General features: G+C 57.9%; 58 protein-coding genes and 1 tRNA gene (2 of these 59 cut by a window edge). 34 read left to right on the top strand and 25 right to left on the bottom strand.

Annotation, left to right across the window (positions count from 1 at the left end):
- Together ACQUQR_RS16010 and ACQUQR_RS16015 are read right to left on the bottom strand one after the other, a co-directional pair.
- Positions 1–793, bottom strand: the 5' portion of a protein-coding gene (locus ACQUQR_RS16010) for a hypothetical protein (protein ID WP_430506197.1). Its footprint begins 95 nt before the window's first position; the window shows 793 of its 888 coding nt (coding positions 1–793); it begins with the start codon at positions 791–793; its stop codon lies beyond the left edge, outside the window.
- Positions 794–861: 68 nt separating this feature from the next.
- Positions 862–1158, bottom strand: a complete 297-nt coding sequence (locus ACQUQR_RS16015) for a PadR family transcriptional regulator (RefSeq protein WP_004594579.1) — start codon at positions 1156–1158, stop codon at positions 862–864.
- 362 nt (positions 1159–1520) lie between these two features.
- Between ACQUQR_RS16015 and ACQUQR_RS16020 the strand changes: the two genes are divergently transcribed.
- Positions 1521–3893, top strand: coding sequence for a heavy metal translocating P-type ATPase (locus ACQUQR_RS16020; RefSeq protein WP_004594578.1), 2373 nt, complete (start codon positions 1521–1523; stop codon positions 3891–3893).
- 63 nt (positions 3894–3956) lie between these two features.
- On the opposite strand, the gene ACQUQR_RS16025 is transcribed toward ACQUQR_RS16020, so the two are convergent.
- From ACQUQR_RS16025 to ACQUQR_RS16040, 4 genes are all read right to left on the bottom strand, one after another.
- Positions 3957–4139, bottom strand: coding sequence for a hypothetical protein (locus tag ACQUQR_RS16025; protein WP_225935282.1), 183 nt, complete (start codon positions 4137–4139; stop codon positions 3957–3959).
- Positions 4140–4193: 54 nt separating this feature from the next.
- Entirely contained in the window at positions 4194–5405 is a 1212-nt protein-coding gene (locus ACQUQR_RS16030) for a hypothetical protein (RefSeq protein WP_011222425.1), read from the bottom strand.
- 128 nt (positions 5406–5533) lie between these two features.
- Positions 5534–5953 (bottom strand): hypothetical protein, encoded by a 420-nt coding sequence (locus ACQUQR_RS16035; RefSeq protein WP_011222426.1) that lies wholly within the window; start codon positions 5951–5953, stop codon positions 5534–5536.
- Between the two features lie 40 nt (positions 5954–5993).
- Positions 5994–6068, bottom strand: a tRNA-Glu gene (locus ACQUQR_RS16040).
- A gap of 98 nt (positions 6069–6166) precedes the next feature.
- Here ACQUQR_RS16040 and ACQUQR_RS16045 point away from each other — a divergent pair.
- From ACQUQR_RS16045 to ACQUQR_RS16055, 3 genes are all read left to right on the top strand, one after another.
- Positions 6167–6730 (top strand): plastocyanin/azurin family copper-binding protein, encoded by a 564-nt coding sequence (locus ACQUQR_RS16045; RefSeq protein WP_011222427.1) that lies wholly within the window; start codon positions 6167–6169, stop codon positions 6728–6730.
- A gap of 103 nt (positions 6731–6833) precedes the next feature.
- Entirely contained in the window at positions 6834–7586 is a 753-nt protein-coding gene (locus tag ACQUQR_RS16050) for a DUF7260 family protein (protein ID WP_011222428.1), read from the top strand.
- Positions 7587–7869: 283 nt separating this feature from the next.
- On the top strand, positions 7870–8055 hold the full coding sequence (locus ACQUQR_RS16055; protein WP_011222429.1) for a DUF7333 family protein: 186 nt from the start codon (positions 7870–7872) through the stop codon (positions 8053–8055).
- 204 nt (positions 8056–8259) lie between these two features.
- Here the strand turns inward: ACQUQR_RS16055 and ACQUQR_RS16060 are convergent, their stop codons facing one another.
- The 5 genes from ACQUQR_RS16060 to ACQUQR_RS16080 form a co-directional block, all read right to left on the bottom strand.
- The gene (locus ACQUQR_RS16060; protein WP_004594571.1) at positions 8260–9414 is read right to left on the bottom strand and encodes a multicopper oxidase domain-containing protein; all 1155 of its coding nucleotides are present in this window, start codon (positions 9412–9414) and stop codon (positions 8260–8262) included.
- 168 nt (positions 9415–9582) lie between these two features.
- Positions 9583–10200 carry a CPBP family intramembrane glutamic endopeptidase gene (locus ACQUQR_RS16065; RefSeq protein WP_435197483.1) on the bottom strand — a complete coding sequence of 206 codons (618 nt, stop codon included), beginning with the start codon at positions 10198–10200 and terminating at the stop codon, positions 9583–9585.
- Positions 10201–10406: 206 nt separating this feature from the next.
- On the bottom strand, positions 10407–10850 hold the full coding sequence (locus ACQUQR_RS16070; protein ID WP_004594569.1) for a disulfide bond formation protein B: 444 nt from the start codon (positions 10848–10850) through the stop codon (positions 10407–10409).
- Complete coding sequence (locus ACQUQR_RS16075) at positions 10831–11817, bottom strand: thioredoxin domain-containing protein (protein WP_004594568.1); 987 nt, start codon at positions 11815–11817, stop codon at positions 10831–10833. The genes ACQUQR_RS16070 and ACQUQR_RS16075 overlap by 20 nt, the downstream gene beginning before the upstream one ends.
- Positions 11818–11921: 104 nt before the next feature.
- Positions 11922–12539 carry a COX15/CtaA family protein gene (locus tag ACQUQR_RS16080; protein ID WP_011222430.1) on the bottom strand — a complete coding sequence of 206 codons (618 nt, stop codon included), beginning with the start codon at positions 12537–12539 and terminating at the stop codon, positions 11922–11924.
- Positions 12540–12609: 70 nt separating this feature from the next.
- On the opposite strand from ACQUQR_RS16080, the gene ACQUQR_RS16085 reads away from it, so the two are divergent.
- The 5 genes from ACQUQR_RS16085 to ACQUQR_RS16105 all read left to right on the top strand — a co-directional run bounded on the left by ACQUQR_RS16085 (position 12610) and on the right by ACQUQR_RS16105 (position 15972).
- Positions 12610–13572 carry a transcription initiation factor IIB gene (locus tag ACQUQR_RS16085; RefSeq protein WP_004594566.1) on the top strand — a complete coding sequence of 321 codons (963 nt, stop codon included), beginning with the start codon at positions 12610–12612 and terminating at the stop codon, positions 13570–13572.
- Between the two features lie 60 nt (positions 13573–13632).
- Positions 13633–13860, top strand: a complete 228-nt coding sequence (locus ACQUQR_RS16090; RefSeq protein ID WP_004594565.1) for a hypothetical protein — start codon at positions 13633–13635, stop codon at positions 13858–13860.
- 140 nt (positions 13861–14000) lie between these two features.
- Positions 14001–14378 carry a winged helix-turn-helix domain-containing protein gene (locus tag ACQUQR_RS16095; RefSeq protein WP_004594564.1) on the top strand — a complete coding sequence of 126 codons (378 nt, stop codon included), beginning with the start codon at positions 14001–14003 and terminating at the stop codon, positions 14376–14378.
- Positions 14375–14653: a DUF7521 family protein gene (locus tag ACQUQR_RS16100; RefSeq protein ID WP_004594563.1), complete on the top strand. Its 279-nt coding sequence runs from the start codon at positions 14375–14377 to the stop codon at positions 14651–14653. The genes ACQUQR_RS16095 and ACQUQR_RS16100 overlap by 4 nt, the downstream gene beginning before the upstream one ends.
- Entirely contained in the window at positions 14650–15972 is a 1323-nt protein-coding gene (locus ACQUQR_RS16105; RefSeq protein WP_004594562.1) for an arylsulfotransferase family protein, read from the top strand. The genes ACQUQR_RS16100 and ACQUQR_RS16105 overlap by 4 nt, the downstream gene beginning before the upstream one ends.
- On the opposite strand, the gene ACQUQR_RS16110 is transcribed toward ACQUQR_RS16105, so the two are convergent.
- From ACQUQR_RS16110 to ACQUQR_RS16135, 6 genes are all read right to left on the bottom strand, one after another.
- A complete protein-coding gene (locus ACQUQR_RS16110; RefSeq protein ID WP_004594561.1) occupies positions 15969–16352 on the bottom strand; it encodes an STAS/SEC14 domain-containing protein in 384 nt (127 codons plus the stop codon). The two genes, ACQUQR_RS16105 and ACQUQR_RS16110, sit on opposite strands and share 4 nt — an antisense overlap.
- 26 nt (positions 16353–16378) lie before the next feature.
- Positions 16379–17314: a cation diffusion facilitator family transporter gene (locus tag ACQUQR_RS16115; RefSeq protein ID WP_004594560.1), complete on the bottom strand. Its 936-nt coding sequence runs from the start codon at positions 17312–17314 to the stop codon at positions 16379–16381.
- Positions 17315–17335: 21 nt separating this feature from the next.
- On the bottom strand, positions 17336–17773 hold the full coding sequence (locus ACQUQR_RS16120) for a hypothetical protein (RefSeq protein WP_004594559.1): 438 nt from the start codon (positions 17771–17773) through the stop codon (positions 17336–17338).
- Position 17774: 1 nt separating this feature from the next.
- The gene (locus ACQUQR_RS16125; protein WP_435197484.1) at positions 17775–20459 is read right to left on the bottom strand and encodes a heavy metal translocating P-type ATPase; all 2685 of its coding nucleotides are present in this window, start codon (positions 20457–20459) and stop codon (positions 17775–17777) included.
- A gap of 126 nt (positions 20460–20585) precedes the next feature.
- Positions 20586–20774 carry a DUF7333 family protein gene (locus ACQUQR_RS16130; protein ID WP_004594557.1) on the bottom strand — a complete coding sequence of 63 codons (189 nt, stop codon included), beginning with the start codon at positions 20772–20774 and terminating at the stop codon, positions 20586–20588.
- 20 nt (positions 20775–20794) lie between these two features.
- Positions 20795–21199 carry a DUF7541 family protein gene (locus ACQUQR_RS16135; protein WP_004594556.1) on the bottom strand — a complete coding sequence of 135 codons (405 nt, stop codon included), beginning with the start codon at positions 21197–21199 and terminating at the stop codon, positions 20795–20797.
- Positions 21200–21680: 481 nt separating this feature from the next.
- Here ACQUQR_RS16135 and ACQUQR_RS16140 point away from each other — a divergent pair, with 481 nt between their 5' ends.
- The gene (locus ACQUQR_RS16140; RefSeq protein ID WP_004594555.1) at positions 21681–21947 is read left to right on the top strand and encodes a hypothetical protein; all 267 of its coding nucleotides are present in this window, start codon (positions 21681–21683) and stop codon (positions 21945–21947) included.
- Positions 21931–23442 carry a hypothetical protein gene (locus ACQUQR_RS16145; protein ID WP_004594554.1) on the top strand — a complete coding sequence of 504 codons (1512 nt, stop codon included), beginning with the start codon at positions 21931–21933 and terminating at the stop codon, positions 23440–23442. The genes ACQUQR_RS16140 and ACQUQR_RS16145 overlap by 17 nt, the downstream gene beginning before the upstream one ends.
- A 60-nt stretch (positions 23443–23502) precedes the next feature.
- Here the strand turns inward: ACQUQR_RS16145 and ACQUQR_RS16150 are convergent, their stop codons facing one another.
- The 4 genes from ACQUQR_RS16150 to ACQUQR_RS16165 all read right to left on the bottom strand — a co-directional run bounded on the left by ACQUQR_RS16150 (position 23503) and on the right by ACQUQR_RS16165 (position 27822).
- Entirely contained in the window at positions 23503–24573 is a 1071-nt protein-coding gene (locus ACQUQR_RS16150; RefSeq protein ID WP_011222433.1) for an iron transporter, read from the bottom strand.
- A gap of 229 nt (positions 24574–24802) precedes the next feature.
- Positions 24803–25864, bottom strand: coding sequence for an iron transporter (locus ACQUQR_RS16155; RefSeq protein WP_004594552.1), 1062 nt, complete (start codon positions 25862–25864; stop codon positions 24803–24805).
- Entirely contained in the window at positions 25851–27158 is a 1308-nt protein-coding gene (locus ACQUQR_RS16160; protein ID WP_011222434.1) for a twin-arginine translocation signal domain-containing protein, read from the bottom strand. The genes ACQUQR_RS16155 and ACQUQR_RS16160 overlap by 14 nt, the downstream gene beginning before the upstream one ends.
- Before the next feature lie 76 nt (positions 27159–27234).
- Complete coding sequence (locus ACQUQR_RS16165; RefSeq protein WP_004594550.1) at positions 27235–27822, bottom strand: methyltransferase family protein; 588 nt, start codon at positions 27820–27822, stop codon at positions 27235–27237.
- Between the two features lie 230 nt (positions 27823–28052).
- On the opposite strand from ACQUQR_RS16165, the gene ACQUQR_RS16170 reads away from it, so the two are divergent.
- Both ACQUQR_RS16170 and ACQUQR_RS16175 read left to right on the top strand, forming a co-directional pair.
- A complete protein-coding gene (locus tag ACQUQR_RS16170) occupies positions 28053–28331 on the top strand; it encodes a DUF7471 family protein (protein ID WP_225935279.1) in 279 nt (92 codons plus the stop codon).
- Entirely contained in the window at positions 28328–28846 is a 519-nt protein-coding gene (locus tag ACQUQR_RS16175) for a winged helix-turn-helix transcriptional regulator (RefSeq protein ID WP_004594548.1), read from the top strand. The genes ACQUQR_RS16170 and ACQUQR_RS16175 overlap by 4 nt, the downstream gene beginning before the upstream one ends.
- Before the next feature lie 71 nt (positions 28847–28917).
- Here ACQUQR_RS16175 and ACQUQR_RS16180 read toward each other — a convergent pair whose 3' ends face one another.
- Positions 28918–29211: a PadR family transcriptional regulator gene (locus ACQUQR_RS16180; protein ID WP_004594547.1), complete on the bottom strand. Its 294-nt coding sequence runs from the start codon at positions 29209–29211 to the stop codon at positions 28918–28920.
- Between the two features lie 133 nt (positions 29212–29344).
- On the opposite strand from ACQUQR_RS16180, the gene ACQUQR_RS16185 reads away from it, so the two are divergent.
- The 4 genes from ACQUQR_RS16185 to ACQUQR_RS16200 all read left to right on the top strand — a co-directional run bounded on the left by ACQUQR_RS16185 (position 29345) and on the right by ACQUQR_RS16200 (position 31756).
- Positions 29345–29512: a DNA-binding protein gene (locus ACQUQR_RS16185; RefSeq protein ID WP_004594546.1), complete on the top strand. Its 168-nt coding sequence runs from the start codon at positions 29345–29347 to the stop codon at positions 29510–29512.
- 75 nt (positions 29513–29587) lie between these two features.
- A complete protein-coding gene (gene xseA, locus ACQUQR_RS16190) occupies positions 29588–30640 on the top strand; it encodes an exodeoxyribonuclease VII large subunit (protein ID WP_004594545.1) in 1053 nt (350 codons plus the stop codon).
- Between the two features lie 3 nt (positions 30641–30643).
- The gene (gene xseB, locus ACQUQR_RS16195) at positions 30644–30826 is read left to right on the top strand and encodes an exodeoxyribonuclease VII small subunit (RefSeq protein ID WP_011222436.1); all 183 of its coding nucleotides are present in this window, start codon (positions 30644–30646) and stop codon (positions 30824–30826) included.
- Between the two features lie 645 nt (positions 30827–31471).
- Positions 31472–31756: a hypothetical protein gene (locus ACQUQR_RS16200; RefSeq protein ID WP_049909612.1), complete on the top strand. Its 285-nt coding sequence runs from the start codon at positions 31472–31474 to the stop codon at positions 31754–31756.
- A gap of 20 nt (positions 31757–31776) precedes the next feature.
- Here the strand turns inward: ACQUQR_RS16200 and ACQUQR_RS16205 are convergent, their stop codons facing one another.
- Positions 31777–31980, bottom strand: a complete 204-nt coding sequence (locus ACQUQR_RS16205; protein ID WP_004594541.1) for a hypothetical protein — start codon at positions 31978–31980, stop codon at positions 31777–31779.
- 139 nt (positions 31981–32119) lie between these two features.
- Between ACQUQR_RS16205 and ACQUQR_RS16210 the strand changes: the two genes are divergently transcribed.
- Genes ACQUQR_RS16210 through ACQUQR_RS16245 form a run of 8 tightly spaced genes read left to right on the top strand, consistent with a single transcriptional unit; the run spans position 32120 to position 46010 of the window.
- Positions 32120–32542 (top strand): hypothetical protein, encoded by a 423-nt coding sequence (locus ACQUQR_RS16210; protein ID WP_004594540.1) that lies wholly within the window; start codon positions 32120–32122, stop codon positions 32540–32542.
- 25 nt (positions 32543–32567) lie between these two features.
- A complete protein-coding gene (locus ACQUQR_RS16215; protein WP_011222438.1) occupies positions 32568–34223 on the top strand; it encodes a hypothetical protein in 1656 nt (551 codons plus the stop codon).
- Positions 34223–35125 carry a hypothetical protein gene (locus ACQUQR_RS16220; protein ID WP_011222439.1) on the top strand — a complete coding sequence of 301 codons (903 nt, stop codon included), beginning with the start codon at positions 34223–34225 and terminating at the stop codon, positions 35123–35125. The genes ACQUQR_RS16215 and ACQUQR_RS16220 overlap by 1 nt, the downstream gene beginning before the upstream one ends.
- Positions 35118–36491 (top strand): hypothetical protein, encoded by a 1374-nt coding sequence (locus ACQUQR_RS16225; RefSeq protein WP_004594537.1) that lies wholly within the window; start codon positions 35118–35120, stop codon positions 36489–36491. The genes ACQUQR_RS16220 and ACQUQR_RS16225 overlap by 8 nt, the downstream gene beginning before the upstream one ends.
- A gap of 6 nt (positions 36492–36497) precedes the next feature.
- Positions 36498–37511: a hypothetical protein gene (locus tag ACQUQR_RS16230; protein WP_435197485.1), complete on the top strand. Its 1014-nt coding sequence runs from the start codon at positions 36498–36500 to the stop codon at positions 37509–37511.
- Positions 37508–39592 carry a VirB4 family type IV secretion system protein gene (locus ACQUQR_RS16235; RefSeq protein WP_004594535.1) on the top strand — a complete coding sequence of 695 codons (2085 nt, stop codon included), beginning with the start codon at positions 37508–37510 and terminating at the stop codon, positions 39590–39592. Before ACQUQR_RS16230 ends, ACQUQR_RS16235 begins: the two co-directional genes overlap by 4 nt.
- Complete coding sequence (locus ACQUQR_RS16240; RefSeq protein WP_004594534.1) at positions 39585–43955, top strand: type IV secretory system conjugative DNA transfer family protein; 4371 nt, start codon at positions 39585–39587, stop codon at positions 43953–43955. Before ACQUQR_RS16235 ends, ACQUQR_RS16240 begins: the two co-directional genes overlap by 8 nt.
- A gap of 39 nt (positions 43956–43994) precedes the next feature.
- Positions 43995–46010, top strand: coding sequence for a hypothetical protein (locus tag ACQUQR_RS16245; protein WP_134671650.1), 2016 nt, complete (start codon positions 43995–43997; stop codon positions 46008–46010).
- A 43-nt stretch (positions 46011–46053) separates the two neighbouring features.
- On the opposite strand, the gene ACQUQR_RS16250 is transcribed toward ACQUQR_RS16245, so the two are convergent.
- Positions 46054–48033 carry a hypothetical protein gene (locus ACQUQR_RS16250; protein WP_004594522.1) on the bottom strand — a complete coding sequence of 660 codons (1980 nt, stop codon included), beginning with the start codon at positions 48031–48033 and terminating at the stop codon, positions 46054–46056.
- 525 nt (positions 48034–48558) lie between these two features.
- Here ACQUQR_RS16250 and ACQUQR_RS16255 point away from each other — a divergent pair.
- From ACQUQR_RS16255 to ACQUQR_RS16285, 7 genes are all read left to right on the top strand, one after another.
- The gene (locus ACQUQR_RS16255) at positions 48559–48849 is read left to right on the top strand and encodes a hypothetical protein (RefSeq protein WP_004594521.1); all 291 of its coding nucleotides are present in this window, start codon (positions 48559–48561) and stop codon (positions 48847–48849) included.
- Entirely contained in the window at positions 48849–49175 is a 327-nt protein-coding gene (locus tag ACQUQR_RS16260) for a DUF7558 family protein (protein WP_011222441.1), read from the top strand. Before ACQUQR_RS16255 ends, ACQUQR_RS16260 begins: the two co-directional genes overlap by 1 nt.
- Before the next feature lie 156 nt (positions 49176–49331).
- Positions 49332–49682 (top strand): hypothetical protein, encoded by a 351-nt coding sequence (locus tag ACQUQR_RS16265; RefSeq protein WP_004594520.1) that lies wholly within the window; start codon positions 49332–49334, stop codon positions 49680–49682.
- 6 nt (positions 49683–49688) lie between these two features.
- A complete protein-coding gene (locus ACQUQR_RS16270) occupies positions 49689–50018 on the top strand; it encodes a hypothetical protein (protein ID WP_004594519.1) in 330 nt (109 codons plus the stop codon).
- Between the two features lie 84 nt (positions 50019–50102).
- Positions 50103–50360 (top strand): HalOD1 output domain-containing protein, encoded by a 258-nt coding sequence (locus tag ACQUQR_RS16275; RefSeq protein ID WP_004594518.1) that lies wholly within the window; start codon positions 50103–50105, stop codon positions 50358–50360.
- Positions 50361–50947: 587 nt separating this feature from the next.
- Positions 50948–51808, top strand: coding sequence for a hypothetical protein (locus ACQUQR_RS16280; RefSeq protein WP_004594516.1), 861 nt, complete (start codon positions 50948–50950; stop codon positions 51806–51808).
- A gap of 231 nt (positions 51809–52039) precedes the next feature.
- Positions 52040–53377 (top strand): AlbA family DNA-binding domain-containing protein, encoded by a 1338-nt coding sequence (locus ACQUQR_RS16285; RefSeq protein ID WP_011222445.1) that lies wholly within the window; start codon positions 52040–52042, stop codon positions 53375–53377.
- A 5-nt stretch (positions 53378–53382) separates the two neighbouring features.
- On the opposite strand, the gene ACQUQR_RS16290 is transcribed toward ACQUQR_RS16285, so the two are convergent.
- On the bottom strand, positions 53383–54132 hold the full coding sequence (locus ACQUQR_RS16290) for a hypothetical protein (RefSeq protein WP_011222446.1): 750 nt from the start codon (positions 54130–54132) through the stop codon (positions 53383–53385).
- Between the two features lie 221 nt (positions 54133–54353).
- Between ACQUQR_RS16290 and ACQUQR_RS16295 the strand changes: the two genes are divergently transcribed.
- Positions 54354–55274, top strand: coding sequence for a transcription initiation factor IIB (locus ACQUQR_RS16295; protein ID WP_049938512.1), 921 nt, complete (start codon positions 54354–54356; stop codon positions 55272–55274).
- A 263-nt stretch (positions 55275–55537) separates the two neighbouring features.
- On the top strand, positions 55538–55711 hold the start of the coding sequence (locus ACQUQR_RS16300) for a hypothetical protein (RefSeq protein ID WP_011222448.1). 696 nt of this gene lie beyond the right edge of the window; 174 of the gene's 870 nt are visible here — the first part of the coding sequence; its start codon is at positions 55538–55540; the stop codon falls past the right edge of the window.

Below are 55711 nucleotides of genomic sequence, written 5' to 3' on the forward strand. Positions count from 1 at the left end.
CCCGTCCTGCTCGTTCGAGAACTGCCTGCGCGAAGTCCGTACAGTGGGATTCGTGCTGCCCAGCATACTCTGTGAGGGCTTCTCGCCAGTGCATATCCAGCTCGAACTCGGCTAACCGGATTTGGATCCCATCTTTCCGTTCGACGAGGTCGACGTCCAGCTCTTCGAGTTGCTTGAAACGGAGGTTGTTCCGGCGGACAGTAATGAGCCGTTTGGAATCGACGATATAGGGATCGACCCACTCTCGCCAGGAATCGTCGTCGACGTGCGTTCGTGGCATCTCAAAATCCGGGTCCACACTCTCAATACAGAACTGCAGCATCGCGATGCCAGTTCGATGATTCGCATTCGGGAGGGAATGTCGGAGGATCAAATTCGACATCACCTCTCCAGCGACGGTCGGAAGCGGTGCTTCCCAGGAGACGTGATCGAGTGCCTGCTGGATCTTTTGTGGTTCGAACTCCTTGTAGAGCCGGAACTCATCCTCATCTCGAACATCGACCGCGGCTTCGAGCAACTCTACTAATCGGAATGCGACAACCTGCCCAGCACGGGGGAGGTCACGAATACGATCGCTCAGCCATTCCTGATCAAAGTCGATATCTTGCGCTGATTCGATCTCTGAATCGCCTTCATAGAGCACATAGACCGGAGCTTCGAAGGGGTACCCGATGAGCTTTGTCGACTCGTCGGATTGCTCTTGCTGAGACCGGATCTCTGCTACCGATGCCGAGCTATATTTGAGTGAGAAATTCTCGGCCTGTGGGTGATGATAGAAGACGAGCCGAGCCATCTCAATGCGTATTCGTGGGAAGTGGGTAAAGCAGTCCCGCTTTGATATTGAGTTCTACTCGCCTGGTTCTACGACGTAGTGGGTGCGTTCACGTCCTCTAAATACTGGCTTTCCCACTCACGTCGCGCCTCGATCTCCCGCACTCCGCGTTGTGTGACCGTGTACACGTTCGTCCGTTTGTCGAGTTCACCTTTCTCCAGGAGGCCTTTGCCGACGAGGTCGTCGAGGTTTGGATAGAGCCGCCCATGATTGATCTCTTGTTCGTAGTAGTCGTCGAGTTCGGCCTTTACTGCGAGCCCGTGTGGTTCCTCGAGCCCGGCGATAACGTACAAGACGTCCCGCTGGAACCCGGTTAGATCGTGCATCCGTCTGCTCCCTATTTTTGAGGGATGGCATATGTTCTCTCTGGTACTCAGAAGCAGAGCTTCGGATCGAGGATATCTACCAGTACACTCGTCTCCAAACAGCGCTTAATACCCATGCCTCTGTATCACCGGTAATGGCGCTTCGGCCGAGGTCGCCGTTGAGGTTCCATGGCTGTGCTCGGTCAGCTGTCAGCCGGTGGTAATCAATTGTGTCTTCATCTCAATCCTCATCTTCCACGTGCGCGCTTTGTGGTAGGGCTGTCCCTGACGATAGAGTCGTGGGTGAGAACGACACCGTCTTCTGCTGTGATGGATGTCGAAACGTCCATCGAGTACTCGGTGGCGATGGAGTCCACAGTCGGATGGACCCGACAGACGACCCCATGCGCGAGTCCGGTGCTGGGGCGGGCGAACGCGATGCGGATACCCCTCGATTAGGGTCTGAGGAACGAGCTTTCTTTCAGGTCGACGGGATGCACTGTGCGACGTGTGAAGCATTTCTTGAATCAGTCGCCGAGGACTGCGAGGGTGTTGTAGACGTGGCAGCAAGCTACGTCACCGAGACGGTTCGTATCACATACGACCCTGATCGCGTCTCGAAGGAAACTCTCTGTGATACCCTGAGTACACTCGGCTATTCGGCAACCCTCCGTGCTGGAGGGAGCGATGACACACCGACTATAATCGGACAGTCGCGCCGGTCGGACGAGCCGAATGAACGAGGGATTGACGAGGTGCTGGGATTCCGTTACGCTGCTGGCGTCATTTTCGGGACGTTCATGCTCCTCCCATATGCGGTCCTCCTCTATCCGGCGCAGCTCTCGTCGTTCTTTGGTGAGGGGACGCTCGATATGTACGCGAGTACGTCCGGGATCGGCGGTGGAGATGGCCTGTTGATCCTCCCGCTCTTTCTCGTTCTGACGGGTGTCGTCCTCGTGTTTACCGGCCTGCCGCTGTTACAGGGTGCGTATGTCAGTCTGAAGATGCGACAGCCGAATACGGACTTTCTCGTCGCGATCACCGTGGTGAGCGCCTACGTGTACAGCACGATTGCCTTTCTCCTCGGTCGACTCGACGTTTTCTACGACCTCACGATCGTGGTTGCCGCGAGTGTGGTGGCCGCCATCTTCTACGAATCACTGAGCAAGCAGCGAGCGATGGATCGCCTGACGAATCTCACTATCTCCCACGTCACCGAAGCCAGGCGGTATGGCGCCGATGGGACGACGATGGTCGACGTACACAGTCTGGAACCCGGGGAACGGGTTCTCGTCCGTGAGGGCGAACGCATCCCAGTCGATGGTGTTCTCGCTGAGAGTGAGTGCACGGTCGATGAAGCGATCGTGACGGGCGAGTCGCTCCCGGTATCGAAACAAGCTGGGGACGAGGTCGTCGGCGGGGCGGTCGTCACAAATGGGGCTGCTGTCCTCACGGTGAGCGATGGGACAACCAGTAGTATCGATCGCCTCGTCACCTCTGTCTGGAATCTCCAGAGTGGGGATCACGGTGTCCAGCGGCAGGCCGATAAGCTCGCGTCAGTCATCATCCCGGTCGTCGTCGGTGGGGCGGTACTCGCTGGATTGGGGTCGCTTCTGGTGGGGACTGGTATTCCCGTCGCCGTCCTGACGGCGCTGGTAGTTCTCTTAGTGGGATGTCCGTGGGCACTTGGCCTGGCAACCCCGCTCTCGGTGGCAACCAGTATCGAACAAGCGGTAGAGCGGGGCATCGTCATCTTCGACGAGACAGTCTTCGAGCGCCTTCGGAACGTCGACGTCGTCGTCTTCGACAAAACAGGGACTCTCACGACCGGCCAGATGGATGTCCTCGAGGTGGATGCACCGTCGGATCTCCTTGAAACCGTCGCGGCCCTCGAACAGCGAGCATCCCACCCAGCGGCCGACGCAATCGTGAATACGTTTGCACAAAGGAATCAGGAGGGCGATCGCTCAAGAGCCGATGGGGGGGTTGCCGATGGCAGTGACCACGAGTACGCAGCGGACATCACCGAATTCACGAGCCACGCGACCGGCGTCGAAGGAGTCGTCGAGGACACGCGCGTTCTCGTCGGGAATCTCGATCTCTTCGCGGAACTTGGGTGGTCGGTGAGCGAGCAGATCGAGACGCGTGCCGCAGAGGCACGAACGGCCGGTCACCTTCCGGTCGTCGTCGGTCGTGACGGTCATGCAGAGGGCGTCGTCGTCGTGGGGGACGAACCACGGGCAGGTTGGGATGACACACTCACGCAGCTGAATGACCGTGATATCGAGATCGTTGTTCTGACCGGTGATGACGAGGCTGCTACTGACTTTCTCGACAGTCATCCTGCCGTCGATCACGTGTTTGCGGGGGTCCCGCCGGCAGGCAAGACCGCGACGATCCGGCGGTTACAGTCCCGGGGACAGGTTACAATGGTTGGTGATGGAACGAACGATGCACCGGCTCTTGCGACCGCAGACCTGGGAATCTCGCTCGGTGGTGGAACGGCACTCGCGTCCGATGCCGCGGATATTTCTATCGTCGATGATGACCTCGCGGCGGTGGAGACGACGTTCGATCTCGCAGATGCAGCTCGTCGGCGTGTCAAACAGAACAACGGGCTAGCGCTGCTCTATAATGGGGTCACGATGCCACTCGCAGCGACGGGGTTGCTGAATCCGGTGTTCGCGATGGGTGCGGTCGTGGCGACCGGCGGTCTCCTCGCAGCGAATTCGTTTCGAGACCTGCTTCACGAGTAGCGGCACCAACCCAGCGAAGCGGCAGATACCTGCTGTAACCGGGTGAAGACGATTCCTATCGCTTCATTCGAGCAATTCAAAGGCACCGAGCCCCGCGTACCCGACCGCAAAGCCCGCAACGATGATGCCTCCGGAGAGGACTTGGTAGAACGGCGTCGACGGGAGGAAGCCGGTTGCGAAGGTGCCGACAACGATCAGTACCGCTGCCAGTTCCAAAAACACGTACTGACGACGTTTTCCCCTCATATATTGAGGCATTTGTCCCCCTAGGTACCGTGAGATCACAGTAGATACCTTACCTCAGTCCGCCGGGATGATGGCAGCCGATTGATCGGGCTGTCGGGCTGCTTGGACCGAGTAGATTAGGCTCCCCGTGAAGAGGACGAAGCTTCCAACGATGAATACTGCACTGAGCGGCGAGGCCGAATCGACGAACACCCAGTAGAGAGGGGCGGCAATCGATGGCCCGGCAGCAAGTACCGCGATCTTCGCGACGAGTGGCCCACAGCATCCACAGGTACACGTCCCGACGATTGCAGCGCTTCCGGCGGTCCCTTCGGTCATGCCGGCTCGTTCCTCGACGCGCCAGTGACGGGCGATGAGAGCGGCGTTTAACCCGATGAGTGCGCTTAGCATCCCGACGACGATGACCTGGCCGGGTGACAGGGCTAGGAAGAACGGGATATGTATGAACGGGAGATGCGGAATCGCGATTTCGAGCGTCGGCCACGATACTAGCTGATAGATTGCGGGTAGAACGACGACCGTCACCTCTTCGGGGAAGCCCTCCTCGGGGAAAAACGAGAGGTATCCTGTTATAGAGACGAAAAAGAGTGCTAACACGACACCGACGCCGATGCCGAAGCGACGCGCAACCGGATCACGCATGACTGCGCGAATGACACTCCCTGCGTCCTTCCAGACAACGTAGCCGACTAGAATTGGTGTTCCGAGGACGATTGCGTACCCAAGTGGGTGTGTATCACTTGCCAGTCCAGGAATGAGGTAGGGGTACGAGATCCACAATCCCATGAGGATGCCGAGGAACGTGTATCGTGGGCGGGATGGCCAGCGGAGCCACCCAACGATGAAGCTCGCGACCATGATGCCCAAGCCACTCAGTAGGGCCAACGGCTGATACCACGACCGGGGGAACGGCATCGAACTCGCAGTATATGTCGGATCTGGGGAGAGCCCTTCGAAGAGAATTGCTCCGAGTGCCGTGATGGAGATCCCGACAAATACGCCGTAAAGGGCGGTTGTTGAGGTGATGCGATCGGTCCGTTTGAGAAGGATGAAGCCGCCGAGAATAACGGCACCAACGAAAGCAAGAAGTACACCGTGTCCTTGCGAGAGTCCACCGCTTCCGGTTGTACCGTGGGCGGACGCGACGGGAACCTGAGTGAGCGTAACAATTGCGGCAAGAAGTACAGAGAGTGGCCGAACAGACCCGATTCGAGTGGTCTGTCCACGGGAGGGATCTCCACGTGGGTGACGCTCTTCCGGTGACATTATTCTGTCTTGGACAGAGAGGCACTTCTACCTGACTGATTTACCTCTGATATCCTGGGCTTGACTGTCGTTAGATCCTGCTGGCTGTGGAAATATCCCCCTCCGAAAGTACGATCGGCACGGTGAATTCACTCGCCGTCCAGAAATACGAGGAACTGTATATGCTTGAAGAACCAGACCGGAAGAACGGCTCCAACCCCTGCAGCGAGTAGGAGACTATTCGATGCTGTCCACACGATCTGTCCAAGTACGGTGCCAATAATCAAGACGCCGTTGTATGCAATCGCATTCACCGCTAAATCGCCTCTTGACTCAGCCCGGGGCCATTTGATGAGACTGGGCCTGATTGCTGACGTCCGGCCGGATACTACTGCGATGAGAAGTCCGAGTAGGCCGGATACAAACCAGCCGAGTACAGCCGGTGGCCAGTTGTATACAACCGTTGCGGTGGCAAGAACAATCAGACACGGACTGGTGATTGTACCGATCTCTACGGAGGCATAGCGGGTCAAAATGTGTTCCTCAGTCCCTTGTTGTGCGGTAGCCATCTGTGAGGGTTATGGGTAGGGCAGTGGATCAGATCGGGGATGCTCCGTCGAGGATTTGAACCTCGGTCCTCGACGTGAGATGCCGAGATGGTTGGCCGAGCTACACCAACGGAGCAGCTTCAACTTGGAGCTTCAGTACTTCAGGTCTGGTCGGTGTCCTATTCAGTGGGAATCCGCCGTTTCCCCTTATGTTGGGGTCTTTGATAATGTGGTATGGAGCGTCGACAGGTTCTCAAGACAGCCGGAATTCTCGCAACAGGTGGCGTAACTGGTCTCGCTGGATGCAGTAGTTCGGGGAACGGAGACGGTGGCGGTGAGCCGACCACGACTGAAACGCAGGAGACAGCTGGTGGGTCTGGAGACTCGAATACTGTTATGATGGTCACTGACGGGAGCGAGTATTATTTCGATCCCATTGGTCTGTTCATCGAATCCGGGGAAACTGTGACATTCGAAATCCAGAGCGGCAGTCACTCGGCAACCGCCTACAAAGAGGGAACGAGCTCAGCATCAGTTACCCGGATTCCCGAAAGCGCAGAAACGTTCAATAGCGAAACGCTGAGTGAACAGGGCGCAACGTTCGAGCACACGTTCGAGACCACGGGGACGTACGATTACTTCTGTATCCCGCACAAGACTCTGGGGATGGTCGGTCGGATCGTCGTTGGCGAACCCGGCGGTCCCGCGGAGGGGAGTATGCCGCCGGACGGAGACGTCCCCGAAAGCCAGACCATCGTTGATCAAGGCAGCGTCTCGTACAGCTCGTTCTCCGGGTAGGCGGCCGCGTATACTGCGAGCTGTGCGCTCCGGAATCGCTTGTACACCATATGGCCGACATTGACTGTGCTTCGGACCGACAGTATGGAGACATACGCTGTCGATGACACTCGCACAAGGCCCGTGGCCGACATACACGGATGCTGCCCTCGATAGTGTTCTACGAGAACGACGTGAGGTTGAGCGCGAATGTCAAGCCTTCCAACGGTTTCGCCAGCGTATCCAGACCGTCGACACACAGACTCCTCGGTTCGAACGGTCCGTTGTTGGAGTGGATCAGAACCTTACATCCGAAGAGAAGTCGGTCCGTAATACCATCGAGCCGTGGTATCATGATACTGTGATGGCGGTCGACCACTACGGCGACGTGTACGGTGATTCGTTCGAGGCGAGCCTCAGTGCCGAATTCGGGGCCGATGTGTTGCTCCTGATCTCAGAAGCGACTACGTTCTCACCGCTCATCAAACAACGGCTCCTCGAGGCCGCACAGCAGTGTATTGACAACCGCCGAGTCTTTCTGGAGAGCCTCCAGGATGAATTCACTACCCTCAAAGACGTGCAATCTACAGTTCAAGAGATTCGAGAGGCGATAGCAGAACTTGATTCTACGAAATTACAGGGGAACTCAGATATTGAACTAACCGACCGATACGAGACGCTTCATACGTTGAATGATGAATGTAAGAGTTGGATCCAGCAACGGCAGGAGGAAATCCACGCTCATCGAATCGATCGGTCGGCAGACGTGGATGCCTACACTGACCTCTGTTCATATCTCTATGAGGGTCTGGAGGTTGATTATCCGGTATTGGCGACGTTTGTCGATATCTTGGAGATCATCTCCCAATATGAGTAGTCCTCTCTTTTACCTCCTACTCTGTCTTGACGTCGTCCTATGGCTGAACAGTAGTTGCTGATTTGGCTGCGATTAGTGCTGGCAAACTCAGCGATGGAATCGAGGAACTCCGTGCACCGGGTGCACGGCTTTCAGAATCGGCGTGAGTGGGCGTCGAACATGTTAGATAATCGACTCCGGCAATGACTGTGAAAGGGTGGGCTTCCGCTCGCACCGTGTCAATACCGGCTTCCAGCAAATCTACTTTGTTAACGGTTTTGTCTATCCGGTCACAACTGTACATATGGAATTCGACTTTGTGCGCTCGGTGGCCCCCCTTGTCGTAATTGTCGCCGTCGCGGCGATTGCGCTCACGACCGTGATGACCTCCTCGACGGTCTTTATGATGGTTCTGCCCTCGATGATTATCTTCTCGGTCATCGCGTTCTTCCTGGGAATGAAACATGGCGAGTTCCGCGCCAGTGCATAATAGGCCGACCCAGTAGCCGGAATCCGCTGTGTTGCGGTCCATGCTAGCCCCCAGCTGTGTTGATTCAGATTATTTCGATGACCGGTTCGCAGTCCTAGCGACGGCTGTTTTAGCGGGGTGATGTCGAACCAACAGGAGTCCACCTGGGTTGGGTAACCCCTATCGTTCAGTTAGATCCTGTCCTGGTCGTGGTGTAGAGGGTCTCTACGTGGAGTAGCCAGCGTACTCCATAAGTTGGTTGAAAATGTCAGTATCCATGACGGACCGATAGACCACGCCGGTGAGCATCCCGCCGGGATAGAACGTGCCGTTCATCACGTGGTTGACCTTGTGGCAGTGCATCAGGTAGATGCCGGGGTCTGCATCGGCAGTAAATTCGATCGTGTGTCGTTCAGCGGGGGCGACGTTCGTGACGTCCATGTCGTGGCGGGCAGCCTCTGGAATCGTCCCGCCGTCCTTTTCGACACGCTGGAAGCGGTGGTTATGGATATGCATCGGGTGCGACATGTATCCACCGTTGACGAGGTGGATGCGAACTGAGTCGCCCTCGTCGACGATGATCGGTGAGCCTTCTTCGGGGTGCAGCGTTCGGGGTGCGCTCTTCCCGTTGACGGTGAACACGTCCGGATTGCGACTGGCCGAATTGTATGTGAAGTCCGCCTCACCGGCCCACTTCCGCGGAACCCGCGAATCCCAGTCCTTGATCGTCATGAAGTATTCGCGGTCCGCCGGTTCGTAGCCTTCGGGATCAACTCGGTAGATCCCGTACATGCCCATGTCGATATGCCGGTGGGTCTGGAAGTGGCAATGGTAGAAATGCGTTCCAGGGACGTTAGCGGGAATCTCGTAGGTGTGTGTCTCCCCTGGCGGGACCTGAATCCCGGTCGTCGTCGGGACGCCGTCGTTCTCCCACGTCTTGCGAATTCCGTGGAAGTGAATCGTGTGGGGACGTCGGCCATCGGTGTTGTCGAGTGTCACCTCCATCGCGTTACCCTCGGTCGTTCTGAGAATTGGGCCTGGGACGCTGGGGTCGTTGTCGTCGGCCTGGAACGCCCAGACGCGTGGGAATTCGACGGGCCCACCCATTGTATCGAGCGGGTGGACGGCGTGGCGGGCCTGTTGAGTCCGCATCGTCACTCCACCACCCTGCTCGTCGACGTTGACGACTGTTGGAGGGCTGGTGTAGGGGAGATTAGGCGAGTCAGTTTGTGTCTGCGTGGCCGTATCGCTCGTTGCTGCTGGCTCGTTAGCTCCGCCCGCCGAACAGCCTGCTAACGAAGCGATACCCGTCGCGCCAGTTGCCGCGAGAAACTCACGCCGGGACAGTCCGGTTCCGGGTGCGCCGAAACGTGTGGTCATGATACACTCGGCATTTTGGTTGGCCTAAACATAGGGCGACTGCGGTGTCCCAATTCACGGGACAGTGCGTGGATATGTTCGGCAAAAGGCGAATGGAGATGGCGGCTTTTTATTTATACTTGTTCGCCGTTAGGAGTCTGAAATTGAGACGACAAAGTGGTCAGATTTTTAGAGTCCGCCCGTCGCCGTCAGATAGGCCCCTGCAAACTGCACCGCGTTATACGTCCCGTGAATCACAGCCGGCACTGTGAGGTTGTCCGTATACTCGTACGCTGCTCCCAGTACTAAGGCCAGGACGAATGCGATACCGATGTACACCAGTTTGCCTTCCCCTGACAACGAGAAGAGATGGATCGATGCGAACAGAGCGCTTGCGAGGATGATTGCACGAGCCGGATGGAGACTTTCACGGAGGGTGCCCTGTACGAGGCCCCGGAACAACAGCTCTTCTCCCGGGCCGACTAACAGGAATTGAAGGGGGATCAGAAGAAGGAATACACTCGGATTTTGTCGCCCGACCTCGACGATCTGATTCTGAGCCGAGTTCAGACCGAGGGCTGTGATTACTGAGGACGCCACAAAGAGCAACCCCAGGATCGCTATACTCCCGCCAACAATCACTGCTCCATCACGCTTGTCAGGTGAACGAACTGGAACGAATCCCAATCCGAGATCACGGCCTTTGAGATAAAGGATGGCGATGCCCCCAAACGTCACTCCTTGGAGGAAGAACGTGCTCACAACCAGTCTGAGGGCTGGGCGCGACGCGAGGTCGACTCCGAACAACCCGACTACCGTCGCGACGGCAAGGATTACGATAGCCCCCGCGACGTATGATCCATACGTGAGACCAATCGCCGAGGCGACAGACCGGAAACGAGATATCGACGACATTAATCAGATGTGAGCGTAGGGCTCCACCCTACAAGCTGGCTTCGATAGGTCGATTCCGGCGCTATTCATTCCAAGACATCCCGCGGTAGTGATTTTGTTCATAGCTGACGTTCAGGTTCGACGAGGTTGGATCCAGCGAGGACTGTAATTATCACGAGCACGAACGCGATGAGTGAGAGATTCGGAATTGTAAGTCCGAGCACCGGAGCCTGCCACTGGACAACTGCACAGGGGCCAGCAAAGGTGCATGAGGCCGTCGTTGCTTGGAGTACGGAGTGATATCCCGCGATTGAAGCTCCCACCACGGATAGTGGCACGACTGTTCGCCAGATTGTGTTGTGGCTCTCGAGGGCGGCAACGCCGAGAACGACGACAAGCGGATACATGAGGATACGTTGGTACCAGCAGAGGGTACACGGAACGAGACCGAGGCCGAGACTGAACCAGAGGCTTCCCAGGGTTGCAATCGCCGCGACGCCTGCCCCGCCTGCAAGCCAGAATCGTCCGTCGGACATCCATGACTCAGTTTGATCCAGCTGCATCTTCGATCAGCTGTCTTACTCGCTCTTCGTTTCCGAGTGGATTGACCGTCATGCCATCGATGAGGAGCGTGGGTGTGGCATCGACACCGACATCGCTCGCAGCCCTGTCAGTCGCCCGCAGCGCGTCGTCATACTGATTTTCTTGGATGGCCGTGCGGACCGACGCTGTCTCGGAGACGCCTGCGGCCTGAGCAAACTCGACCAATCTCTCGGCGGTCGCCCACTGGTCGCTCTCGGGTGGTTGATTCCCGAACACGTATTCGTGAAACGCCCAGTATGAGGCTGGGTCGGTGTTCCAGACGGCTAATCCGGCCTGACCGGCTGCCGGTGCATCGGGGCCCAAAAATGGGTCGCCACCGATATATGCCAGATTGCGGAACTCGAGCGCAATTGTTCCTGGTTCCACGTAGTCCGTCACGAGTTGTGAAAGCATCTCCGTACTGAACTGGGCGCAGTACGGACACTTCCAGCTCCCGAAGTATGTGACCATGACATCGGCATCAGCAGACCCCATCGTCGCATAGCGGAAGTCTCCAGGCGAGTCGGGAATCGGGGCAGTGGTAACGGCACCCGTATCACCTCCAGCAGTCGCGCCGTCATCCGGCTCAGTGCTCGTATTGTTAGAGAGAGCGGTGGCGCCGATCACGAGACCGGCAGTGGCGGCACCACCACCGCCGAGGAGAAGCTGTCGGCGGGTTAGTCCTCCGACAGCAGCTCCAACACCTCCCTCGGAGAGCCGCTCTGAGAACGTGAGTGAATCAACGGCTGTCTCAGCCCGTTTGTAATCCACACCTGAGAGGTCGTCGGGGTGCGCGACGAGCCAGTGTCTGTAGAGCTGCTCGTCAGTCTCGTCACCGAGTTGTTCGCCACAATAATGGCAGGCGCTGTGAACGTTCCATGTGTGGTCACGCGCTGCTCCAGCTGTTTCGAATTGATCTGTACAGATCGGGCAGGTATGGGCAGTCATTCGTGATCACTACTCCAAGTGTAGATTTCATAGGCTCCGTGTTCTGCTCTCATAGTGAGCTGAATCGTCGGTATCTGTGGCATTGTGTTATACGCAAGGGGTCATCAGCGGCGGAGATATGCGACGAGGCAGGTCGTCAGGAGACAGAGGAGAATGAGAATTGCCACGCCCAGATGCGTCGTCACGATGGTCGGTTGGAGATCTTCCGTGACGGTCAATCCTCCGAGGATAACCTGTAACGGAAGGAGGACGAGAGCGGCCGTGGCCGACCATTTGACAATCGGGGTATTACGGTGTGTCACCCACGCTCCAAGGGTCGTGCCGACGATCAGAACCCCGGCCGTCATCGCCAGTCCACGGTGAGCCCACTCAGCGAAGATTTGGAGTGCAGAGTATGGCGAGTTAGCAATGATCTCGGGTTGAAGGAAGGGGACCCACGTCCCGTAGCAGGTCGGCCAATCGGGACAGGAAAGTCCAGCACCGATTGCACTGGTGTAGGCTCCAAGAAGCATCACAATATACGTCACTAGTAGCGTCAAACTGGCGATATGCCTGTACTCGACCGGAATCCTTGAAATCGCGGTTCGTATATCGTGCCTGCGGAGTCGGGCTTGAGACATAATATTGGGTAGGGACGTTGACTTGCGGTGTGACGAGTTGATGTCTTGGAGACAAAGTGTTAAGCCGGATTCCCAGCGAGTGGGACACCGCCTGCTATTCATTGAGGAGCCGTCTCATGATACTGTTAAGAAGACACACGGTTTGTAGGGAAAACCCCTATATGCCAATAGTATGATGGCTCAAGAACATACCCAGGAACGGTCAATAGATGAACGCGACCGCGAGGTGAAGTCTGCCAACGACAACATCTGTCCCGAGTGTCAGGGTCATATTACACGGACTAGCGACAGCGGTGAGGCGACCTGCGAAAGCTGTGGGTTGGTTTTTGAAGATAATCCAATCGACCACGGTCCTGAGTGGCGTGCGTTCACTTCAGAGGAACGCGATGAAAAGAGTCGGGTCGGGGCTCCGACGACGCAGCTGATGCACGATAAGGGTCTGAGTACGACTATCGGCTGGCAGGACAAGGATGCCTACGGACAGGCTGTCTCTGGTCGCAAACGTGCTCAATTACAGCGCCTCCGGACGTGGGACGAGCGGTTCCGTACGAAGGATGCTCACGAGCGGAATCTCAAGCAAGCGCTCGGGGAGATCAGCCGCATGGCGTCCGCTCTGGGACTTCCTGAATCGGTTCGGGAAACTGCAGGCGTCCTGTACCGGCGTGCTGTGGAGCAGAACCTGCTCCCCGGTCGCTCGATCGAGGGTATGTCGACGGCGTCGTTGTATGCGGCTGCTCGACAGCACGGAATGCCACGGCCGCTGACGGAGTTCGCCGATGTCAGCCGTGTCGAGAAAATCCGGATCCAGCGAGCGTACCGATATCTGTCCCGAGAACTTGGGCTGGAGATCGAGCCGGAGGATCCCATGCAATATATTCCACAATTCGCGTCATCGCTCGACGTGAGCGACGAAGCAGAACGGCGCTCTCGAGAACTGCTTGAGGTAGCTACAGATAATGCCGTCCACAGTGGAAAGAGTCCAGCCGGGTTGGCGGCTGCCGCTCTGTATGCTGCGACCCACCTCACGAACGAACAGCTCACACAGGAGACGGTGAGTGAGGTCGCCCACGTCAGTCGAGTCACGATCCGAAATCGATACCAAGAGCTTCTCGAGGTGTACGCGCAGTATGACTGACCGGATAGCCCCTGCCGGGCGAAATCCAGCTACTGAGTGGGTCATGATACGATATTTACCATGAGCGAGTTCTCAATACAGACCGAGGTCGAGATATTGGAGCTGCTCGTTGATGAGTCACCGTGCCATGTGATGGAGATCACTAACGCCGTCGATGGACACCCGATCACCATTGACCAAACGTGTGCTCACCTCCATAGTGAGGGCTGTATTGTTCCACTGGGGAGGGGTCTCTACGAGATCACAGACGCAGGCGAACAACGACTCGAAATTCAGCACGATTCATAATTGTGTCACCATGTCTCCCCTCTTTCGATGGATCGACCGTCATGACTCTGGAACCACGATCCCGACTGAGTTCGTGGGACCAATGGGATGCCTCTCCAGCAATCGGACACCATATCCCGAGGACCACGTATTATCGAATAATGGGAGATGATTCAGTGTCGTCCGAGGACACTCCGGAGGTACAGGATGTCCTTGATGCGCTGGATGATCCCGCGTGTCGGGCTATTCTCCAGGAAACTATCGAACCAATGACTGCGAACGAACTCCTCGACGCATGTGACATCCCCAAGTCGACGCTGTATCGAAAATTAGAACTCCTCAGTTCCGCTTCCCTCGTTCGAGAACAGGAGACGATCAACCCCGGAGGTGGACGGGTTACCTACTACGAGCGGTCGTTCGAGGACGTCACGATCTCTATGGACGACACAGGTACGTTTTCGGTGAGCGTCGATCGGCCGCCGAAATCTACAGACGAACGGCTTGCAGATATCTGGTCGATGATGGGGGACGAAGTATGAACGGCGTCATCACGGCGATTGCAGTCGTCAAGTTCGTAATCCTGCTTCTCGGTGGCGGGATTACCTATATTGCATTTAAAGCCTATCGACGTACGGGTGCGGATTCGCTACGTGTCCTTGGTGTCGGGTTCGGTATCATCACACTCGGGGCAATTCTAACTGGCGTGGCCAACCAGTTCTTTTCTGTCGGATTGGCCCTCGGCGTGCTCATCAACAGCCTGTTCGTCGCCCTTGGCCTCGCGGTCATCATGTACTCGCTGTATATCCAGAAATGAACCCCGTTCCGAATGTTGCCGTTCCTGATCTCCGTCGGGGTAGCTACCTAATCCTTTTCGGCGTTGTTCTGTTCGTTCTCACGCTTGTTAGCAGTGCAATGCTCGCCCCTGCGATTGGGACGGCTTCGGAGACAGACCAGACGTCCCGAACCTTGGTCGGGTCTCAGGGGGGTGGCCCAGGCTGGCACGAATACGGCAGCGTCTATCTTCTCAACGGGACGAACACTACCTGGCGTGAATCGAGTGCTGATAGCTATTTTGACGTCACACAAACGGAGAACGGAACAGTGTTAGCCGGGTTCATGGACAGCGGGTACGCTTCGTGCGGACCGTACGAGTCTCCCTGTACCCGAACGGGATTCCGAGTCATTGACCCCGGGAAAGACCTGCAGGTGGTTTCGGAGTATAGCTTCCCGGTGCGAACGAACAAGAACAGCGAAGTCCACGATGTCGAACGACTCGAATCGGGAGAATACTTGGTCACCGATATGGAGTACGAGCGTATCTTTACTGTCAAGAACGGCGAAGTCACGTGGCAGTGGAATGCGAGTTCGTTCTACGACGCCCCACAAGATCCGACGACGACCGACTGGCTGCACATCAACGACGTGGACGTCATCGGCTCTGGGCGCTATCTCGTCTCAGTACGGAATGCCAACCAGCTACTCGTTATCGAGCGCGGCGAGGGCGTCGTTGAGGTTATCAATGAGGATACGACCGATTCGAACGATGCCAATTGCCGGAAATCCGGCCAGTTGAACGACTATGACAATGATGGCGATATTCGATGCGGTGACCCCGACGTGCTCAACCACCAGCACAACCCCCAGTGGCTCGGGGATGGTGCCGTCCTCGTTGCCGACAGCGAGAACGACCGAGTCGTGGAACTGCATCGAACGGAGGGCGGTAAATGGGAGCCAGCGTGGGCTCTTGATCGGGCAGCGGGTGTCGAGCTCGATTGGCCCCGGGATGCGGATCGCCTCCCGAACGGAAACACGCTTATCACCGACACGCTCAACCGGCGACTCGTAGAGGTCGACGAATCCGGGACTGTCGTCTGGAGCGTTCGAACAGAGCGTATCCCATACGAAGCCGACCGACTGCCCTACGGTGAGTCTGTCGGAGCCCCGAAGTACACGACTAACGGAAGCAGCGTCGACAGCCCTGACGCCGGCGTGCCGGTTCTCTCACTACTGCTGGTCGGGCTTCGGGCAGTCGTTCCGTCAACGCCATTCTGGTTCCGGGAACCACAACTTGGACTGACGCTTGTCTCTACACTCCTCATTGTCGTCGGCGGAGTTGATCGTATTCGTAACTAAATTTCCTCTCGAAGCCAGTCGAGAGCTCGCTCGCGTTTCTTGATGTCGAAATATCGCATTTCGTTGGGGGCGACTGGCCAGATCGGTCGGATTGCATACCACCAGTCGAACAGGAGTTTTGCCCATCGTGTATCGCCGACTGCGGCGTACCGGTCGATATCGAACTCAGGGCCGTACCGGAGATCGGGAACCACCCCGTGGAGGTGTGTGAGAAACGCCCTGAACGTCCAGTTCGGAACTTCCTCGTACACGTGGATGTACCCGTGCTTATCGCTCTTTTCGACGAGGAGTGAGTACAGCTCTTGATAGCCTGTTCGCGTGCCCTTCCCGACGCGAATCGCAATGAGGTTCTCGTTCGTCTCGTCCAACACCTCGAACATTTGATCGGGTGCTGTGTGGGACATCGTTAGTGGGAGTGATTCGTCGTACCGACAGGGTCAGTATCGGGATCGGTACGCCCGACGAGCTCCACGGTTGCGTGGTCGATTCCTCGATTCGTGAGATAGTCGTGAACCCGTGACTGGATTCTCCGTTGCTCCTCGAGTGTGGTCGACGTATCTGTCAGTCGGACGGTTGCGACGGTGAGTTGACTACAGACTTGCCAGACGTGGAGATCCTCAATCTGGTCGACGCCATCGAGTGTCGTCAATTCATCCCGGAGTTCTTCGGACGACACCGGGCTCCGTTCCAACAGGATCGAGGTGCTTTCCCGGAGGACGTTCCCGGCCGACGCGAGCACCAGCAGCCCAATGAGTACGGCCGCCACAGGGTCTGCGATGGGGAGATCGAACACTGCGACGGCGGCGGTCGAGACGATTACCGCAACAGAGCCACCGGCGTCACCGAGCAGGTGGTAGAACGCCCCGCGCTCGTTGAGACTCATCTCACCACCCTGCAACACGTACACGGAGCCGATGTTTACCAGCAGGCCACCCGTAGCGATGATCAGCGTCAACTCGGGATTGATCGCCACTGGCTCAAGGAACCGCTGGTAGGACTCCCAGACGATGTATCCGACCATTGGAAGGAGCAAGACGCCGTTCAGGAAGGCCGCAACCGGCTCCAGTCGGTGGAGACCGTACGACCACGCCTCGCCACCCTCGAACCGTTCGGCGGTGTAGCTCGCGCCGAACGCCATCGCGTACGCCAGCATATCGAACAGCATGTGGAGTGCGTCGCTGATAAGCGCGACCGACCCGAACAGGAGTCCACCAGCCAGTTCGATGACGAATCCAAAGAAATTGACGACCGCGACGAGCGCAAGCCGACGCGTACTGCCACTTGATTTAGACGGGAGGTTGTGCTCTGCGGTCTCCTCATCAGTATGCTCGTGAAGGGTCATAAGTTCACATTAGAGGGGGTTCTATTTCGAATCTGAGGATTCCGGTTGTTCCTGGGTAGATTCCTGGGCCCCGTCTTCACTCGTCACCATCGAATCCTGCGCCGTTGATTCAGTGCTATCCGAAGAGGTAATCTCCTCATCGGCTCCCTCCGGTTCTGGTTTGGACCGCTCCGATTCTTCGGAGAGTGATGTATCTTGGGCGGAGGAGCCCGCGAAATCGAGCGGACGAAGCCAGATGAACCAAACCACAAATACGGTTGTGCCATAGCCGACGATCCACACGAGGTCAGCAACTGCAGAGAGGTTCGCCTGTTCGAAGGTGTATACCAACAAACCGGGCCCGATGAGCCCAATGAGCACAACGAGGACGGCAAACTGCGGAGACGAGAGTCCGAACGGGTATCGTTGCTGATCTGCCTCCGTATGGGATGTTGCGTTTCCCTCATTCTCTGCACCCATCTTACCCCTCCGAAGCGCTGGTTTCGGTGTCTGTCTCCGGCGTGATTCGAGAGAGTCGCATCGCGTTCCCGGTGACGGCCGTCGTCATTCCGGCATCGCCAGCGAGGACGGCGAGCCAGATCGGGACGTATCCGAACGGGACTGCGACTGCCAGCCCGGCTTTGACAGCGAGACTCGACCAGATGTTCTGTCGGATGACCCCGTTCGCATCGTGTGCGAGTTCGTAGAGGTACGGGAGCTTTGCGAGGTCATCACCCATCAAGGCGATGTCGGCGGTCTCCAATGCGGTATCAGTCCCGGCAGCCCCCATCGCCACGCCGACTGTGGCGGTGGCGAGCGCCGGTGCGTCGTTGATGCCGTCACCGACCATCGCAACGCCGTCGTACTCCTCGACGAGCTCCTCGATCGCCGTCACCTTGTCCTCGGGGAGTAATTCGGCCTGGTACTCGTCGACGCCGACCTGTTCGGCGATCGCGCGGGCAGTCCGCTCATTGTCACCCGTCAGCATCACCGTTCGGGAGACGCCGAGTTGCTTGAGTCGCGTCAGTGTTCGCTTCGCTTCGGGTCGGATCTCGTCGGCGACTGCGATGACGCCTTCGAGTTCGTCTTCGGTTCCAACGAGGACAACGGTCTTCCCTTCTGCTTGGAGTTCGGGAACGGTCTCGTCGAGAAGGTCGAGGCAGTTGTTCCGGTCGCATATCTGCCGAGCTGTCTGGGTGACGACACCGCCGTCAGTGGTCGCGTGGACGTGTGATAGGTCGAATCCCAGCTCCTCGAACAGCCCCGGCTTGCCAGCGAAGTGGGGCGTCCCGTCGAGGTCGGCCCGGACGCCCTTGCCGGTGATGCTCTCGAAATCATCGATCTCGCGCTCGGCGACTCCCATGCTGCCGGCCTCAGCGACGATCGCCTCGCCGATGGGATGTTCGCTCCGTTGTTCGAGCCCGCGGGCACACCGGAGGACGTCTTCCTCCGAATTTTCGTTTAATGGAACGACGTCAGTGACGGTGAGCTCACCTTTCGTGAGCGTCCCCGTTTTGTCGAAGGCGACGACGTCGACGGCCCCCATCGCTTCGAGGTGGTTGCCGCCCTTGATCAGGACGCCGTTCTTCGCGGCGCTCGTAATTCCCGACACGACGGACACGGGTGTCGAGATGACGAACGCACACGGGCAGGCCAGTACCAGTAACGTCAACCCGTAGACGACGGCCGTGGGCCAGGTCGTGCCGAGAACGTACGGGCTTCCCACCGTCGTCAAAATGGCGAAGGCAACGACGACTGGCGTGTAGTACGTTGAGAAGCGTTCGACGAATTGCTCGCGCTCGGTCTTGTTCGACTGGGCATCCTCGACCATCTCCACGATTCGCGAGAGCGTGTTATCACCGGCTTCAGAGGTAACCTCTACCTCAAGATAGCCCTCTTCGTTGATCGTGCCGGCGTATACCTCATCTCCCATCGTCTTGTCGACGGGTACGCTTTCGCCTGTGATGGGTGCCTGATTGACGGCGCTTTCACCGTCGACGACGGTTCCGTCCATCGGGATCTTCTCCCCCGGTTTGACGACGACCACGTCGCCGACAGCGACCTCGTCGACAGGAACTGTCTCCGTGGTATCGTCCCGTTTGACGGTTGCCTCATCCGGTGAGAGGTCCATCAACTCCCGGAGCGAGTTCCGAGCGCGATCCATCGAGTACCGCTCCAGCAGCTCGGCGATACTGAACAGGAACGCGAGGGTGGCCGCCTCGAAGTAGAGCGCCTCACCGAAGGCGAGGCTCGCAACGAGTGCTCCGAGGATAGCCACCGACATCAGGAAGTCGATATCGAGGTTCAGATTCCGAGCGGAGTAGTAGCCGTTGCGGAAGATCTCCTGACCACCGGACGCGACGGCAACGAGGAACAGTACGTCGGCGACGAGCAGCTCCGTTCCGAGAAGGCTTGCAAGCTGTACATTCTGCCCGGTCAGGAAGAACTCGAAGAGCAAGCCGAGAGCGACGAATCCACCGCTGATCCACGTCTTGAGTGCTCGTGGACTCGTCCAGATGCTCTCGCGTTCCTCAGTCGGGTCCTGCCGTCCTGATTCGTCGCTCGACGTGTCTGTAACCTTGTACCCGGCACGTTCGATAGCGCCGATGATATCGGCTTCTCCAGTCCTCGAAGAATCGTACGTGACGACGACGGTTCCGGTCGTCGGCTGGGTTTCGAATGTTGTAATTCCCTCGACCCTCTCGAGAGCGTTCTCGATTTTGCCAGCACACGACGGGCAATCCATTTCCGGAACCGTGAATTTCGAGGACACTTCGCCGGTGTCCTCCACGGTGTACCCGGCCTTTTCGACCCGATTAGCAATCGCGGTGGCACTCGTTTGTTCGCCGTCGTATGAAACGGTCAGCGTCCCTTTCGTCACTTGCGGGTCGACGCTGCGGATTCCGTCCAGTTTTTCGACGCTGTTCTCTACCTTTCCTGCACAGGATGGACAATCCATCTCCGGGACCGCGAATTGTGCAACGTCCCCTTGGTCTATGGGTGGAGAAACGTCGTCGACGCCCTGTTCTGTGTGTTGGGCGTGTTCGTGATCACTGTGGTCGTGGTCATGCGTGTGACTATGCTCGTGGGACCCTTCTTCGTGTTCGTGGGCGCGATCCGGTGGCTCACCACTCCTGTTGTGGGAATCGTCGTCGGGGGAGGTCATCACTCTCCCCTAGCCACTACACATTTATTAAATCGACTGCTATAAAACACCCATTTTCTGCCAATACCTAATAAATACTTTGCCCTATATTATTAACTCGGCCGTTGTCTCATCTCAAATGCAGACCTAAGTATGGTTTGCTCGATACTCACCGTGTTTGACCTCGAGGAAGAGCGTAAAGACTCCAAACACGACGAGGCCGACGCTCACCATCATGACTGTACTTTTGCTCGTCGGACTCATCATCGTCCCACCAATTATGAGGGTGAGCAGGACCCCGAACGCGATTACCGTTTTCGTGTTATCGAATTCCATCGATAGTTTGTTACTGAAACTCAATCAGATGTTGTTTCCGACGTCTCTGCTGTCGATACCGTTGCGCGGGTCTTCCTTCGAACGAAGCCTACCCAGACAAGTGCACCAACGAGACACAGGATACCAGCGATCGCAATCGATTGACCGCGGATTGTCGTCCCGGTCTGGTTCTGTGTGATCAGCAAGATACCGATGCCGAAGAGGACGAATCCTTGAACACCTGCTGCTTTCGCTGGTTCAGTAATATACTCCGCCTCTGTGAGAATGCCAGCAACAGATCCGACGAACAACAACAGTCCCGCAACAGAGACAGGACGAAGGCCGAGAACGACACCGACCTCCGAGAGAGCAAATCCAATAGCGACAAAGAGTGGCCATGGACTCGCTCCCGTGAAGGTTGAATCCGTGTCTTCGGAATCGCTCATTATCTCGAGTTGAGCTTCACGATATAATAAATCGGCTGTTATTGATACCCCTATAGTTAATAGAAAATGGCTGTAATTCAGCCGTTAGTTAATATTGGTGCGGTATAACCTCACAGTCTGAAGCTGGTAATACTGCTTAGTCCCGATTCTCCGCGCTATCCCATCTTACGGTCAAATGGTTTTATAGAGACGCTCTGCCTACTCTTTTTTATGTGCATCTACTGCGACGCCTACGAAGAAGAGCGAGAAACGGAGAGTCAGTCTCCAGTCGAAGACAACCACTCTGAACAAAAGACTACTTCCACGCTGTCAAAGGGAGCGTTTGGACAACTTCGTTCTTCGCTAGCAGATCTGTTGTAACCGACCATTCTGGCCATTGATGACGCCACGTAGGTCGATACGCGAGCGGAGAAGTTCGAACGTCGAACCAGAACGGTTTCAACGCTGACTGGCCTACGGCCGAATAACAGCTTTCGAGAGTATGTCATACGAAGGCACTACGGTTCCACGGCGTGACTCACCTGCAGGGGAGTGTGATTACTGTGGGCATCCGTTCCCGACGACCGACCGCCTCGTCCTCCACAAAGGCTTAGAACATCCCCAAGAGCTGGATGACGACGAGGAGGACGCATTCCTCTCTGCCCGAGCAGACGAAGAAGACGAGTTGCGTACACTCCGTCTGAAAGCGCTTGGAGCCCTCGTGCTCCTGTACTTCGGTCTTCTATTCATGTATGCTATCTTTGCCTGACTCAGATACGAACACCGGGGCAAGCGAAGAGGTACACATAGAGTCAGGTCCAGGGTCGAGGCTTCGTCATTGGGTCGTCTCGAACACGAAGCTCAGACTCTTCGTACAGTTTGTACTCTGGGTCTCGATACTGACGCTGTTTACCGAAACAGTCGCTGCCGGTAACGGGATGACGCTCTCGAAGCAGCCTCGGGATACCCTTGCCGTTCCCCGATGGCTGTATCTTGCCACTGGCGGCGCCACGATCGGCGCCTCTGCCCTACTTGCGAGCTTCGTTACTGATCGAGCCTTTATCCGCTATCTCCACAACTGGTCACTCCCCGGTCCGACGGTCGACGACTGGTGGACACCGATTCGATGGATCGGACGTAGTTTTGGGATTGTCGTCCTTGGACTGGCAGTGTATCTCGGACTGACCGGACCGCAGCTCCCGACAGCAAGCTTCACCATTCTCGTCACATTTGTCGTCGTTCGAGCGGGCTTGCCGATGCTTACGTATCTTGGAGGGAACGTTTGGCCAGCACTGAACCCCTGGCGAGGGATCGTCTCGCTTCTCCCAGCTGGACACAGAACGTATCCAAGAGAATTAGCCCGATGGCCAGCTGTCGGTGGCCTATTACTCCTTGTGTGGATTGAGGTGATTTTCCCTGTCAGCACGATTCCGTCAATTCTTTCGCTTGCGATCCTCGGCTACAGTGCCGTCACAATCGCAGGCGCAGTACTCTTCGGTCCTGACGCGTGGTTCGAGAACGCAGATCCGTTATCCGTCCTGTTCCGATTTTTCGGGGCTGTCGCCCCTGTAAAACGGCGGGACGGGAAGCTCACTGTAAAACTGCCCGGTAGCGACCTGACTGACTCAGACTTAATCACGGACACCTCCGATGTTGCGTTCGTCATTGCGCTGATTTGGGAGCTCACGTACAGCGGCTTCATCACGACGCAGACGGGCGCAGCAACTACCGAGGCACTCGTCAGCCTCTCCAATATTGGAGTGGGAGCCGTACAGATTCGTGCGATCCTCATCTACACACTCCTTTTCGTCAGTGGCTACGTCGTTTTCTTCGCCGCGTATTGGTATGCGGGCGTACTCTCTCGGCGACGGACCGGGACATACATCACAGCGAAACGTATCGCCTTTCGGTTTGCACCCTCGCTATTGGCCATCGCAGCGGGATATCACCTCGCCCACTACACCGGACTGGCTGTATCCCTCAGTCCGGCTCTAGGCATGGCAATTCTCTCTCCACTGTCGCCCCCAGCGAATCCCCTGACATTGTCTCCACCTGGGTGGTTCGAGGGTTTGAGTATCGCCTACGTGCTCATCGGGCATCTCCTCGCTATCTGGGCAGCGCACGCGACCGCCTACGAACTCTTCTCGAGTCGTCTCGTCGCAATCCGGAGCCAGTACCCGTTCATCGGTGTGATGATCGGGTACACCGTTATTAGCCTCTGGATTCTCTCACTTCCAGGAGCGACGCCCCCATATCTACCCTGATTCTGGTGGTTTCGAGAGAACAACGGATCGCACACTAAGGTCAGAACTCAACCAGAAAGATCACTCGGCAGTGAACTCAATCGGGTCCATGTCGAGAAACGCGGTTTCGTAGCCGTCGTGGCGCGCCAGTTGGGGTGGTGTCTCTACAGTGATTCTGACCGTATCGCCAGTCTTGAGTTCATCAATACCCATCCCATAGAAACTCCCGAGGTCAGGATCAAGGGACGCTTGGAGTGTCCCTTGTGTGATTGTATCCCCTCCACGGTCGAGTGTTGCTGAAAGAGCCATCCTCGGGAGCATCACGCGATTGTAGGGTGTGCGTGGAGAAACGATTAGGAAGGGTCCTTCAGTATCACTAAACCGATGGTCACCGTCAACGAGAGCAACCAGCATCGTTGCGTCACCGGATTGCCCTTCGTGGAGTAGTCGACCGGGAAGCTCGGATTTTGTCGGCACGACCGGTTCAGGAATCATTTCCATATCCATTAGATCGACTGTCCCACGGGTGCCTGCTTTGTCCCCTAACCGGCGAATCTCCAAATTGTACGTCTCATCCGTATCGAACGTGAACTGCATCGTGGCAGACTGTCCCTCTGTAAATCGCCCGTTGAATGGACTCGTACGAGCTGTCTGCAACGGGCCAACCTGGAGCGTCACATCGTACTGTCCTTCCCCCGGGAGAGCGATATTGTCGCCGTAGTGGAACCCCATATTCGGCGAGATCATCGGCCAGAGGTTGGTCGAGGACACTCGACCGTCGCTGTTACTGATTTCGACAGAGACGTCGACCGGGAGGATCGTCTCCGTCTCGGTGTCCCAGACACTCGCCATCAGATGCACCGAATCATCCGACTGAACGACGACTTTCGTCTTTCGTGAGCCAGTGAGGTTCCAGAAACGGTGCGGGAAGGAGTGCATCAGTGCAAATCCGAGACTGCCTGCCGTCGTCGTTCCGTACATTCCCATCCCTTCGATGATTGCCGGATAGTAGACCGCGTCAGGTCGATCCTCCACGATCGGTGGATCACGCCATGCAGACTGCGTCTCGAATCCGAGCCGCCCCAGGCAACCAGACAGTACCAGGCCCCCCGAGAGAGCAGTCCCCTGTTTGAGAAACGTTCTCCGATTCATGTTCTCCTCTGAGATACTATGTTTGGTAGATTCATTGAGTCGACCTCGCTGTCGTCAACCGGGGGTTTCTGTAACTGCCAGCCTCGGCCATTCTGTGACTGTCTACGCTAAGCGAACGACGAATCCGGTGAGTACCAGGAGTGAGACAACGCCAAGTAACGTCGCCAGTAGGAGGTGCTTCTCTTCCATAGATTTGGCTTCGGTTGGAATTCTAAAGACACCTTTGGAACTACAACGTCACCTGCACATCTGGCATATCAACGAAGGCTGTCTCGTATCCTTCATGGCGAGCTGTTTGTGGGGGCGAATCGACCGTGATCGTCAGCTCATCTCCCGTCTGTACATCTGCGACCGTCGCTCCGTAGTGATAGCGGAGCTCTGGATCGATGGTTGCCTGTAGAATTCCGTCGAACACTGACATCCCGTCACGGTGCAGTGTTCCCGAAAGCGACATCATCGGCAGCATCGTTCGATTGTAGGGTGTGCGCGGAGAAACAGCGAGATACCTCTGCTCCTCGTCCCCACCGAAACGTGACGCGTCTTCGAGGATCGTAACCACGAACTTCGCGTCCCCACTCGTCCCCGAGCCACGAACGTCCCCCGGGAGCGCGTCCGGTGTCGGCACTTGCGAACTCGGTAACATCTCCATGTCCATCAGGTCGACAGCACCCTTCGTGCCTTCTCTGTCGTCGGGAATGTCCGTATACGAGATCTCGTTGAGCGTCGATTCGCTGAATTCGAACTCGAACGTGAACGAGGCGTTCCCCTGATTCTCGGCCAGCGACCCCGTCCGTCGCGTCGACGGCCCGCCGATGCTGACCTCGACAGTGTATGTGCCGTCGCCCTGGAGCTGTGCGTTATCGCCGAAGTGAAACCCCATCGGCTGGGAGAGCATCGGCCACGGTGCGAACTGGTCGACCTGCTCGCCGTCCTGTGTAATCGTGAGCTGTGGATTGATATCGGGTGGGATGATCCCCGTCTGTGTCTCCCAAACGACCGGCATCAGGTGAATCGAATCTTCGGATTGAATCTCGACCTTCGTGATCCCATTCGGCTTCATCAGCCAGAACCGGTGCGCATACGAGTACGTGAGCGCACAACTGTACCCGCCCTGTTCCTTCATTCCGGGCATTTTCATGCCCTCGTAGTGGGTCGGATAGTAGACTGCGTCCGGGCGGTTCTCGGGGAGCGGTGGTGCCCGCGCTGACCGCGTCTCAAACAGGCCGGTACACCCCGCGAGCCCCACGAGTGACGTGCCCCCGACCGCCCGAAGCACGTCACGACGATTCATGCGTCACCTCCTGTGCGTTCTCGACCGGTCGCGCAGGCGGCAGCGAACGCAACGACCGTGGGGGGACGAGGAAATTACCGCGACGCTCCGTTCGGATGTACTGCAGGATGCCGTTGTTGTTTCGCTGACCGACGGCCGACTGCTCGGTGACGTCAGTGCCATTCATCGCTTCTCTCGTGTCGACGAAGTCGGTGATCCGTCGCTGGAGCGCAAGGAAGTGGAGGCTGGCGGTTTCACCGTCGGTAGAATCGAAGTCGCGCCGAAGGATGAGAGGCGAGTCATCGTCATCGCGAGCGCGGGCGGATTTCTGGGAGTGACCGACGACGCCCATCTCGCGGGCCGTCTCATCCGTTGGCTGACAGTCGTCGATTTTGCTGCTGGTTCCGAGATTGTCTCCAGCGCCCTCGATTACGTCGTTCTCGGCGTGGTACGGACAGAACATCTTCGCCTCACGCTGCCAGCGATCGTCCTGATTGTACCACTGATTGAGATTGAGCTGGAGCTTGGAGATGTGCTGGGTCGTTCCACCGGCGAACGGCCCCGACTGGATTGTCACGCGATCTTCACTGGCCTGGTTCTTTTTGAATCCCGATTTGAATCCCATAAACAGCGGCGCGTCCTCTGGGACCTTATCTGCCGGAACACCCTCTGCATCGTCAGCATTCTCCGCCGGCAACCCGTCCCCAATAAAGCCCGTCCGCCGGTCGGCGATTGAGAAAACATCGGTCAGTGTAGCGTCAGGCTGATCGACACCGTTGAGGGTTGATTTGTTCCCTTTGAGGGCTTCTTCGGCACCGAGCACCACCTGTGCCGTGTTACTCGCGAGATGGACGACTGCATCGGGCGTATCGAACTCGGGATCCTCAAACGGCGCAAGTGCTTCTGGATCAGGGAGGTCAACGTCTTCGGGAAGCGATTCGTCGAATCGGTCGAAGTATGCCGGAGAATAACTCACCGTGAGCAATAACCCGCCCCCGCTTCGCTCGTAGGCGTGTTCGATCCCACGGAGAGCTGTTTCAACTTGGTCACGGTCGTCTTCGTTCGGGGGCCCGTCTCGTCGGTAATTTAGATAGAGGAGCACACGATGGCTCGGAGCGACGACGTTCCCGTGGTCGTCCCGTGGGAGGGCCTCATTCCAAGCGTGCTGACGTTGTGGATACGACGAGAGATCATCCGGCCCTGTTGGGACGTCAACATCTTCACGGCCTAAACAGGCACTGAATGCCGCTGCGCCTCCGATAGCGACGGCCGACTTGAGGAATTCTCTGCGAGGGATACCTCTCTCATCAGTCATTGACGACAGTTAGGAAGCCAACGGAAAAGGCGGTTCTGGTAGAGTTCTTGAATCCCCGCTCAAGGTCGGTAGTAGACTATCTGGTGATGAGCTTCTTCACCAAGTTCCACCCGATAAATCGGGGGGCCCGCTTGCGGTATTGCTCGTATTCCTGGCCATACTGCTCTCGCAGCCACGGTTCTTCGGCAAACGGGAACAGTGCGTACACGAGGATGGTCAAGATGCCGTGTACAGCCAGTTTCCGGGAGTTCACTGCAATGATCGCGCCGACGATGAACGTAATGAATCCCACGCTCTGAGGGTTGCGCGTGTACTGGTAGATACCGTTCGTCCGAAGTTCCCCTTCTCTTCCACTGCTTTCCATCCACCCAAGTTCGAAGAGTGCTGAGAGGGCAAATCCCATCCCGAGTGCGGCGATACCGCTACCCGTGAGTTTGCTCCAACGTTCGGTGAAAATGAAGGAGTCCCGATCGAGCGCGCCCAGCACGGGAAACCCAGCGAACACGACGGAGAGCGCTGACCAATTGAACCACCACCGCCAAGAGCTGTCACCGATGGGCCACACTCGACGGTCAGGATGAACCGCACTGATGGCGTACCCGAGAATCAGCGTGACATCCGCGACGACCGCCGTCAGGAGCGCACGATCTGAGAACGAGGACATACGTGTATGTCGTGATAGTGAAGGACAAAAAAGTGAGACAATCTTGGGTTCGCATCTGGGTACTGCTCCCTCTGAAGAGGTTTGGAACCACCAACCACTCTCTACAATTCTAACATCCGGAGTAACTCGAATCGACGTTCTCAGGTAACTGCGTTTCAAATTCAGCCCACATGGCGGGATTTGTCCCACTCCATAGCGGGTTTACCGGTTCGCAGTCCCTTCCGTTGCTCGTGGTGATCACCGCCGCGGCTGCGGGTACAGCGGTACTTCTGGGACTTGCGATCGGCGCGTTCGTTCAACGCCAATCCCGTCCATATCTGTTAATCGTCGCTGCATTGGCTGCCCTTCTTGGACGCTCTGCGGTTGCGGGGATCTCCATCGTAGGCCTGTTTTCACAAGCCGAGCATCACCTCCTCGAACACGGGCTTGATGTCATTCTTGTAGCGCTCGTTATTGCTGCAGTCTATCACTCCCGAACCATTTCGAACGAGACCAACTTCGATACATGACACACCAACGTGACCGAATTCACGAGTATATTGCCACCCACCCTGGAGAACACTTCAACGCGCTCACGCGGAGACTCGACCTCGCACCAGGACAGGTACAGTACCATCTCAGGAAACTCCAGAATCAAGAGAGAGTGGTCAACCTACCTCTCTATGGCCGGACCCACTATTACACACCGGAATATGATGCGTGGGAGCGGGGAGCAATCGCTGTCCTTCGCCGGGAAACAGCACGCGACATCTTATTCTGTGTTCTCGAACAGGGAACATCCAGCCCGAACGCTGTCACAGAGTCCCTCGGGATTGCTCGGGGAACCCTTGAGTGGCACTTGGATCATTTGACGGAACAGAATCTCATCGAGAAACACCGAGATGTCAATAATCACGTGACGCTGGTCGCAGCCGAGCGGACTGAGACCGCTCGCCTCCTCGAAGAGATCTCCCCCTCGCTGTCCGATCGGATGATCGACCGGTTCACCCGCCTCGTCGATAACCTATTGGCGGATGGATCGTAACGAGCCCTCGGATGTATTTCGTTGAAACGAGAACTTGATTGTTCGATTACTGCACCCACTTGGATAGAACGCTATGCAGTCCCTGAGTCCACGGTTCCCAGATACTGGGTTTCCCACTCACGACGTGCCTCTATTTCACGCTGACCGCGCTGTGTAACTGTGTATACGTTCGTCCGCCTGTCGAGTTCACCCTTCTCGAGCAGTCCTTTGTCGACGAGGTCGTCGAGATTCGGATAGAGGCGCCCGTGGTTGATCTCCTGTTCGTAGTAGTCGTCGAGTTCGTCTTTGATTGCGAGCCCGTGTGGTTCCTTGAGCCCGGCCGTTACATACAAGATGTCCCGCTGGAACCCAGTTAGATCGTGCATCCGTCTGTTCTCTATTTTGAGGGGTGGCATATGTTCTCTCTGGTACCCCGAGGCGATTTTGGCTTGACTGGGTCGGGATATCGCGTGAAAACTTCGAACCTTTATATAGTGGACAGGTGAATTCCGCGATGGAATGTCTGACCTAATCGTCAAAGCAGCCGTGAAGGACGCACTCTCGGACAACAACGTCTCGGCAGATTTCTACGACACGCTCAACGAGGAGGTCGCCGAACTGCTCGACGACGCCGCAGAGCGTGCCGAGTCCAACGACCGGAAGACGGTCCAGCCCCGCGACCTGTAGGCCTGCGTAACGCAGCCAAGCCCGTCACTCGAACGTAGCTTTTTGAGGTTCCTGTACAGAAGTTAGGAAACGAAGATGGCGGACGCACCGGATACTGAACGGCAGGCGGTCGAGCCTGAGGCAGGAGACGTCCTCAGCGTGTCACAGCTGAACGACCGAATCGCCTCGGTCGTCGAGGATGCGCCTGCCCTCGACGGTGTCCGCTGTATTGGCGAAGTCACGGATCTCCATCAGAACAGTACAGCGCTCTACTTCACGCTTACCGATGGCGACGCCGAGCTCCCCTGTATGATCTGGGCAAACCGCTATCGGAAGATGGACGCCGAGCTCGAGGACGGGACTGAGGTCATCCTGGAAGGCGATATCGACTACTGGACTGAAGGCGGGAAAATCGACCTCAAGCCGTGGGAAGTGATCGTCGTCGGCGACGGCGACCAAGCGGCCGCGGTCGAGCGACTGCGCAGCGAGCTCGAAGAGCGTGGCTGGTTCGACGACGAGCAGAAACAGCGCCCGCCAGCGTTTCCGGAACGGGTCGGTGTTGTGACCTCACTCCGAGGGGATGCTCGGTACGACATCCAGAGCGCGATCCACGAGCAAGACCCTACAGTCGACATCCTGGTGAAGGATGCGACCGTCCAAGGGTCAGAGGCACCGACGTCTATCGCGAACGGGATTCACCATCTGGACCGCTCCGAGGACGTCGATTCAATTATCGTCGGCCGCGGCGGTGGGAGCGATTCGAACCTTCAGGCGTTCAACACCGAGCGGGTCGCGGAAGCGATCTTCACCGCGAACACCCCGATCGTCACGGCAATTGGCCATACTGACGACCGGCTAATCGCGGATCGGGTAGCGGATATGGCCGCGATCACACCGACAGCGGCCGGCGAGTACATCGCGAAGTCTCGGAATGACTTCCTGGCTAGCGACATTGGCCCGCTTGAGCAACAGCTTGAGGCCGCGTACGAGACCTTTGAACAGGAGCACGAACACGAACAGGAACTGGCCGAGGCAGTCGAAGAGGCGACCGCGCCTGAGGGCCTGTCGCCAGTTTACTACAAGGTTGCAATTGTCGTGCTCCTAGTGCTGTTGCTGCTCATTACTGCACTCTGGCTGGGGGTGATCTAATCGATGGCAAAAGACACGGACATCAGGAGTCGGATGAACCGAATCGAAGAGATTATCGACCAACTCGACGCGGATGAGGTGTCACTTGATGAAGGGAGTGAGCTGTACGAGGAAGGGCAGGAGTTACTAACTGAAATCCGCGAGCGACTCCACGAAGGCCAGGGCGAGGTCATCGAGATCAAATGAGGAACGGCAGCGGTATCGACTGTCTCTCCGCGTTAACCAACAGCCTGCCGTTGTTCACGAGCTTGTTGGTTAAGGTCGCTAGCCACGGTTACCCTTCAGGCTTATCTGCGATGTCCTCCCATTTCGAACCGTTCGACGGTAGTTCCAATGTTCCATGAGACGGTTCTGATATTCGGCGTCTACCTACTCGCGTGTGGTGTAGCGTGGATCCTCCATGAGTCCGCACACTACGCCGTCCACAGGCTCTATGCGGAATCAGTCTCGTTCGGTGTCAATCGACGTGGCCCATACGTTGACGCCGTTTACGCCCCGTCTGCTCCGACGGTCGCTATCCGACTCGGTTCGATCGCGCCGACTCTCCTCTATACCCCTATTGTCGTACTCGGAATTGGAGCCTATCTCTCGTCGAATCCGGTTCCACAGTTGGATCCAGTCGGGTGGTCGCTTGTCGCCGTTCCTCTCGTGATTTTGACTTTTCCGACTGGTGCTGATATCCAAGCGTGTCTCAACGCCTCAGAATAGCGTTTCTTAACGTGTATTCGGTCGGCGTCAGACAAACACTTCATTAGTTACATAGTCAGATTTTAAGAAAGTCATTGGCCGTCAGTATTTAGTAGATAAGACGCAAGTATGTGCAAATGTATCATGGCACAAGCCAGTCCCCGCAGTACCCCCCGTGAAACTGATACGGACGAGCGGTCCTCCGTGTCAGTTGAAGCGTGGTTGGAGGCGGTCAGTAGAGAACTGGATCCCGCCGAGTGTGAGGACCTCTCCGAACTCGGCATCTACTCGATCCACGAACACAGCAGCGCCCGCACGATCACCCTTCCTGAGGATGCGGACGAGTTCGAGGACGCGACGACGGTAAAGCAGTACTATTTCGAGGGCGAGGATTGCCCGCTTCTCATCGTTGCTCCGCTGCAGGTCTAAGTCGCCCTGTGGGTCGCAGATCAGCAGTCGGTGTCATCTTCTTTGTGGTCGGAATAGAACTGGATGAGGTACTGGAATCGGCCTGTATCACTCGTGAATGAGTCGAGTTCTTCCTGTAACCACTCGTATTTGTCCTGCGGGATTCGCATATTGATTCGGGCCACATCGTCGCTAACATCCGAGTCGGAGTTGCTGGCGCTGGTTGCTGTGTCCGCGTCTGACATTAGTTCGACCCAGGCTATGCGGTCGCATATATCCCAGTAGAATGAGAACTTCTCTAGAGAACTTGGAGAACTTTGAAGATCTACAAATTCATTCAAATTTTCTGACCTCTTTTGGTCGTGCTATCCTTTCCCACAAACGATGTGTGCTAAGGTCCCCTCCGGCGAGACGCCGGCCAGTACTGAGGAATCGACGTCCGTCATTCGGATCATCCACAGGTCCATCGGCCCGATTCTGCTGGCGCTCCTCCCGCTGATCCTGTTCGTGGGGACGGCGGCCGCACAGTCGGATCCGGGGAGCGCATTCTGCGACTCGAACATGGCCGACACCATCCAGAACATCTTCACCATCATCCAGTTCGGTGGGCCGCTCATCGGCGGCGTCCTCGCGCTCGGCGCGACGGTGGCGATCCCGTTCACCCGTCGCTCGGACTGGAAGAAGGAGATGAAATCTGTCCGGAATCAGGGCCTGCTCTGGGGCGTGATCGTCGCCCCCCTCGGGACGGAGATCGTCCAGTTCATCCTGAACAACATCGTGGTCGGTGGCACGAGTTGTGGATTCTAACCACGCACCAGGATTCGCACTCGTCATGTCCGCCGTCCTCGTCGCATCGACAGCCGCCGTTCCAGTGGGCGCCCATCCCCCGAATAGTACTGACCACGGCGTTCCGGAGGAGACCTTTCACAAACTGTGGTCGGGGGATCAAGACGGTGCGACCGACGGTGCGAATCTGAGTAACGGGTCGGCGGTCGAGCAGCTTGGCGAGGGGACCGATGTCCCGTTCGATTCGCCCCCGCGTGCAGTTGAGCGATGGAACCGTGGCGACCACTCGGAGTTCCCGGCGACCAACAGCTCCGTGTCGATCCATCCACCAGATGCGGACCTCACCAGCGACCAGTTCATCAAGGAAGCCTATACTGAGGTGTTCGCCGTTCAGCCGTCCACCCGAGCGCGCCTCTCGTCGTCTAGACAGCCGCTTTACGTCGCTCCAGACGGGACGCTCCGCGGGACCGTCGATTACCGGGTGGCGGTGCCGCCTGACGACACCTCCGGCGATCGACGTGTCTACTGGAGTCTGGAGAGCCATCAGGTTGAGGAGACGAGACTCCTCGTCGACGGCGACGAGGAGACGACGGCTGGTGGTTCCCACACGCCGGCACTGTCGTACTCCTTGGATGGATACGCCGGCGAGGACCACCAGCTCACGCTCCAGGCGAATATCTCGGTCCGACTTCGGAAGGAGGTCGAAGTTTGTACCGCTCACAACGACGAAGGCGATTGTACCAACTGGGAGAGTTCCGTTTCATACCCGACCGAGACCGTCACGGTAACCGATTCCATCGAGGTCACGAAGTATGACCTCGCGGTATCAGGGTTCATCGCGGAGTATCCGAACGGTGATCTCGGCCTCGTCGTTTACAAGAACCAGCCGTGGCTCGGCTACCAGTTGCCCAACGGTGATGTCCGAGGTGTCTGGCGGTTCTACTCAGCCCGAGACAAGGACTGGGATACGCTGGTCTACAGCTCGGACGACGGACAGCGGACCGCCCACTCACCGCTCCATCCACTCCAGGTGAACGCGTACCCCATCGAGACGGGGCCGACGCCGTCGCCCCGCCGGAACGTGACGATACTGGATGTGTACGGGACGTCGACGTCGCCGCCGACGCTCCCGTCGAACGTTCACCTGGATGTTCTCACGGAGTCGTACACGGCCAGCTACGGCATCGCGACGCGGGCCACGACCGACGAACAGCCCGAGACTGTCCGTGCGTGGGGGCTCGTCAGAGGGGTTGAGGCAGAACGGCCCGCCGATGAGTTCGCTCGAATCCAGATCGACGAGAGCAACCTCTCTCTGGAGGTGGTGAACCAGACCGAAGATACGGTCACCGTCCGGGTGACCCTCCAGAACGCGAACACCGGCGCACCAATCAATACCGACGAACGGGACGGCTACGTCGTCGTCAACGGGCAGCGGGTGAACACGACCGGGAACGGAACCGTCACGACGACGATTGAACGTTCCCCTGGCGGTGTGTCGGCCCGATACGAACCCGGCCACTGGTGGCTCAATCCTCCCGGCTATACCGGCGACTCGGATACTGTCCTGCTGCAAGGCTCAGTGCTCCAGTTGGTGTCGACGCTGTTCCGGATCGGCGTTCCCGTCTCGCTGTTCCTCCTTGCAGTGTTCTTCATCGATCGGATTACAGGGTGGCGTATCTGGCCCCCGTGGAGGTCACTATAATGATCAGAGAACATTCAGAATCCCATGACCGGAATTCGGAACGGTGGATTAGTCGACGCCGTCTTTTGGCTTCGTCTGGAACAGCCCTGCTTGCAGGAGTAGCAGGGTGTTCCGGAACCGATGGTCCCGGCAACCAGACTGAATCCCCAACAGGTTCGTCCTCTACGTCGCCGTCTACAGATTCGGTATTTGAGGAAATCAGCTTCGCGGGACCCAACCTTGTGGTGACGCTGGCTGATGATCACGATGTCGACCAACTCAATCTGATTGGTCCAGATGGTACTACGTTCGAACAGTCAACCGTTGCACAGGGAGCTACAAGAGTCGAAATACAGATTGTCTTCAAGACTGGTGGGACGTACTCTGCCGGCGAGTACGAGTTAGTCGCCGTTTCGGGCGAGACATCTGAGTCGATGTCCCTGGAGCTTCGGCCCGATATCCAGATCGTCGATGTCGAACCGGAGTTCGATGAAGATGATGGCTACAGTAGCGGTCGGCTCTTTGTGACGGTCGAGAACGTCGGTACTGGTCCCTCTTGGGTGTATAATATTGGCTTCCGGAATGCGCCGTATCGGAACGCACCTGAGGTAATCGAAGGAGACGGCGTTGCTGATACCACGTTCGAGCGTCCGGAGGCGAGCGAAGAATTCCTCAGCCCCGGTACTGAACGGGAATTCCTGAAACAACGGGGTGTTCTCGTCATCGATGACAACGACGATGTCTCATGTGAGAGTGATACTGCAGAATTAACCGTTGTTGTTCAGACCCCACACGGAGATATTGAGCAACCGATTCGGGCGGAACTGTCCGGTGGATACCACATCGACGATCAAGGCGCAATCCAACACCCGTGTAAAGACGTCCAGATTGAACTACTGGACGGGGGTGGAGACAATGCGTAGTCCCGTCCGATTCCTAGTTCGCTCTATCTTCGTCTTTTTCGGGCTACTGACTACGGGCACTGCTCCGGTTTTAGCTCAAAGTGACGGAGGCAGCGATGGAGGTGCTCTTGGAGACATTATCATCAGCGCTATCCAAGAACTCCTTGAGATACTCTTCAGCCCTATAGAGACCGTCATAGAGAATCACGGTGATGCAGTCTTGCGGACAGTGGTGGGTACTCCCCATCCAGATTCGGTGTTCAATCAGCCGACGAACGCAGCGTGGCCCGGAATTTATGACTACTACTGGGAGATGATTATCCCGCTTTCGCTATCGCTGTACGGCCTCTCGATTGGAATCGTCATTTTCCTTGAATCGACGAGCCACTTGTTCAACGGATACCATCGCTCGAAGCTCAAGAAACGCGCCTTCGCTGGACTGCTCGGTATCTTGTCGTGGTGGTGGATCTCAGCGCTATCGTTGCGGTTTATGGATGCATTGGCTGGGTTCCTCGTCCCCTCGGTGTCAGAAATCTCGCTATTCCAGACGCTGTCGTTCACTGGGATGGGCGTGCTCGGCACGGTCGTCGCTCTCTCAACGAATTTGCTCCTATTCGTGTTGATCGGCCTGATTTACCTAGCGAGACAACTGGCACTCTACCTATTTGTGTTCCTGATGCCACTACTCATTGTATTCTGGATCCCTGGCGTCGGGCCGTTCGCCCTAGTCTCGAAATTCATGAAGAAGTTGGCCGGGTTCTACGTCCCTTTCCTGTTTATGACGGTTCCAGTTGCTCTCCTGTTCCGTCTCGGGGACATCTTGGGGACGAGCTTCGGCCCCTCAGCCGGTGAGTTCGGGGCTTGGTTGACGGCACTCGTTATCCCGCTTCTCGCCGTTGCCTCTCCGTTTGTTTTGTTCTGGCAGGCCGGGGCGTTGTTCTTCATCGCCGACAGGGCGGCCAGGCATATGTCTGCTGAGAAGGCCCGTAGTCGGTTGTCTAGAGGGCGTGAACAAGTCCAATCGGCCAAACAGGGTGGGAGAAACTTCGTTCGAGGAGTGCGCGATGAGCCCGCAGTCAAGAGCGGTGGCCAATACGTCTTGAACTCTGGTGATTCGAGAGCCCACTCTACCGGCCAACGACTCAATACGACTGGCTCTCGCCTCCGTGAAGCGATCACCGACGGCAGCGGTGGAGGGGGAGGAAACAGCGGAGGCGGAAACCTCGGCGGCGGAAATGATGATTCTACGGCCGGCTCCACCACCAGCGAGGATAGTAGTGGGAACGACGGAGGCGAGGAATTCGATCGAGACGATGCGTTCCGGGACCCCCAGACTCGGAACCGGAATCCAGATTCAGCAGATGACCCGCCACGCTATATCCACTAACAACCCATGAGCTCCGCAACTGACCCCGCGAAACGAATTCCGAAGTCACTCGGTACCGACACCCAGTTCCTCGGGAAGTACTCGCTGACGGACCTCGCCGTCGCCGGTCTTCCCGGTGTACTGGTAGTCCTGGTGACGCAGGTCGTTATCCCACCGTCACTCACCGTTCGTGGCATTCCGGTGTCCGCCCTCACGATCCCCCTCGCAGTGATTGCGATCGCCTTCGGTGGGCTGTTCGTCTACCTCACGCCCGGCTACACCAACAGTCTCGACTGGCTCGGTCTGTTCGTGAACTTCCACCGCAGCGAGACGGAGATCGCCCACGAGGAGGCGAAGGAGTACACTCACGTCGAGCGCGTCTACCCGCGACAAGACGCCATCGAGCGGACGGACCGGGCTCTTGTCGGAGCCGTTCAGGTGTCGCCACCGACGATGGCGCTCGCGACCGACGAGGAGTGGGCCCAGAAGGCGGAGGCCTTCCAGGACTTCGTCAATACGACCGTCGAGTTCCCGATCCAGATTTACTCGACGACGCAGGCGTTCCCCGCCGACGAGTACGTCGGGCGGTACGAAGACCGGTTGAGCGACCCGGACGTCAAATCGAACGAGAAACTCCAGGCGCTCATCGAACACTACGTCGACTGGTACGACCGGGAGCTGGCGCAGCGTCAGATGACCATTCGCGACCACTACGTCCTGATTCCGGTACGACCTGAGGAGGTCCGATACGAACGGGCCAGCCTCCTCGAAAAGCTCGCTAGGATCCCCGTACTGGGCATCCTCATCCAGATTGTCACGGCGCCGCCGGAGGAGGAAGAGCGAGCCGCGATGCTCGAGGAACTGGACGAGCGGCGCCGGCGGGTCGAGCGCGGCCTCCGCGGCATCGAGGGGTGTGACACGCGCCCCGTTGATGCGGCCGAACTCACCCGCCTCATCGCGGAATACTGGACCGGCACGGAAATCGAGTACGGCGACCCCGAACAGGTGCTTCGAACGTCCCCCGTCATCAACAAGTCATGATTGGAAACCTGCTGCCCTTCACCGGCTCGGATAGTTCAGAAACTGACGACGAGGCGACCGCAGACGAGGCCCCCGACGAAGAGGGGGAAGATGCTGAATCACAGTTTACCGTGGACTACGAGGCCGACGGTGAGGCAGTCGACGGCATCCCCGAGATCCATCAGACCGTCGTCTCGCCGTCGAGTATCGAGCGAACGCCCAGCGCCCTCCGGACTGACACCCAGTGGGCGCAGAGTCTGTGGGTCGGTGAGTATCCCGATGCTCCGATGGATGGCTTCCTCGAAAAACTGTACGCGGCCGCCGAGACCCAACAGACAGATGTCAGCATCCACATCGATCCTCGTGATACGCGAGAGACGTTGGATTCGCTGGAGAACAAGATCGAGGACCTCGAAGCCGACTACGAGTACCTGACCGAGAAGCATCGTGCGAGCGCCCGGGGCGTCGAGAAAGACCTCGAGGACCACCAGGAGATGTACGACGTCCTTCGGAACACGACGATGCAGGCGTTCGACGTCTCGATGTATCTCACGGTCAGGGGCAACGATCGCGAGAACATCGACGCCGAGTCGGTGTCGACGACAGCCCGACAAGCGCCTGCGAATCTGACGCCGGTGACGCCCCGGTGGTCACAGCTGAAGACGTTCACCTCAGCGAGCCCGATCGCCCTGGATCAGTTCAACGAGACGCTCGACAGCAAGACGCCGATGCTCGGCGGGGCAGTCGGCGCGATGTTCCCCTTCGTTTCCGGTGCGTTTGCGGAACCCGGTATCGAATACGGGACGTACGCGCTGAATTCGAGTCCACTCATCCTCGACCGATTCAAACGGCAAACCGGCTACTGTATGATGGTTATCGGCCGGCTCGGCGCAGGCAAATCCTTCGCGACGAAGCTCCGGCTCGTGCGGCGGGCGATGTTCGACGAGGATACGGTCGTCATTATGCTCGACCCGATGCGGGGGTTCGCCGGCGTCAACGAGGCGCTCGATGGCGAGCGGATCACGGTCGGTGGCCGGCGGGGGCTGAACCCGCTGGAAATCAAACCGACGCCCGACCACGTCCTGCAGGAGGTCGACGACATCGACCCGTGGGGCGAGCAGATCAACTGGGTGATGACCTTCTTCGCGACGTTCTTCGAGCACGTCGCAGACCATCCACTCGGCGAGCGCAACCAGACGCTCCGGCGGGCCGTCCAAGAAGCCTACGAGAAGCGCGGGATCACCCGCGATCCAGAGACGCACACCCGGGACTCGCCCACCATCCACGACGTCATCACGGTCCTCGAAGAGATGGTCGAAGACCCCGAGGAGTACGGCTACGTCACGGATGGGGAGCAGGAAGCCGTCCAGTCCGATGCTCAGTCGCTACTCAAGGACCTCCGACCGTCATTCCGCGAGGGCGGTGAACTCGAGAATCTGGCTCGCCCCTCCGAGTTCGACCTCGATTCGAAGGTCATCTACCTCGATCTCCACCAGGAGGAGGGGACCCGTGGCCGGGCGGAGACCAGCCTGATGATGCAGGTGCTGTTCAACAGCGTCTACGAGCGGGTCAAACAGACCGACAAGCGCGTCGTCTTCTGTATCGACGAGGCGCACTACCTGATGAACGACGCCGTCTCGTTGGACTTCCTGGAGACAGCCGTCCGGCACAGCCGCCACTTCGATCTGAGCCTCGAATTCATCACGCAAACGGGGGGTGAATTCGCGCTGACGCCGGAGGCACGCACCATCGCGAACCTCTGTTCGTTGACCGTCCTCCACCGCGTCAATGAGGAGAAAGAGAAGATCGCCAAGTGGTTCGACCTCAGCGAGCGGCAGGTGAACTGGGTTACCTCCGCGAAGGCCGGGGAAGACGAGGACGGCTACTCTGAGGCGCTCGTCGGTATCGACCAGGAGGGATGGTTCCCACTCCGAATTCGGGCAAGTGACTACGAGGCTCACGTTATCGACGGCGGCGCTGCGGACGTGGCCGAGCTTGAACCCGAGCCGACGACGAGCGTGACGAATCCAGATAGCCGACCCGCCGGAACGCGTGCCGACGGCGGTGAACCAACTAGCACTACCACTCAGGAGGATGACTGAACAGACCCCGTCAGAAATCCCGTCAGTGGCTAACGGCGACGAGTACATCCGGATCACTCCCTCCCGGAGCGATCTCGCGCCGGAGACCGTAGTCCGTCAACTGGCCGGCCTCCACGGCCTTGACGCTGGCAACGACGGACTTCTCGCAAGTATCGGTCCCTTCGGCGATCCGCCACCGGTGTTCGAGTTCCTCGCAGTGAGTGAGGGGGCAGACGAGCCGGTCGAGTTCTATTACGGGGCCGACCGCCGGTTAGATGCCTTCGAAGAACGCCTCCGGACGCTGTATCCTCCGACCGTCACGTTCGAGCGGGTCACCCTTGACTTGGAAACGAAGCTACTCCCATCGACAGCAGACCCGTCTCAGGACCACAGTGCCGGAGGTGACGATAGCCACGGAATGAACCCCAGGACAGCTGAGGAATTCTCCGGAGACCCGAATTCGGATTCAGAGCCCGTGACTCTCTTCGATTCGACGGGGCAGGAACCGGTCGGTGATGGCGGAAGTGTGCTGTCGGAGAGCACTATGTCGCAGGACGAGGACGAAGTCTTGTTCGAGGCCGATTCGAGTGACGAGTCCACAGCGGCTGGTCCGTCCGACTCCGAACTCGATGCCGATCACCAGCCGGCTCATACGCAACCGACCGTCGATGAGACGACCCCACTCGGAATCAGTTGGCACGGGCAGGCTACCCGGCGGGAAGACTGGATGACGACACTACCCCAATTCACGAATACGGAAGACGACGATGACGATCACGCTCGGGCCCCGCTCGCGTCACTCATCGATCAGCTGACCCGGGCCGAACACCCGATCGCGTTCCAGGTACTCTTTCAGCGGAAATCGGACTGGACGCACGAGGCACGAGAGCGCCAGCGGAAGCTCCGTGAAGGCGAAGACCGGGTCGTCGACTGGTTCTTCGGAGAACTCCTCGGAAACACAGAGAACGAACCACAGAGTCCGTCGAACACCGGGCGACAGCGTCGGTATCTCGACATCGGTGGGCGAGAGCGGGTCGAGGCTATCGACGAGAAGGAGCCACAGCACACGTTCACGGTGAATATGCGGGCACTTTCGCTCGTGACCTCCGACCGACAACGAGAGCGGGTTGACCATCGTCTCGATGATATCGGGTCGGTATTCGATCACCTGAACGGGCCGCACTATCGGCTCCGACCGAAGCGCATCCGCCGTGGGCTTCGAAAGGGGCGGCGAGCCAAGAAGCACGCCGACCGGGTACTCAACGCTACGTTGGCTACCAAGAGCGACTGGCGGAAGACCCGCCCCGATCTCGTCCTCGGGCCGGCTGAGTTGGCGAACTTCGTGGTCGTTCCGCCGGCAACTGACCTCACGACCGAGGGCGGGCGGGGGTCCGACGCCGAACCCGAGAGCCGGACGCCCCTGCCACTCCCGGCGCAGGACCACATGGATGCGTTCACGGACGCCGGGATGGCGATCGGCCGCGGTCTTGGGGAAGACGGTACGCCCACGTCGGAGCCGATGCGGATTCCCCCGCATCTACTTCCGTTCCACGTCGGCCGGTTCGCGAAGAGCGGCGCCGGCAAATCGGTCGCGCTTGAAAACGACGCCCTCTCGCTGTACGACCAGACGAACGGGCCAGTGTTCATCATCGACTCCAAGGGCGGGAATTTCCCCGAGAACTATATGCGGGCTCACGCGAAGCGCTTCGGCACCGACGACCTCGAGGAGAACGTCCTCCACTTCTCGGTGCCCGACATCCTGCCTGGCTTCGCGTTCTTCGACATCACGCCGGCATTGGAGGACGGCGTCCGACGCGTCGACGCGATTCAGGACAAGGCCGACCACTACGAGGAGCTCATCAAGCTCGTGATGGGGCCGGAGCGGTACGAGGACGCCATCGCCTCGCCGACGCTCATCAAGTACCTCATCAAGGCGATGTACGACGAGGAGTACGGCCTCGAAAACGGACACTTCCGGCAGGATACAAACTACTTCACCCACGACCAGTTTGAGCAGGCGGTGACCCAGTTCCACGCCGCCGGGCCACCAGATTCGACACCCGAAGATGCACCGCGAGCCAGCGACCCGCAGGTCGCCGAGAAACTGGAGCGACACCTGCGCTCGAACCCGGCGACGTTCTCGAACGTCGTGAGCGGCATCAGCAACCGGATGGACTACATCACGCAGGACGCCCATCTCCGGCGGATCTTCAACAATACCGAGTCACAGTTCGACTTCCGCGACCTCCTCGACGAGGACAAAGTAGTCATCTTCGACCTCGGCGATCTCCGCGACGAGGCCGCCCGTGTGATGACCGGCGTCATTCTGACGCAGCTCTACGATGCTGTCAAGCGTCGCGACGGCGACGAGCTGGCCCGCAAGCCAGACGACTACGTGGCGAACCTGCTCATCGACGAAGCGTCGTCGGTCGTCGTCTCTGATACGCTGACGACGCTGCTCGAAAAGGGGCGGGAGTTCCGGCTATCCATCGAACTCGTGACGCAGTTCCCTGAGCAGATGAAGGAGGCCGGCAACCGCGAGGTCTACCTGAACGTCCTGAACAACATCGGCAGTCCGCTCGTCGGGAAGATCGCCGTCGACGCCGACATCGCCGAGGCACTCTCACACGAGGCAATGGATCCCGTCGAGTTCAAGAATCGGATCAGTTCCCTCCCGCGTGGCGAGTGGATCGCACAGCTCCCGAGCCCAGAGTTCGGCGAAACCGGCCCCGACCCGTTCAGTATCGAACCCCTTCCGATTCCACCCGGTCATCCCGATAGCGAGCAGCCACTGACCGGGACGCAAGAAGAGCGATTCCAAGACGCCTTGGACGCCGTCCACGAGCATACCCGCGAGGAGTACGGGGTCGCCGGCGGGACGACCGTGGAGAGCCGTGACGCTGCGACTGACGTCGCTCTGGAGAACGCGGATGACCTACCGTTGGAAGTCGCGATGGCCCGTGCGATTCGCGCCGTCCAGCTGTCGAACGACGTACGTGAGACGAACGGCTGGGTCTCCGTCGAGGACGTCGATGAGGAACTGCTCTCGCGCATCGAGGAAGACACCATCGAGGCGCAGGGCTACGAGACACTACCAGAAGTGAGGGAGGCGTCCTCGCTCATCGAGGTCGATCTCCCGGACGGTGGTTCGTCGGTGCAGTGTCGGCTCACAGACGAGGGTGAGCAAGCAGCCGCGCCCGACACGTCGACATCACCGACCGGCGGGGGCGAGCACCACGATGCAGTCCTTGAAACGGTCGAGCAATCCCTCGCAACTGCGGGGTTCTCCGTGGAGGTCCTCGATCAGAACGGGGAGTCCCGCCCCGATGCCATCGCGACGCATCCGGATCTCGACCGGGAGCTCCAGGTGGAGGTCGAAACCACCACCCACGTCCGGCCGGCGAAGGTCCTCACGAACCTCCGGAAGGCCCAGGAACAGGAGCGAATCCCGCTGTTCGTCGTCGCAGACCACGACGATCAGCCGGCTGACGAGATTGCCGACCGGCTTGCGAAAATCCTCAGCGAGCCGCGAAATCAGCTCTCCTCCGGGGAAACACGGCTGTATACGATGAACCACAACGTCACATTCAACGGTGGTGCGCGAGCCGCGGATGGAGTGACGGCCGTCCGACCGGCCACTGGTGGTAGTCGCCACACCCGCTGGTTCGAGCGGGACGGTGCGTTCGTCCTCGAGGATAGTGCCGGAGACCAGCACGCCCGGATCGACTCCTTCGACGCTGTGTCGAAAGATCAGTTCCCGGCGACGTACAGCTACGACGCCGAGAGCGAGTCATACACCGTCTTTAGGCCGGGAGAACTTCCCGAGTCCTACGAGTCACGTGAGGCGTTCGAAGCGGATTGGGTACCTGTCAAGCGCCCGTTCGTGCCCAGTACCGACCTACCCGTTCCGGAGTACACGGATGATTCGTATGCGATAGGTGTCATCGAGGATGAGCAGAATCTCGAGCTCTACACTCGAGACTCTGACGCGACCAAAGACCTTGCTGGGCTCATTGAGGCGATCGAAAACAATGAACTCCATCTGGCAGGTGTGGAGCCAGACGAACCTGCCGATAAGCAATCTATGAAGCAGGAAGACCACGAGAACGATCCGTTCGGCATCCAAGCATTCGTCCGCGATAGCATCGTTAAATCCGGCGACGGGGTCGTCGCGGTCGCTGAGGTCTACGATGCGTACGAGCAATATGCGACGGCCGAGGAGTACGAGGTGAAGCCAAAAAACCGGTTCACACGTACGCTTCGCGACCACGTTGCGTTCGAGCGTGACAAGAAGTGGTTGGACGGTCAGACGCGACGCTGTTACGTCGGAATCGAGCTGGACGACGCCGGCGACCAGGAGGAACCGAATGATGCCAGTGCGTAGTCGTTTCGCTCCCGCTCAGGAGGTGCAGGAGCACACGAAATGACGCTCTCCGAGGCAGCCATCCGCGAGCACTACCGTCGTGCCAAACCCATCTACGAGGCGCTGGCGACTGTCAAGAACTATCCAACCATCGGGTTGAACGACTTCGTCGGATGGTACATCAAACGCGACCACGACGACGTCGAGGCGATTAAGGCCGGGTATCCGCAGCGCGGACGGGTTGCCCGCCTCGATCGTGACTACGACGAGATTCACGACCGCCTCAACCGGACCCTCTATGCCGTCACCACCTACAAGACACCGACCGCCTTCCAACAGTGGGAACCCTGTCGCTACGACGAGTCTGAGGGGACGACCGTTTGGCAGGATGAGCCCCCAACCCCCGGGTATGCCGACCTCCGGGCAGTTCCCACCTGGGGCGATATTGACCTCGCCGACGACATCAAGCCGCAGCGAGGCGACCTGGATGGCGAGACGCGTGCCCTCGTCGAGCGTACCCTCGACGCCTACATCGACGAGTATGCAACGCTCTACGGCACGCGGAAGGCGGTGTATGCGCTGGACTCCGTCGGGGGCGCGTACGTCTTTGGGGCCCCGGAGGCCACACTACCAATTGCGGACCACTTCAATGACGATCCGGATGCGCTCGAACGGGTGTTCAACGAGTTCCTCGACCGCTCGAACGCATGGCTCCAGAAGGCAGAGGCCCGCGTGAACGAGCGCGTCGACGGCGCCGGCGACGTCATTCAGCCCGATTGGGTGAACAACAAGAACCGCCAGTACAAGCCGCCACTCTCGATCCACGCCGACCACGATGCCGTCGTCACGCCCATCGCGACCGACAACGTCCGCTACGAACTCCGTCCGTTCGAGGGTGTCGACGACGCACTCCTCGAGCAGGCGGTCAGTTGGGCCGATGACCTCACGCGAGTCGAGCACACGGACTGCGTCGACTCGCTTGTCGCGACGCTCTGGCCGGACCTGTACGAGGACCACGGGGGGTGGCAGGCCACGCTGGAGGAATGGGTGGAAGCGGAGCGTGAGCGGGAACGGGAGCGCCAGCGACAGCGTGAGGCAGCGCTCCAGCGACGCGAAGAGCGAATGGCAGAACTCGACGGTACCCTCGAAGGCCGTCCCGTTACGCCGTTCAAAGAGGACGTCTACGAGGCTGTCGAGGATATCGACATCACCGAGATTGCCCGTCACTACGCGAGCGATGCCTACGATACGGATCCGAACCAGCCGCGGCCGCAGTTCGACCCGTGCTGGCGCCACAGTGAGAGCGGGCAATCCTGTTTCGTCGACGAGCAGGCCAATACCTTCGGCGATTCGAAGGTTAACGCCGGGGGCGGGCCGGCGAAGCTGATGGCGCTCGCGACGGGGATTATCTCCGCCGCCGATGCGGACCTCGACGGGGAGGACTACTGGGCTGCCGTCGACGAACTGCGGAGCGCCGGCTACGACATTCCGGTGTGGGTTCCAGAGGCCGGATCGGACCGCGTCGACGGCGGGACCTACGACCAGATGCCGTTCTGGGCCGTTCGGAAAGCGGCTGTCGCGCTCGAGATTTGTCCGGAGAATGCGTTCGTCGATCGTGAGGGCGAGGAAGGAACCTACGAGGGATTCCCCGGGTACGAAACCTACAACGAGACGCTAGAAGCCATCGAAGACACGGACCTGAACCACGGGCGCGAGCGGGTCACGCCCGAGGAGAACGCAGCTGACGATGAATCGAAGTCACCCCCCGAATCTCCTACGAGTGACGATCGACCTGGTGACTTGGACCGGGCTCACCTTCGCGAAAAGAACCGTCTGTTGACAGCGAAAATCAAGCGTCTCGAATCTGAACTGGAGGAGAAATCGGAGCAAATCGAGGGGCTGGAAACAAAGGTCAACCATCTCCAATCGGAGCTCGCTACCGTCCGCTCTGAACGTGATCGGCTAGAGGCTGCTCTCGAAGAACGTGAGTTCGAGCAAGAGCCAAATCAGGGAAACCAGGACGAGAATCGATCCCCACTTGACAGGGCGAGAAGGTTCATTTCATCCAATCGGTAGACATCTCACTCACTCAGCATCAAATCTTAAACTACCTCAACAGTCACGTCTCCGGCGAATCCTCTCTATCAAACGCCCCCTCAGACACTGGGAAGATATCGATAACGTGCTTATCAAAGGTTCCCCACATAGTCTCGTGCCCGAAACGAATCCGATGACTAAACTCCGATTCAGCCTCCTCCCTATCAACCTCCGAACGCTGGAGCTCACCGACCGTCTCCCCATACCCTTCTCGCAGCTTATCAAGTAACTCATCAGGTGTATACTTCGTCGACTCAGGGTGTGTCCAGCGTACTTCCCCAGGAAAACGTTCCATATCATCCGCATCCTGAGATTCGCTCAAACCCATTATAGCACGGAGCTCGCCTAAATCCTCAGCGTGTGCCGGCTCATCCTCATCAACATCTACATCCGAGAAATCACCCTCCCAGACAGCAACACCCACTAATGACCGCCGAACCTTTTCACCTCGCTCCTGAAGCTCAGAAAGAATCTCCTCTGCTGTATCAGAGTCCAAATCGGAATCCTTGTAGTCATCGTACACCTCCCGATGCTTCTCCGTGATAAACTCCGGAAGAGGAATCCGAGTATCCGTCGCCAACCCCACACGTTTCACAAACTCGAGGATATCACGATCCTCGGGCTCAGGTAAATCGATACCTTCGAAAGGCTCCTCAAGCCGCTGCTGATACGTCTTATCCGAATCTGGGAATTCAAATTCTACCCTCCGGATATCATCCTTATCCTGGATTTTGAGCATCTCAAAGTATTGCTCAACACTCAGATCATCAGGATCAACATTAAAATTGAACTGGCCTTCTCCGAATTCGTGGATATCATCGGCAGTCTTCTCCCAATTAATCTCAACGTGGATTGGATGCTCAGGTGTAGGCTCCGAACCAAACTCTACCTCAAACTCCAGCGTGTCGCCGGCAAGAGACCAATTACCGATCCACTCTACTGTTGACTTTTCTGGAACCTGCAAATCCTCAATTACATCCGGCATTACATTTCTCGGCAATAGAATCCGAGAATCAGGATTAGCGATATGTATCAAATCATTCTCATCCTGGCCACCACCACCGGTGGACTTCCAGAAGCTGAGATTAATCTCTTCACCCTCATCTAAAGTCGCCACATCATATGCCTGGGTATAGAGAGTATACACATCTTCGACGACATTCAGAGTCTTCTCTTCCAGAATCGATCGAGGAATAGTCAGCAGATACGGCTCACCATCCTGTGAATCAGCAGAGTACTTACACAGGAACTGAATGACTTCATCATCGAGAACAATTCGATCATCGAGTAACTCGTCATTCCCGAGCTCAAACCCAGTACTGTCACCAACCGTAACCCGATTGCCGTGTTTAACGGCGTTGTACGCCTCTCGGAAATTCAAATAGAAGACAGCAATATTCTTGAGTTTATTTCTCAGATTCTCAATCGAATCCTCGACTAACAACTCCATCTCCATCGACTCAGGGATATCCTCACCCTCACCTTCGTGAATCTCTATATCAGCCAACCCAACATCAACTGGAACATCTTCCAGTTCTTCCTCTGAGAAACTAATCGCTCCCTCTCGCACCGCCTGATACCCAAAGATCAAACTCAGAACCTCATTCGAGTCAGCCTCAACATCTCGTTTATCAAGATACCCATCAAGTTCCTCCTCCAGAATAGCCTCAAAGAGTGGCCGTATATCTCCGCTTGAAGTCCGGATAATCTCATTAATATAGGATTCCTTATTCAAAATGAGATATCTGAAATAGGATCCAAACTCCTCGATATACTGCATCGTTGCTCGGAAAAGATCCACGACCGAGTACACCTTTACAGTATCCCGCTGGTCCTCAGGTACCGCATCCAACCCTGCGTTGATTGTCCCTGCGATTTTACATATGTGAGCGTACGCTATCTCCGGGTCTTGACGATCCTGAATAACCTCTTCGGGATCCTGAGTCTCTGAGTCAGAATAAAACTCGGTATACTCGAAGAAGCTTTTCTCATTTTCAGACATACTATACAGTATATAAAAGAGGGTGAAAAGCGTTTGTCACCAGAATTTCTTTCACTTTCTTCAGAGTTCGACAGGGCCATTTCGGTTAAATCGTCCGAACAGTTAACCTGACACCAGCGACGACCTCCCCTAGACACCAGGTATGCTGAGAGTCGTGCTGAGTCAACAAATCGTAGGACGGCAGCACTAGACACCAGACTCACCGACGAGGGAGTTCCCGGACAGCCCCCGAAATCTGGTGTCAGGTATTGCTGTCTTGCGATTTGGAGGCGAATTGTGCCACTAGACAGCAGGAAAATCAACCGATATGTGGTGGGGGTGGCGGCCCAAAGTTATGTTCGCGGCCACCAGGGCCGAGATGCCAGGCCGCTGGCCAAGCGAGAGTAGGCTGCCACCCGGACGATGGCGTGGGGCGTGGAGGGTGAAGGAGCAGATCGACATCGTGACTGAGAATGGTGACTGTGGCGACTGTTTATTGTGCCCCCGAGTGGGTGCGGGGCGGTTCCTGTGCTGCCCCTGATTTGTATGTCTGGTCCGGATAGATACGACGATACGGCAGACGATCACGAACGGTTCGAAGCGGAATTGCTCGCTCAGGATCGGGATGCGCGGTCACCATCGACGGCGGATCTTGACGACGAGACGGCCCGCCAGCTGGTTCGAGAGCTACTCGATGCCGGGACAGTCACACCGGTCGTCGACCAGCGGCTCCTCGTTCACGAGCCCAGCAACACAGCGTTCGAATCGATGCAGCAGCTCGCCGTCTTCCACACAGGCTGGACGGCCGCCCGGGACGCCGGCGAGGGTGATGGGTGATGCAGCAGACGCTGGCCGGCTGTGCCTTCTGCGAGGCTCCATCCGGGATAGAGACTGGGATCGCCTACACGTGGGGGAAGGAAGAGCGGGTCAACCACCCGATTTGCGTCGACTGTGCGATCCAAGAGACGCCGGATCCCGATGATCGTGATCACTACGCCTGTGACAGCTGTGGCCTCGTCGTCAACGCGCTCGCAGCGCTCACACGGTTTCGAATCGAACTCGGCCATCTCGAAGGCCCGATACAGGTCTGTGCGCGGTGTAGTCCAGGCGGGCCAGCAACGTACTGGACACGCGACCTCGAGGCACACATCGTCTCTGACTGACCCGCCGAGCGGTCGTCGACGCGAGTGGTACGGCGACCACTGCGGGAGGGTCACAGTTGTCCGTAGCTGTCCCACCCCGCGAACTCAGCAGCGCTGGTTGTGTCGCTGTCTCGTTGCTCCGCTATCTTCAACAGACGGGCGCTCCTCGGGATGACTATGGACTGCCCCGCGTGCGGGTCCCCCGTCACCCTCGAGGTCGGACCAGACCGGCCCCTGTCGACGTCGCTGTCCGACGCCGTCCTCGCAGCGGAAGAGGACGAGCAGATCGAGGTGACCCGCGATTGTTGGGACTGTGGCTGGCACGAAACGCGGGCGCTTCGCGTCGCATCGATCGACAGGACCGCCGGCGACGAGACTGCCGTCGAGCGAGCCGCACTCATCGACGAGATTGCCGATGAGCTCGCAGCGATCGGCTGTGTGGGTACGCTTGAGGAGACGCTGGCTGCAATCCGTGAGCAACGAGAAACCGACTCGGCGACGACCGATACGGACGACGCGGCGGAGTGACTCGCAATGCCTGATACAGAGGCCAACTATAATGTTCGTGAGCAAACCGGGAATCCCGAGCACGCATCGGTCGACGATGTGGTTGACCTCGTGATCTACCGGGCGCAGAACCCGCGAACCGAGCACGAGGATGCACATTTCGATACGGCGGTCGCGGCTCTCGTCGACAGATACGGAACGGAGTCGGTCCGGACAGTCATCAACCGCATCCTCGTCGACGACGAGCCGTTCCGGACCGCCACGAACGGCCTTGAGATGCGCAACGTCGACGGCGTTCGGATCGGAACCGCAGCCAGCTGGTTTCTCGAGGAGCTAAACGCACAGGACGACCACTGAGGGACCGGTTGAAAGGCCGCAGCGACAGGCCGTCGAGCCCCCATTTTTAACTCCTGTTCGTCCTATCTACCCGTCGAGGCCATAATGGCACCCTCCACCCCGAGAGACTCAGATCCATCCCCCGATCTACTCGTTGAAATCGTCGAGACACTGGAAGCCCACGGGCTCCCCACCGACTCGTATCAGCTCCACGACGCTGTTGACGTCGAGGCACTCGAGCAGCTTCTCGCATCCTCAGCCGGGGACGTGGAAGTCCGGTTCACCGTGGAGGGGATCCAACTCGCCGTCACCCACGACGGCGTCGATGTCCTTCTCGACGAGCCAGCCGGGGCACCGGATTAGTAGCGCGATCGAATTCGTCGACAGCGACACTCCCTGAAAGCCCTCGGCCGCTCGGCATCCCGCGACCACCGCTGCGCTCCTCGTCCCTGCGGTGCTTGCGGGGTCGGGGGACGACCGAGGCGGCCTCGCCCTTTCTGAGTCCGCCAGGACGGTGAATGACCATCCGAGCGGCGCAGCCGGGTGGACAGGTGTGTCCGTACCGGCCCGCCCCGCTCGCCGCTGCCGCCCTCCGCGTCGCTCGCGACCGACCATTCCGGGCTGCCTGCCTGCGGTAGCGGGCGGGCTGCCGGGCTAAAGTGAATGTGCCCTCGGCGCCAGCGGGAAAGCGCGGGGGGTTGCGCGGCGTGGCTGCTCACCCCCCACGCTTTCTCCGCTGGCCGCTCGCTCCGGGCGGGTCGGCGCGCGGTGCTGGTTGGGGTCGCCGCACTCGGGCGCGCTCTCGCTCGCGCCCGGTAGGGCGCTCGCGAAGGCGCGAGCGAGAGCGCGCAGTCGGTGCTATCGGTCGTCGACGTCGTCGGAAAACCGCGATGTTAGGGGCATCGCGGTGGCGGCGCACGAGCGCCTTCAGTGGTATCTGGAGGATACCAATGTCAAGTAACAACTCGAGTCGCAAGGTCGTTACGGTGGATGAACAGGCATTCGAACGAACCGAAGACGCCGGCGTCGACGAGGACGGCTTCAAGGTCGTCGACGACAAACCGGAGTTCCGAGCGACGGTTCAGCAGGAAAAGCAGGCGAAGGTGGATTCCAACCACCCAGACGGCATCGTCCAGGACTTCTCGCACCTGCCCCTCGCGCAGGAAGAGAAGATTCGCGCCCGGGAGGCCGAACTGGACCACATCAGCGCCCAGGCGGAACTCGGCACCCAAGACGGGCGGGCGAAGCGAACTCGCAAGGTCGTCACCGAACGGCGACAGCGTAAGCGGGCGGAACGCACCCCGGACCGGACGGATCCGCGAGAGCGTCTCTCCCGGATGGAGCTGGCGAAGGTGAACCAGGAAGCAGACCGGATGGCACAGCGGCTTCGCACCGGTCACAGTCGGGCGGCCGTCTCGCGGGCGCTCGCAAAGCGGGTCGCCAAGGGGCAAGACATCACCAAAGCAGTGTTCGACACGATGGATGCACTCAAGGCGGCCCCCGGCGCCATCTGCCCGATCGAGGACGTCCCGGACGTGCAGACGGATGAGGTGAGCATCGAAGGAGAAGTCGTTCAGCTCTGGGATGCTTCCAGCCGGAAGATCGCTCAAGTGGGCTTGGTCGCGGACGACACCGGGAAAATCAAGTTCACCTCGTGGCGAAAATCGGAGCCTGCCTTCGTCCAAGAAGGGGACACCGTCCGAATGCGGGCGGTTAAGAAGAACTGGTACGAGGGACGATGTTCACTCGCCGTGACCTACGACAGTATGATCGTCTTCCCAGAACGCGACCGCCGCTGGTGGGAGGAGTAGGGGCAACGCCCTTTCTTTTTTCGTGAGTGCCGGACCGGCCCAGGCCCCACCGCCCCACCCACCGCTCCGTGCTCGCTCCCGCTGGTCGCTGCGCGCGCAGCCACAACCTCAAGAACCGAGCTGAGATGTATGTCAGAATTCGGGAATTCGCTAACCGCGTGTATCCGTCCGAAATAAAAAGCAACTACCGCCTAGAGAGGTTTTTAGGCTGACTAGAAACATAGAGGGAATATGGTTAAATCGGGAGACGTGGATCAGCGGTGGCAGGATCTATTGCGTAATCCACGAGAAGAGGTCCATCGTGAAATCAAAAGCTGGCTTGATCTGTCTGATAATGTGGACAAGGCAAACGTAGCAAAAGCGATGCTCGCATTAGCGAATTCTGGTGGGGGTCAGATTTTGATTGGATATGAGGAGGTCGGTGAATCATGGGAACCGGATCCATCTCGACCACATCCGATTGACCACTACGATCAAGATACGATTAATGGGATCGTTGAGAAGTTTGCTGAGCCCCAGTTTCACTGTGAAGTATACCATATTGAACATCCAGAATCTGGTGAAGTCTTTCCAATTATCGATGTACCGGGAGACCATCGGGTGCCGATTCGATCAGACAGTGCTGGCCCTGAAGACCAACACGTTACCTACAACACATATTATATTAGGCGGCCAGGGCCAGAAAGTGCAGCACCGAAGACAGGACGTGAGTGGGACGAATTGATTCGGCGGTGTGTCACTGCCTCACGTGATGATCTGTTAGATCGAATGCGAACCGTACTGACGGGGTTCGAAAAAGGAGCAAGTGAAGAAGAGATTGATCCGCTGGATCAGCTTGCTTCGTGGACTGAGGCTATGCGGGAAGACTGGGAAGCCAACGTGATGGACGAGTACGGAAATATGGATAATTCACCCTATCGTCACGGGTACTGGTCATTTGCTTACAGTCTGGATTCTGAGTTTGATCAGCCATCTCTCTCTGAGTTCTTAGATCTACTACGGGAGGTGAAAGGTCATGAAACGGGGTGGCCGGCGTGGCTGATCAGCGAGGATCAGGTACATCCCCGCGATGAGACAATCGAAGGGTGGTATACCGGCGGAACATTCGATGACCCAGCGCACGCAGACTACTGGCGTGCATCCCCAGACGGGATGCTGTTCTTGCTTCGTGGCTATCAGGAAGACAGCAAAGATGAACTTGAGCCAGGTACAGTTTTGGATTATATTCTCCCAATCTGGCGAGTCGGTGAATGCTTGCTACATGCGAAGCGGTTGGGGCGAGAACTCGGTGAGGAAAACACGTCGGTCACCGTGCAAGCCCGATGGACGGGACTAGAGGGACGAACACTGGGCTCAATTGAAAATCGCCGTGGACTTTTCCCTCCGATTGAAAGAGAATCACATCAAGCGACAGTTACGGCCAGTCAACGCTTCACTGTTCAAGATTTTGAAGACGCTCTACCGGAAGTGGTTGAGACCTTGACCCAACCGCTATACCAGATCTTTGATTTCTACGAGCCGCCATCCGATCTAATCCAGAATGAGCTGGACCGGATGCAAAGCCAGTAACAACGCTACTCTAGATGTTCATCCAATTCCCACGCACCTTCATCATCGTAATAGAAACCGGGATGATATCCGAACTGAGAGTTTGATAATGGTCGGAAAAGCGGTGTGAGTTGGTCACGGATACCGTCTTCATCGGACAGACTGAGAGGTGTGAGGCGCGAGGTGCGGTTAGGTTCAGGAAATGCTTCAACCCGGTCAACCTGCCGATGTTGGTCTATTGTCGCGTTCGTGAGATTTGTCCCACTGAGGATTGCATACACCTTCTCGCTGTGTTCATCAGGAAGGACGTCACGATAGAACTGGAGGACGGTGACGAGACTTAATTCAAGATCCTGTGAACTGACTGCATAGTCACAGTCGTATGAATGACCGGTTGGATAGCAGAGCCCGCTCCCCCGGGCCTCATATATGCCAGTATCATACAGAGTTGCCACTGAACTCAGGTCTTTTCGATTCTCGTAGCGAGCGACAATATGGTTCCATGTCGGATCCGCGTGTTCAAACAGTCTATCGGGCCGAAACGATGGTCGACACGTCGCGGGAACAGGCAGTTCCTCAAGTTCTGTGATATCGACAAGACGCGATCCATCAAGAGCACTTTCAGGAACAATATGGAACAAGAGCTGTGGAATTGCATCCTCTGAATTAAGCATATCGAAGCGCTGAAGGTGGTATTCGCGATATAATGTCGACCGATCAACCGCCGGATATTCACGGTTGAGTTCATGGAGACGCCGAAGATGTGAATCACTCATATGCTCCCCCTCTCACCTTAGATAAATATGTATTCGGTCCCCTGTTGTGGCCTTGAGTGCCGCCCCAGTTCCTGCATAGCCAGTTCATTGGTATAAGAATCAGACTCGGTCGCTGTACGCCATCGGTTCCGAGATATCTGAACCGTCTTGTAGAGGTTTATTCCACCCATAATGGGTGAAGGATTCGCTGTACTGGCGAGTTCCTGAACATGGTGAGAACGATGACTACCAGAGACATCTACGAAACTGGCTTCGACGAAGACGTCCAAACAGAGTCGAGCGCTACCCAGTGTCCAGAGTGTGACGGCCGGGTCACTACGAATGCGGTCGAAACGATCTGCGAGGACTGTGGACTTGTTATCGAGGAACAACGTATCGATCACGGGCCGGAGTGGCGGGCGTACGATGCAGACGAGCGCGAGCGAACAGGCGCACCACTCACTACAGCCCGTCACGATCGAGGCATCTCGACCGAGATCGGCCACGGAACCGACGCACACGGGAACGAACTCTCTGGTCAGAAACGCCGGCAGCTGGCCCGGATGCGACGTGAGCAGACCCGTGGTCGCTGGCGGTCCAAAGCGGAACGGAATCTCGCACACGGGTTGGGCGAGGTACGCCGGCTGGCGAGTGCGCTCGAGCTCTCTGAGTCGATTCGTGACCAGGCGTGCCAGCTCTTCCGGAGCGCTCAGAGCGAGGATCTGCTTCGAGGCAGATCCATCGAAGCCATCGGTGCAGCGAGTATCTACGGTACCTGTCGATGTAACCAACACCCGCTTCTCCTCGAGGATGTCGTCGACGCCGCCCGAGTCGAGTCCGCTCGTGTCACCAACGCCTACCGAACACTGAATCGCGAATTAGAGCTCCCAGCACCACCAATGCGCCCGACGTCGTTCATTCCACGCCTGATCTCGGCGCTGGAGTTAGACCACGACATTCGTCGGCGCGCGAACGAACTCGCAGAACGCGCCGAGGGGACAACCCTCACGAACGGCTGTCAGCCATCGGGCGTCGCGGCCGCCTGTGTCTATCTGGCTGCCCAAGAGCAGGGCGCGTTGATTACCCAATCCACCGTCGCGTCGGCAGCAGAGGTGTCAGTCGTGACGCTCCGAAGCCGGCGAGACGAACTCCAAGCGATCTGAGACGCCTCCGGTAGAGGAATACCTACATACAGGCAGAGAGTCTACAAGGGGGTATGGATCTGGACGAGACTGTCGAGTATCTGTCGACAGAACTCGATATCGAGCGGAGTGAGCACGTTCGCGAGGTCGGTCGAGCGGTCGCCGAGCTCCGTGACTGAATCGGTCTCAGGCGGTCAGATTTATCCCGTCGTCGCCGAATCCGTCCCCGCATTTTCTCACCCCTGAGTTTAAATACCAAACCGGGGGAAACGCGGAGCGAATCGATGACTGACCACAACTCAGACCGAGAGGCGTTCCAACCTGTCGGGGAGGGCGCTCTGGTGCCGGACCCAGCGCTGGATCAGCCAGCAGACGGCCAGCCAAGCCGCCAGCGTGAAGCCTCGCATTCGGGTGGGTATCCGGACGGAACAACCGACACAGACCGATCCTGTGTCTCC

Origin of the sequence: Natronomonas sp. EA1 (assembly GCF_051195035.1) — an archaeon.
Classification (GTDB): Archaea; Halobacteriota; Halobacteria; order Halobacteriales; family Haloarculaceae; genus JBNTJV01.

Coding starts and splice junctions, on each gene's coding strand:
- ACQUQR_RS16265 (WP_004594520.1), top strand. CDS start 49,332: ATGGACTGCCCCGCGTGCGGGTCCCCCGTCACCCTCGAGGTCGGACCA.
- ACQUQR_RS16245 (WP_134671650.1), top strand. CDS start 43,995: ATGACGCTCTCCGAGGCAGCCATCCGCGAGCACTACCGTCGTGCCAAA.
- ACQUQR_RS16255 (WP_004594521.1), top strand. CDS start 48,559: ATGTCTGGTCCGGATAGATACGACGATACGGCAGACGATCACGAACGG.
- ACQUQR_RS16105 (WP_004594562.1), top strand. CDS start 14,650: ATGAACCCCGTTCCGAATGTTGCCGTTCCTGATCTCCGTCGGGGTAGC.
- ACQUQR_RS16270 (WP_004594519.1), top strand. CDS start 49,689: ATGCCTGATACAGAGGCCAACTATAATGTTCGTGAGCAAACCGGGAAT.
- ACQUQR_RS16055 (WP_011222429.1), top strand. CDS start 7,870: ATGGAATTCGACTTTGTGCGCTCGGTGGCCCCCCTTGTCGTAATTGTC.
- ACQUQR_RS16165 (WP_004594550.1), bottom strand. CDS start 27,822: ATGTCCTCGTTCTCAGATCGTGCGCTCCTGACGGCGGTCGTCGCGGAT.
- ACQUQR_RS16030 (WP_011222425.1), bottom strand. CDS start 5,405: ATGTCACCGGAAGAGCGTCACCCACGTGGAGATCCCTCCCGTGGACAG.
- ACQUQR_RS16155 (WP_004594552.1), bottom strand. CDS start 25,864: ATGAATCGTCGTGACGTGCTTCGGGCGGTCGGGGGCACGTCACTCGTG.
- ACQUQR_RS16120 (WP_004594559.1), bottom strand. CDS start 17,773: ATGGGTGCAGAGAATGAGGGAAACGCAACATCCCATACGGAGGCAGAT.
- ACQUQR_RS16100 (WP_004594563.1), top strand. CDS start 14,375: ATGAACGGCGTCATCACGGCGATTGCAGTCGTCAAGTTCGTAATCCTG.
- ACQUQR_RS16230 (WP_435197485.1), top strand. CDS start 36,498: ATGAGCTCCGCAACTGACCCCGCGAAACGAATTCCGAAGTCACTCGGT.
- ACQUQR_RS16080 (WP_011222430.1), bottom strand. CDS start 12,539: ATGAATAGCAGGCGGTGTCCCACTCGCTGGGAATCCGGCTTAACACTT.
- ACQUQR_RS16110 (WP_004594561.1), bottom strand. CDS start 16,352: ATGTTCGAGGTGTTGGACGAGACGAACGAGAACCTCATTGCGATTCGC.
- ACQUQR_RS16225 (WP_004594537.1), top strand. CDS start 35,118: ATGCGTAGTCCCGTCCGATTCCTAGTTCGCTCTATCTTCGTCTTTTTC.
- ACQUQR_RS16090 (WP_004594565.1), top strand. CDS start 13,633: ATGAGCGAGTTCTCAATACAGACCGAGGTCGAGATATTGGAGCTGCTC.
- ACQUQR_RS16140 (WP_004594555.1), top strand. CDS start 21,681: ATGTCATACGAAGGCACTACGGTTCCACGGCGTGACTCACCTGCAGGG.
- ACQUQR_RS16205 (WP_004594541.1), bottom strand. CDS start 31,980: ATGTCAGACGCGGACACAGCAACCAGCGCCAGCAACTCCGACTCGGAT.
- ACQUQR_RS16020 (WP_004594578.1), top strand. CDS start 1,521: ATGGACCCGACAGACGACCCCATGCGCGAGTCCGGTGCTGGGGCGGGC.
- ACQUQR_RS16275 (WP_004594518.1), top strand. CDS start 50,103: ATGGCACCCTCCACCCCGAGAGACTCAGATCCATCCCCCGATCTACTC.
- ACQUQR_RS16130 (WP_004594557.1), bottom strand. CDS start 20,774: ATGGAATTCGATAACACGAAAACGGTAATCGCGTTCGGGGTCCTGCTC.
- ACQUQR_RS16035 (WP_011222426.1), bottom strand. CDS start 5,953: ATGGCTACCGCACAACAAGGGACTGAGGAACACATTTTGACCCGCTAT.
- xseB (WP_011222436.1), top strand. CDS start 30,644: ATGGCAAAAGACACGGACATCAGGAGTCGGATGAACCGAATCGAAGAG.
- ACQUQR_RS16210 (WP_004594540.1), top strand. CDS start 32,120: ATGTGTGCTAAGGTCCCCTCCGGCGAGACGCCGGCCAGTACTGAGGAA.
- ACQUQR_RS16250 (WP_004594522.1), bottom strand. CDS start 48,033: ATGTCTGAAAATGAGAAAAGCTTCTTCGAGTATACCGAGTTTTATTCT.
- ACQUQR_RS16175 (WP_004594548.1), top strand. CDS start 28,328: ATGACACACCAACGTGACCGAATTCACGAGTATATTGCCACCCACCCT.
- ACQUQR_RS16045 (WP_011222427.1), top strand. CDS start 6,167: ATGGAGCGTCGACAGGTTCTCAAGACAGCCGGAATTCTCGCAACAGGT.
- ACQUQR_RS16220 (WP_011222439.1), top strand. CDS start 34,223: ATGATCAGAGAACATTCAGAATCCCATGACCGGAATTCGGAACGGTGG.
- ACQUQR_RS16200 (WP_049909612.1), top strand. CDS start 31,472: ATGGCACAAGCCAGTCCCCGCAGTACCCCCCGTGAAACTGATACGGAC.
- ACQUQR_RS16050 (WP_011222428.1), top strand. CDS start 6,834: ATGACACTCGCACAAGGCCCGTGGCCGACATACACGGATGCTGCCCTC.
- ACQUQR_RS16290 (WP_011222446.1), bottom strand. CDS start 54,132: ATGAGTGATTCACATCTTCGGCGTCTCCATGAACTCAACCGTGAATAT.
- ACQUQR_RS16150 (WP_011222433.1), bottom strand. CDS start 24,573: ATGAATCGGAGAACGTTTCTCAAACAGGGGACTGCTCTCTCGGGGGGC.
- ACQUQR_RS16085 (WP_004594566.1), top strand. CDS start 12,610: ATGATGGCTCAAGAACATACCCAGGAACGGTCAATAGATGAACGCGAC.
- ACQUQR_RS16095 (WP_004594564.1), top strand. CDS start 14,001: ATGGGAGATGATTCAGTGTCGTCCGAGGACACTCCGGAGGTACAGGAT.
- ACQUQR_RS16280 (WP_004594516.1), top strand. CDS start 50,948: ATGTCAAGTAACAACTCGAGTCGCAAGGTCGTTACGGTGGATGAACAG.
- ACQUQR_RS16180 (WP_004594547.1), bottom strand. CDS start 29,211: ATGCACGATCTAACTGGGTTCCAGCGGGACATCTTGTATGTAACGGCC.
- ACQUQR_RS16115 (WP_004594560.1), bottom strand. CDS start 17,314: ATGACCCTTCACGAGCATACTGATGAGGAGACCGCAGAGCACAACCTC.
- ACQUQR_RS16075 (WP_004594568.1), bottom strand. CDS start 11,817: ATGACTGCCCATACCTGCCCGATCTGTACAGATCAATTCGAAACAGCT.
- ACQUQR_RS16145 (WP_004594554.1), top strand. CDS start 21,931: ATGCTATCTTTGCCTGACTCAGATACGAACACCGGGGCAAGCGAAGAG.
- ACQUQR_RS16260 (WP_011222441.1), top strand. CDS start 48,849: ATGCAGCAGACGCTGGCCGGCTGTGCCTTCTGCGAGGCTCCATCCGGG.
- xseA (WP_004594545.1), top strand. CDS start 29,588: ATGGCGGACGCACCGGATACTGAACGGCAGGCGGTCGAGCCTGAGGCA.
- ACQUQR_RS16015 (WP_004594579.1), bottom strand. CDS start 1,158: ATGCACGATCTAACCGGGTTCCAGCGGGACGTCTTGTACGTTATCGCC.
- ACQUQR_RS16240 (WP_004594534.1), top strand. CDS start 39,585: ATGACTGAACAGACCCCGTCAGAAATCCCGTCAGTGGCTAACGGCGAC.
- ACQUQR_RS16135 (WP_004594556.1), bottom strand. CDS start 21,199: ATGAGCGATTCCGAAGACACGGATTCAACCTTCACGGGAGCGAGTCCA.
- ACQUQR_RS16285 (WP_011222445.1), top strand. CDS start 52,040: ATGGTTAAATCGGGAGACGTGGATCAGCGGTGGCAGGATCTATTGCGT.
- ACQUQR_RS16125 (WP_435197484.1), bottom strand. CDS start 20,459: ATGACCTCCCCCGACGACGATTCCCACAACAGGAGTGGTGAGCCACCG.
- ACQUQR_RS16070 (WP_004594569.1), bottom strand. CDS start 10,850: ATGCAGCTGGATCAAACTGAGTCATGGATGTCCGACGGACGATTCTGG.
- ACQUQR_RS16060 (WP_004594571.1), bottom strand. CDS start 9,414: ATGACCACACGTTTCGGCGCACCCGGAACCGGACTGTCCCGGCGTGAG.
- ACQUQR_RS16160 (WP_011222434.1), bottom strand. CDS start 27,158: ATGACTGATGAGAGAGGTATCCCTCGCAGAGAATTCCTCAAGTCGGCC.
- ACQUQR_RS16235 (WP_004594535.1), top strand. CDS start 37,508: ATGATTGGAAACCTGCTGCCCTTCACCGGCTCGGATAGTTCAGAAACT.
- ACQUQR_RS16185 (WP_004594546.1), top strand. CDS start 29,345: ATGTCTGACCTAATCGTCAAAGCAGCCGTGAAGGACGCACTCTCGGAC.
- ACQUQR_RS16295 (WP_049938512.1), top strand. CDS start 54,354: ATGACTACCAGAGACATCTACGAAACTGGCTTCGACGAAGACGTCCAA.
- ACQUQR_RS16215 (WP_011222438.1), top strand. CDS start 32,568: ATGTCCGCCGTCCTCGTCGCATCGACAGCCGCCGTTCCAGTGGGCGCC.
- ACQUQR_RS16025 (WP_225935282.1), bottom strand. CDS start 4,139: ATGAGGGGAAAACGTCGTCAGTACGTGTTTTTGGAACTGGCAGCGGTA.